Annotated in this window: 55 protein-coding genes (2 of these 55 running past the window's edge); 38 read left to right on the top strand and 17 right to left on the bottom strand. The window is 35.9% G+C overall.

Features of this window, described 5'->3' with window-relative positions:
* The 3 genes in view from AC4GZ8_RS10530 to AC4GZ8_RS10540 are tightly spaced (at most 29 nt apart) and all read right to left on the bottom strand, a layout consistent with a single transcriptional unit that may run on beyond the window.
* Positions 1 to 1,227 carry the 5' portion of a YheC/YheD family endospore coat-associated protein gene (locus AC4GZ8_RS10530; protein ID WP_491081806.1) on the bottom strand. Its footprint begins 147 nt before the window's first position, so only the first 1,227 of its 1,374 coding nucleotides appear in the window; its start codon is at positions 1,225 to 1,227; its stop codon lies beyond the left edge, outside the window.
* A complete protein-coding gene (locus AC4GZ8_RS10535; protein ID WP_491081807.1) occupies positions 1,220 to 2,314 on the bottom strand; it encodes a YheC/YheD family endospore coat-associated protein in 1,095 nt (364 codons plus the stop codon). The genes AC4GZ8_RS10530 and AC4GZ8_RS10535 overlap by 8 nt, the downstream gene beginning before the upstream one ends.
* A gap of 29 nt (positions 2,315 to 2,343) precedes the next feature.
* Positions 2,344 to 3,699: a YheC/YheD family endospore coat-associated protein gene (locus AC4GZ8_RS10540; protein ID WP_491081808.1), complete on the bottom strand. Its 1,356-nt coding sequence runs from the start codon at positions 3,697 to 3,699 to the stop codon at positions 2,344 to 2,346.
* A 116-nt stretch (positions 3,700 to 3,815) separates the two neighbouring features.
* Here AC4GZ8_RS10540 and AC4GZ8_RS10545 point away from each other — a divergent pair, with 116 nt between their 5' ends.
* From AC4GZ8_RS10545 to AC4GZ8_RS10555, 3 genes are all read left to right on the top strand, one after another.
* Positions 3,816 to 4,952 (top strand): DUF445 domain-containing protein, encoded by a 1,137-nt coding sequence (locus AC4GZ8_RS10545; protein ID WP_491081809.1) that lies wholly within the window; start codon positions 3,816 to 3,818, stop codon positions 4,950 to 4,952.
* 90 nt (positions 4,953 to 5,042) lie between these two features.
* A complete protein-coding gene (locus tag AC4GZ8_RS10550; RefSeq protein WP_491081810.1) occupies positions 5,043 to 5,390 on the top strand; it encodes a YlbF/YmcA family competence regulator in 348 nt (115 codons plus the stop codon).
* Positions 5,391 to 5,621: 231 nt separating this feature from the next.
* The gene (locus AC4GZ8_RS10555) at positions 5,622 to 6,494 is read left to right on the top strand and encodes a Cof-type HAD-IIB family hydrolase (RefSeq protein WP_491081811.1); all 873 of its coding nucleotides are present in this window, start codon (positions 5,622 to 5,624) and stop codon (positions 6,492 to 6,494) included.
* A 33-nt stretch (positions 6,495 to 6,527) separates the two neighbouring features.
* On the opposite strand, the gene AC4GZ8_RS10560 is transcribed toward AC4GZ8_RS10555, so the two are convergent.
* Complete coding sequence (locus tag AC4GZ8_RS10560; protein ID WP_491081812.1) at positions 6,528 to 7,073, bottom strand: hypothetical protein; 546 nt, start codon at positions 7,071 to 7,073, stop codon at positions 6,528 to 6,530.
* A gap of 80 nt (positions 7,074 to 7,153) precedes the next feature.
* Here AC4GZ8_RS10560 and AC4GZ8_RS10565 point away from each other — a divergent pair, with 80 nt between their 5' ends.
* The 14 genes from AC4GZ8_RS10565 (at position 7,154) to AC4GZ8_RS10630 (ending at position 26,000) form a co-directional block, all read left to right on the top strand.
* Positions 7,154 to 8,068: a phosphatidate cytidylyltransferase gene (locus AC4GZ8_RS10565; RefSeq protein WP_491081813.1), complete on the top strand. Its 915-nt coding sequence runs from the start codon at positions 7,154 to 7,156 to the stop codon at positions 8,066 to 8,068.
* A 257-nt stretch (positions 8,069 to 8,325) separates the two neighbouring features.
* A complete protein-coding gene (locus tag AC4GZ8_RS10570) occupies positions 8,326 to 9,642 on the top strand; it encodes an alpha-L-fucosidase (protein ID WP_491081814.1) in 1,317 nt (438 codons plus the stop codon).
* An 824-nt stretch (positions 9,643 to 10,466) separates the two neighbouring features.
* A complete protein-coding gene (locus tag AC4GZ8_RS10575) occupies positions 10,467 to 10,745 on the top strand; it encodes a YesL family protein (RefSeq protein ID WP_491081815.1) in 279 nt (92 codons plus the stop codon).
* A 498-nt stretch (positions 10,746 to 11,243) separates the two neighbouring features.
* Positions 11,244 to 13,508 (top strand): helix-turn-helix domain-containing protein, encoded by a 2,265-nt coding sequence (locus tag AC4GZ8_RS10580; RefSeq protein WP_491081816.1) that lies wholly within the window; start codon positions 11,244 to 11,246, stop codon positions 13,506 to 13,508.
* Positions 13,509 to 13,936: 428 nt separating this feature from the next.
* Positions 13,937 to 14,893 carry an ABC transporter permease gene (locus AC4GZ8_RS10585; protein WP_491081915.1) on the top strand — a complete coding sequence of 319 codons (957 nt, stop codon included), beginning with the start codon at positions 13,937 to 13,939 and terminating at the stop codon, positions 14,891 to 14,893.
* Between the two features lie 15 nt (positions 14,894 to 14,908).
* Positions 14,909 to 15,850: a carbohydrate ABC transporter permease gene (locus AC4GZ8_RS10590; protein ID WP_491081817.1), complete on the top strand. Its 942-nt coding sequence runs from the start codon at positions 14,909 to 14,911 to the stop codon at positions 15,848 to 15,850.
* A complete protein-coding gene (locus AC4GZ8_RS10595) occupies positions 15,847 to 17,436 on the top strand; it encodes an extracellular solute-binding protein (protein ID WP_491081818.1) in 1,590 nt (529 codons plus the stop codon). Before AC4GZ8_RS10590 ends, AC4GZ8_RS10595 begins: the two co-directional genes overlap by 4 nt.
* Before the next feature lie 178 nt (positions 17,437 to 17,614).
* Complete coding sequence (locus tag AC4GZ8_RS10600; protein WP_491081819.1) at positions 17,615 to 17,908, top strand: hypothetical protein; 294 nt, start codon at positions 17,615 to 17,617, stop codon at positions 17,906 to 17,908.
* Positions 17,909 to 18,261: 353 nt separating this feature from the next.
* Complete coding sequence (locus AC4GZ8_RS10605) at positions 18,262 to 19,299, top strand: family 20 glycosylhydrolase (protein WP_491081820.1); 1,038 nt, start codon at positions 18,262 to 18,264, stop codon at positions 19,297 to 19,299.
* 33 nt (positions 19,300 to 19,332) lie between these two features.
* Positions 19,333 to 20,205: a sugar phosphate isomerase/epimerase family protein gene (locus AC4GZ8_RS10610; protein WP_491081821.1), complete on the top strand. Its 873-nt coding sequence runs from the start codon at positions 19,333 to 19,335 to the stop codon at positions 20,203 to 20,205.
* A 65-nt stretch (positions 20,206 to 20,270) separates the two neighbouring features.
* Positions 20,271 to 21,647 (top strand): alpha-L-fucosidase, encoded by a 1,377-nt coding sequence (locus tag AC4GZ8_RS10615; protein WP_491081822.1) that lies wholly within the window; start codon positions 20,271 to 20,273, stop codon positions 21,645 to 21,647.
* 338 nt (positions 21,648 to 21,985) lie between these two features.
* Entirely contained in the window at positions 21,986 to 23,050 is a 1,065-nt protein-coding gene (locus AC4GZ8_RS10620) for a Gfo/Idh/MocA family protein (protein WP_491081823.1), read from the top strand.
* A gap of 238 nt (positions 23,051 to 23,288) precedes the next feature.
* Entirely contained in the window at positions 23,289 to 24,161 is an 873-nt protein-coding gene (locus AC4GZ8_RS10625) for a LysR family transcriptional regulator (protein ID WP_491081824.1), read from the top strand.
* A 915-nt stretch (positions 24,162 to 25,076) separates the two neighbouring features.
* The gene (locus AC4GZ8_RS10630; RefSeq protein ID WP_491081825.1) at positions 25,077 to 26,000 is read left to right on the top strand and encodes an AEC family transporter; all 924 of its coding nucleotides are present in this window, start codon (positions 25,077 to 25,079) and stop codon (positions 25,998 to 26,000) included.
* An 83-nt stretch (positions 26,001 to 26,083) separates the two neighbouring features.
* Here the strand turns inward: AC4GZ8_RS10630 and AC4GZ8_RS10635 are convergent, their stop codons facing one another.
* A complete protein-coding gene (locus AC4GZ8_RS10635; RefSeq protein ID WP_491081826.1) occupies positions 26,084 to 26,404 on the bottom strand; it encodes a hypothetical protein in 321 nt (106 codons plus the stop codon).
* Between the two features lie 308 nt (positions 26,405 to 26,712).
* On the opposite strand from AC4GZ8_RS10635, the gene AC4GZ8_RS10640 reads away from it, so the two are divergent.
* Entirely contained in the window at positions 26,713 to 28,209 is a 1,497-nt protein-coding gene (locus tag AC4GZ8_RS10640) for a coproporphyrinogen III oxidase (RefSeq protein WP_491081827.1), read from the top strand.
* 470 nt (positions 28,210 to 28,679) lie between these two features.
* Complete coding sequence (locus AC4GZ8_RS10645) at positions 28,680 to 29,456, top strand: enoyl-CoA hydratase (protein ID WP_491081828.1); 777 nt, start codon at positions 28,680 to 28,682, stop codon at positions 29,454 to 29,456.
* A 66-nt stretch (positions 29,457 to 29,522) separates the two neighbouring features.
* Here AC4GZ8_RS10645 and AC4GZ8_RS10650 read toward each other — a convergent pair whose 3' ends face one another.
* A complete protein-coding gene (locus AC4GZ8_RS10650) occupies positions 29,523 to 29,708 on the bottom strand; it encodes a YhzD family protein (RefSeq protein ID WP_491081829.1) in 186 nt (61 codons plus the stop codon).
* A 122-nt stretch (positions 29,709 to 29,830) separates the two neighbouring features.
* On the opposite strand from AC4GZ8_RS10650, the gene AC4GZ8_RS10655 reads away from it, so the two are divergent.
* The 6 genes from AC4GZ8_RS10655 to AC4GZ8_RS10680 all read left to right on the top strand — a co-directional run bounded on the left by AC4GZ8_RS10655 (position 29,831) and on the right by AC4GZ8_RS10680 (position 37,984).
* The gene (locus AC4GZ8_RS10655) at positions 29,831 to 30,730 is read left to right on the top strand and encodes an ABC transporter ATP-binding protein (protein WP_491081830.1); all 900 of its coding nucleotides are present in this window, start codon (positions 29,831 to 29,833) and stop codon (positions 30,728 to 30,730) included.
* A complete protein-coding gene (locus AC4GZ8_RS10660; RefSeq protein WP_491081831.1) occupies positions 30,723 to 31,976 on the top strand; it encodes an ABC transporter permease in 1,254 nt (417 codons plus the stop codon). Before AC4GZ8_RS10655 ends, AC4GZ8_RS10660 begins: the two co-directional genes overlap by 8 nt.
* Before the next feature lie 143 nt (positions 31,977 to 32,119).
* Complete coding sequence (locus AC4GZ8_RS10665; protein WP_491081832.1) at positions 32,120 to 33,358, top strand: metallophosphoesterase family protein; 1,239 nt, start codon at positions 32,120 to 32,122, stop codon at positions 33,356 to 33,358.
* Between the two features lie 10 nt (positions 33,359 to 33,368).
* Positions 33,369 to 36,359 (top strand): ATP-binding protein, encoded by a 2,991-nt coding sequence (locus AC4GZ8_RS10670; protein WP_491081833.1) that lies wholly within the window; start codon positions 33,369 to 33,371, stop codon positions 36,357 to 36,359.
* Between the two features lie 360 nt (positions 36,360 to 36,719).
* Entirely contained in the window at positions 36,720 to 37,664 is a 945-nt protein-coding gene (gene yhaM, locus AC4GZ8_RS10675) for a 3'-5' exoribonuclease YhaM (RefSeq protein ID WP_491081834.1), read from the top strand.
* 104 nt (positions 37,665 to 37,768) lie between these two features.
* A complete protein-coding gene (locus AC4GZ8_RS10680; protein ID WP_491081835.1) occupies positions 37,769 to 37,984 on the top strand; it encodes a sporulation YhaL family protein in 216 nt (71 codons plus the stop codon).
* Between the two features lie 98 nt (positions 37,985 to 38,082).
* Here the strand turns inward: AC4GZ8_RS10680 and AC4GZ8_RS10685 are convergent, their stop codons facing one another.
* Entirely contained in the window at positions 38,083 to 38,949 is an 867-nt protein-coding gene (locus tag AC4GZ8_RS10685; protein WP_491081836.1) for a peptidylprolyl isomerase, read from the bottom strand.
* A gap of 249 nt (positions 38,950 to 39,198) precedes the next feature.
* Between AC4GZ8_RS10685 and AC4GZ8_RS10690 the strand changes: the two genes are divergently transcribed.
* Together AC4GZ8_RS10690 and AC4GZ8_RS10695 are read left to right on the top strand one after the other, a co-directional pair.
* Complete coding sequence (locus AC4GZ8_RS10690; RefSeq protein WP_051475522.1) at positions 39,199 to 39,285, top strand: YjcZ family sporulation protein; 87 nt, start codon at positions 39,199 to 39,201, stop codon at positions 39,283 to 39,285.
* 86 nt (positions 39,286 to 39,371) lie between these two features.
* Positions 39,372 to 39,455 carry a YjcZ family sporulation protein gene (locus AC4GZ8_RS10695; protein ID WP_095300992.1) on the top strand — a complete coding sequence of 28 codons (84 nt, stop codon included), beginning with the start codon at positions 39,372 to 39,374 and terminating at the stop codon, positions 39,453 to 39,455.
* A gap of 191 nt (positions 39,456 to 39,646) precedes the next feature.
* Here AC4GZ8_RS10695 and AC4GZ8_RS10700 read toward each other — a convergent pair whose 3' ends face one another.
* Positions 39,647 to 39,826: a hypothetical protein gene (locus AC4GZ8_RS10700; protein WP_102228315.1), complete on the bottom strand. Its 180-nt coding sequence runs from the start codon at positions 39,824 to 39,826 to the stop codon at positions 39,647 to 39,649.
* Positions 39,827 to 39,953: 127 nt separating this feature from the next.
* On the bottom strand, positions 39,954 to 40,490 hold the full coding sequence (locus AC4GZ8_RS10705; protein WP_491081837.1) for a DUF3267 domain-containing protein: 537 nt from the start codon (positions 40,488 to 40,490) through the stop codon (positions 39,954 to 39,956).
* 358 nt (positions 40,491 to 40,848) lie between these two features.
* Between AC4GZ8_RS10705 and AC4GZ8_RS10710 the strand changes: the two genes are divergently transcribed.
* Complete coding sequence (locus AC4GZ8_RS10710; RefSeq protein ID WP_491081838.1) at positions 40,849 to 41,178, top strand: DUF1878 family protein; 330 nt, start codon at positions 40,849 to 40,851, stop codon at positions 41,176 to 41,178.
* Between the two features lie 14 nt (positions 41,179 to 41,192).
* On the opposite strand, the gene AC4GZ8_RS10715 is transcribed toward AC4GZ8_RS10710, so the two are convergent.
* Both AC4GZ8_RS10715 and AC4GZ8_RS10720 read right to left on the bottom strand, forming a co-directional pair.
* A complete protein-coding gene (locus tag AC4GZ8_RS10715) occupies positions 41,193 to 41,771 on the bottom strand; it encodes an HTH-type transcriptional regulator Hpr (protein ID WP_491081839.1) in 579 nt (192 codons plus the stop codon).
* A 201-nt stretch (positions 41,772 to 41,972) separates the two neighbouring features.
* Complete coding sequence (locus AC4GZ8_RS10720; protein ID WP_491081840.1) at positions 41,973 to 42,326, bottom strand: YtxH domain-containing protein; 354 nt, start codon at positions 42,324 to 42,326, stop codon at positions 41,973 to 41,975.
* Positions 42,327 to 42,638: 312 nt separating this feature from the next.
* On the opposite strand from AC4GZ8_RS10720, the gene yhzF reads away from it, so the two are divergent.
* Positions 42,639 to 42,830 (top strand): membrane protein YhzF, encoded by a 192-nt coding sequence (gene yhzF, locus AC4GZ8_RS10725; RefSeq protein WP_491081841.1) that lies wholly within the window; start codon positions 42,639 to 42,641, stop codon positions 42,828 to 42,830.
* Between the two features lie 104 nt (positions 42,831 to 42,934).
* On the opposite strand, the gene AC4GZ8_RS10730 is transcribed toward yhzF, so the two are convergent.
* From AC4GZ8_RS10730 to AC4GZ8_RS10740, 3 genes are all read right to left on the bottom strand, one after another.
* The gene (locus tag AC4GZ8_RS10730) at positions 42,935 to 43,459 is read right to left on the bottom strand and encodes a tryptophan transporter (protein ID WP_491081842.1); all 525 of its coding nucleotides are present in this window, start codon (positions 43,457 to 43,459) and stop codon (positions 42,935 to 42,937) included.
* Positions 43,460 to 43,656: 197 nt separating this feature from the next.
* Positions 43,657 to 44,736 (bottom strand): 3-phosphoserine/phosphohydroxythreonine transaminase, encoded by a 1,080-nt coding sequence (serC, locus tag AC4GZ8_RS10735; RefSeq protein WP_491081843.1) that lies wholly within the window; start codon positions 44,734 to 44,736, stop codon positions 43,657 to 43,659.
* 157 nt (positions 44,737 to 44,893) lie between these two features.
* Positions 44,894 to 45,316, bottom strand: a complete 423-nt coding sequence (locus AC4GZ8_RS10740) for an HIT family protein (RefSeq protein WP_491081844.1) — start codon at positions 45,314 to 45,316, stop codon at positions 44,894 to 44,896.
* 886 nt (positions 45,317 to 46,202) lie between these two features.
* On the opposite strand from AC4GZ8_RS10740, the gene AC4GZ8_RS10745 reads away from it, so the two are divergent.
* From AC4GZ8_RS10745 to AC4GZ8_RS10755, 3 genes are read left to right on the top strand one after another with little or no spacing between them, the layout of a single operon-like run.
* Positions 46,203 to 46,949 (top strand): ABC transporter ATP-binding protein, encoded by a 747-nt coding sequence (locus AC4GZ8_RS10745; RefSeq protein ID WP_491081845.1) that lies wholly within the window; start codon positions 46,203 to 46,205, stop codon positions 46,947 to 46,949.
* On the top strand, positions 46,936 to 48,168 hold the full coding sequence (locus tag AC4GZ8_RS10750; RefSeq protein ID WP_491081846.1) for an ABC transporter permease: 1,233 nt from the start codon (positions 46,936 to 46,938) through the stop codon (positions 48,166 to 48,168). Before AC4GZ8_RS10745 ends, AC4GZ8_RS10750 begins: the two co-directional genes overlap by 14 nt.
* Positions 48,165 to 48,878, top strand: coding sequence for an EcsC family protein (locus AC4GZ8_RS10755; RefSeq protein WP_491081847.1), 714 nt, complete (start codon positions 48,165 to 48,167; stop codon positions 48,876 to 48,878). The genes AC4GZ8_RS10750 and AC4GZ8_RS10755 overlap by 4 nt, the downstream gene beginning before the upstream one ends.
* A gap of 34 nt (positions 48,879 to 48,912) precedes the next feature.
* Here the strand turns inward: AC4GZ8_RS10755 and AC4GZ8_RS10760 are convergent, their stop codons facing one another.
* On the bottom strand, positions 48,913 to 50,127 hold the full coding sequence (locus AC4GZ8_RS10760; RefSeq protein ID WP_491081848.1) for a M20 family metallopeptidase: 1,215 nt from the start codon (positions 50,125 to 50,127) through the stop codon (positions 48,913 to 48,915).
* Positions 50,128 to 50,293: 166 nt separating this feature from the next.
* Between AC4GZ8_RS10760 and AC4GZ8_RS10765 the strand changes: the two genes are divergently transcribed.
* From AC4GZ8_RS10765 to AC4GZ8_RS10790, 6 genes are all read left to right on the top strand, one after another.
* The gene (locus AC4GZ8_RS10765) at positions 50,294 to 50,938 is read left to right on the top strand and encodes a phosphatase PAP2 family protein (RefSeq protein ID WP_491081849.1); all 645 of its coding nucleotides are present in this window, start codon (positions 50,294 to 50,296) and stop codon (positions 50,936 to 50,938) included.
* A 263-nt stretch (positions 50,939 to 51,201) separates the two neighbouring features.
* Positions 51,202 to 51,588 carry a GntR family transcriptional regulator gene (locus tag AC4GZ8_RS10770; RefSeq protein ID WP_491081850.1) on the top strand — a complete coding sequence of 129 codons (387 nt, stop codon included), beginning with the start codon at positions 51,202 to 51,204 and terminating at the stop codon, positions 51,586 to 51,588.
* Entirely contained in the window at positions 51,585 to 52,487 is a 903-nt protein-coding gene (locus AC4GZ8_RS10775) for an ATP-binding cassette domain-containing protein (protein WP_491081851.1), read from the top strand. Before AC4GZ8_RS10770 ends, AC4GZ8_RS10775 begins: the two co-directional genes overlap by 4 nt.
* Positions 52,468 to 53,214 carry a hypothetical protein gene (locus AC4GZ8_RS10780; RefSeq protein WP_491081852.1) on the top strand — a complete coding sequence of 249 codons (747 nt, stop codon included), beginning with the start codon at positions 52,468 to 52,470 and terminating at the stop codon, positions 53,212 to 53,214. Before AC4GZ8_RS10775 ends, AC4GZ8_RS10780 begins: the two co-directional genes overlap by 20 nt.
* A complete protein-coding gene (locus AC4GZ8_RS10785) occupies positions 53,211 to 53,936 on the top strand; it encodes a hypothetical protein (RefSeq protein ID WP_491081853.1) in 726 nt (241 codons plus the stop codon). The genes AC4GZ8_RS10780 and AC4GZ8_RS10785 overlap by 4 nt, the downstream gene beginning before the upstream one ends.
* A 146-nt stretch (positions 53,937 to 54,082) precedes the next feature.
* On the top strand, positions 54,083 to 55,066 hold the full coding sequence (locus AC4GZ8_RS10790; protein WP_491081854.1) for an aldo/keto reductase: 984 nt from the start codon (positions 54,083 to 54,085) through the stop codon (positions 55,064 to 55,066).
* Positions 55,067 to 55,551: 485 nt separating this feature from the next.
* On the opposite strand, the gene AC4GZ8_RS10795 is transcribed toward AC4GZ8_RS10790, so the two are convergent.
* Together AC4GZ8_RS10795 and AC4GZ8_RS10800 are read right to left on the bottom strand one after the other, a co-directional pair.
* The gene (locus tag AC4GZ8_RS10795; RefSeq protein WP_491081855.1) at positions 55,552 to 56,595 is read right to left on the bottom strand and encodes a Gfo/Idh/MocA family protein; all 1,044 of its coding nucleotides are present in this window, start codon (positions 56,593 to 56,595) and stop codon (positions 55,552 to 55,554) included.
* A gap of 117 nt (positions 56,596 to 56,712) precedes the next feature.
* A protein-coding gene (locus AC4GZ8_RS10800; protein ID WP_491081856.1) for a hypothetical protein crosses the window boundary here: on the bottom strand, positions 56,713 to 57,671 show its 3' portion. 430 nt of this gene lie beyond the right edge of the window; the window shows 959 of its 1,389 coding nt (coding positions 431-1,389); its start codon lies off the right edge, out of view — the gene reads right to left on this strand; its stop codon occupies positions 56,713 to 56,715.

Genomic DNA, 57,671 nt, shown 5'->3' on the forward strand with positions numbered 1-57,671 from the left:
TGCTTCGAACATCCAAACTTTACCTTCTGTATCAATACCTAAATCAAAACCAATTTCTCCAATAAATCCTTTAATATGCAGGTCAATGCTTTTACTTAGTGCAATGGCAGCCTCTGTTAAATCATGAAAGGCTTTTATTCTTTCTTGTGGTTCATTGTATATTTCCTCAAGGCTTTTTACGACACCGCCATTATTTAAATGAGTTGTAACACTGCCTTTCCCTGCAACCTTTGCTGCCAGGGCAGTGACTTGCCATGTTCCATTTTCATCTTTATTTGTATGAAGACGAAAATCGATTGGTTTTCCTTCTATACGAGCTAATTTAATTCCTTGTTGAGCTAGATAGCTTGAAAGATCTCTGTCCTTAAAGGATGCTTTTAGAAAACTTTCTAGAGAAGAATACTTCCTTAGTCGATTGATTTCATTATTGTCTCGATATCTTGAGTAATACATATTTTCTTCACGTGAATACATGATCTGATAAACACCTAAACCTAAACTTCCATTTGCTGGCTTTAAATAAATGTTTTGGAACTTTGAAAGCATTTCTTCCATTTGGCTTATTGTAGGTGTATGAATGGTTTCAGGCAAATATTGAGCAGCATCACTGTCATGAATAAGGAGCTGATGAATGGACCACTTATTGAAAAAGCCGGGATTGTACCATGGTATTGAGTATTCTTCTATGAGACGTTTTTTAATTGTTTTAAGTGCATTATGGTTTTCAATTCGTCGATTAGGAAGGCGATCATACACGACATTGGGAAATGGAAAAAGTCCTTTTTTCCATCCGGATTTTCCATACGTATAACCTTCAATTGTCCCGTCCTCCCAATTGATATGAGGGGCTCCAAAAACATACGAATGAATACCAACTGAATGATCAATTGATAAAAACTTGGCAAAAAAGAGGGACCGCTCACCAATTGGTCGTAATATCGATTCTGTAAATCCGGCAGTGAAAATTCCGATAACAGGTCCTAAATGTAGGGTATTATCTTGAAAAATAAGATGGGTACTTCCCCCAATCGGAAGGAGAAGCTGTTTAGCAACCTCCTCTGAAACCATTATTTTATCTTGCAAATGATCATCATATAAAATTTCACACGGGAGGGTAACCGTACCAAAAGAAACGAAATGTATATCACCATTCTGCTTTGAATGTTGAGGTAAATAGATAGTAAAATCCTCTGAATTAGTTGTTTGTATAGAATAGATCTTAGTCAATGAACGTAGCTCCTTTTTGATTATTTATTTGTAAATACTTACAGTAAGCTAATGGAGATTCATAGAATGTTTGTTTTAACTGAGGCTTTGTTTCAATAAATGTTTTTCTCCCTGGCTTTGAATTTACATCTAATATCCAGATCGAACCGTTTTTGGCATAGCCAATATCAATGCCTAGCTCAAAAAGCCGGCCAAAGCTGTCTTCAAGCAGAGACGGAAGGTGTGAAAGAATAGTGGACAGCTCATCTTCAAGTAGAAATCTTTGTCTGGGGGTGAGCTGCTCTGACCACTGCTCGTAAGTAATGGGTTCCCCACCAGTTGTTAAATTTGACAGGAATGATCCCCGATATCCTTTTCTCACTCCTTTTTCAATATGTGACCAATGGCCATCAGCATCCTTTTGAAGCAAAATTCGTATATCAAATGGATATCCTTCTCTATCGACGAGTGGAAGGAGAGGTTGAAGTAGATAGCCTTGTTGCAGTAATAGACGTTCACACCATTCAGTGAATGTTTCGATAGAATGAAACCTTCTTGTTTTTTTGTCTGGACCATTATGGTAGGTAATCATAATTTCTTGTGGAGTTTGATGGATGGCTACAATGCCAAGCCCTCTTGAACCAATAATGGGCTTTAGTATACAACTCGAGTCATTCTTTAACCGCCTCAGAATTTGCACAGCGGTTTGGACAAGCTCAGTGTCAGGCAGGTATGAATTAAGGTGGTTGTTTTTTTGGATACATGAATAAACCTTCCATTTATCAGGTAGCCCATATCCTAAAAAAGTGGTAGTTGGATTTTTTTTCAGCCATTCAACAATTGGTTTGCACCTTTTTGAAGCATGACTTTGATTGTAAAAGCAGCGGTCATAAATAAACGGAGGAATGGAAAAAGTATCGTTTATCCATGTTTGGGTTGATTGTTCAAAGGTTTCACCAATTATGGTTAAGTCAATAGGATCAATGGAAGTGGGGACAAATCGAACACAATTCATTCCGTATGAAGCACATCGCTTGGCAATCTCTGTCACATACCCATTTTCATGTGATAAATGGACTGACATTATTCCTAATGTTATTTGTTCCAAACACAACACCCCTTTGGTCAAACGGTAGACTATTTCTGTTCATATAAGAATTGGCAATAGTGGATAATTGATTTTGCTGAAGGACGGACCTTTCCATGTTTAGGATCATCCTCTGATTTTGATGGCTTCGTATTTACTTCGATAATCCAAGGATGACCATCTTCATCAAGTGCAAGGTCAATTCCAAATTCGCCAAATTCTCCGCCTGCTTGAATACAGATGACCTCTACGATTTCTAATGAAAGCTCAGCCAATAGTTTCCTTAAATGACCTGATTCTTTATCTCCAAAAAGCTCTTGTAGCAATTCCTTTATCCTGTATACCTCTCCGCCTCTTGCTAAATTTGCGACAAATTGTTGTTCTGCAGACACTCTTGCAACAGCAGAAGTAACCTTCCAATGATGGCGGTCCTTTTTATGACATAAAAACCGGAAATCTAGTGTGCGATTTTTATAGGATTTAAGCGGGATCGTTTCTTGTAAAAGAAAGCCTTCTTTCTTTAATCTAGGGTATAAAGCTCGAAATAGTTCATCAAAGCTTTCATATTCGTTATTGATATCACCCGAAAAGGTTGTGAAATCAAGGTGGAAATGGTTTTCATTCATTTGTTTTACTCGAAAAATCCTTTTTCCTTGGCTTCCATTAATTGGCTTAATAAAAAGATCCTTCTTCTCAGCGATCATATTCATTAAAGTTTCCTTCGACTCTAATAATCGGCTCTCAGGGAGATATGGAAGAAGATGCTCATTCGCAGAAAGAATCTGATGCACCTCCCATTTGTTTAAAAAACGATCATTAAAATACGGGATCTTATGTTCAATTAAATCGGTTGTAAGGTCTAAGAAATCCTTTGATTTTTCTAGCTTTCGAGAATGAATTCGGTTGTGTACAATGTCAGGATATGGAACAGTTGCTTTTATCCACTTATCTTGATAAAAGTAATAACCATTCATTTTGTCCTTGTTATAGGAAGAAAAAGAAAAAATATAGAAAAAACAACCGTTGTTCTTACAAAATATGGCGAGTTCCTTACAAAACTCATGGATAGAACCAAAGTGTATATCAGGATCTTTCCCTCTTACTTCTGTTAGAACGCCAATGACGGGGCCAAGTTTTAGATGGTGTTGGGCAATGAGTTGTCCTTGGAGTGACAGCGTGTGATGTGGCAGATGCAGCTCATCGAACATCCTGACGTTTAAGGACAAACTAAGATCCTCTTCATCTATAAATACGATGGGGCAGGACACAGTATGCATCCCACAACTAATTTTTAAGGAATGAATAAGTTTGGGAAGACCTAGATAGTCTCTCAGGCCGGTGCTTATTTCACAAATATCATATTTCGATATTGAATTTTCTCTAATATCAATGGACTTTCGCGTCATGTAAATCCCTCATTTGCTCGAGATGAAGCCAAGCTCTATAATGTTCTTAGGCAGATGTTGATATAACATCGTATGTGACTAAAAAAAATCGGTGATGTTGTGGAAGGTAGATGGTAATGGAACAAGTAATAATGGCATTAATGATGATTATTGTTGGGGCTGCAATTGGCGGAGTAACAAACTCCTTGGCTATTAAAATGCTATTTCGCCCATATAAAGCAATCTACTTTTTAGGGAAAAGAGTGCCTTTTACACCAGGATTGATTCCAAAAAGAAGACAAGAGCTTGCGAATCAATTAGGGAAAATGGTTGTTGAGCATTTATTAACTGCCGAAGGAATCAAACGAAAGTTTTTACAAACGCAGTTTCAAGAGCAGCTGATATCATGGGGAGAAATACAAGTAAAAAAGGTGACGCATTCACAAAAAACGGTCGAACAGATCCTAACTTCTTTTGATGTGAAGGAACCATCACATGTAGCAAATCATTTGCTTAAGAAGTTTTTGCAGGGAAAGTATGGAGAGATTGTGGGTAAACATAAAAACAAACCTCTTCAAGAATTGCTTCCAAAGAATTTATTAGATGAAGCTTATGTAGCCATTCCGAAAATCGGACAATTTATTATTGATAAAGGAATTACCTACTTTGAAAGTAATGAAGGAAAGCAAAAGCTGAAAAAGATGATTGATGATTTTTTAGCGACAAGAGGGATGCTTGGCAACATGATTGGGATGTTTTTAGGAAATGAAAGTCTTGTAGATAAAATTCAACCAGAAGTTATCAAATTTTTGAAAAATAAAGAAACACATAATTTAATCACGACATTAATTGGTCGAGAATGGAACCAGATTCAAGACATGACCCTTGAGGAACTGGATCAAAAATGGGGCTTAATTGAGAAAGGCTCAACACTATTAAATACAGTTGTTGATAAATTAAATGTTGAAGAAATGTTATCAAAGCCAATCTCAACCTACTTAAAACCTAATGAAGAAAAAATAATTCGCGAATGGCTGCCTAAGGCTGCAACTCTTTCCATTCATTATCTGACTTCACATCTAGAAAGTCTGCTTAAACAATTAAAGCTTGAAGAAGTTGTTCGTGAACAAGTAGAATCATTTGCTGTGGAAAGACTTGAGGATATCATTCTTTCGATTTCTCGCAAGGAGTTTAAGATGATTACATATCTTGGAGCATTGCTTGGAGGAATTATTGGAGGGTTACAATCCATCATTGTCATTTTTGTTCAGTAAATATCCTTGCATCCCATGCAATTTTGGATAGAGTTTGTTATAGTGAAAGAAGAGCCTACATAGGTTAAAACTAGAAAGGAGGCTCATCATATGTCAGAGAATTTATATGATGTTGCAAACAACTTAGAAAGAGCACTACGTGAAAGTGATGATTTCAAAAATCTGAAAAGACTTTATGATGAAGTCAATGCAGATGAATCTGCAAGCAAAATGTTTGAAAACTTCCGTAATATTCAATTAAACCTTCAGCAAAAACAAATGCAAGGTCAAGAAATTACGCAAGAAGAAATTGATCAAGCACAAAAATCTGTGCAACTTGTCCAACAGCATGAGTTAATCTCTCAGTTAATGGCTGCTGAACAACGTTTAAGCATGGTTGTAACAGAATTAAACAAAATTATTATGAAGCCACTTGAGGAAATGTACGGCAGTATGTAAGACGACTAGTATACATAATGTTATGTAATTTTGAAACAGAATGGATTTGATGTCCGTTCTGTTTTTTTTATGCATAGTAGCCAATGAGTATCTTCCAATAAAATCAATTACTATTTAATACGAAGGAATTTACTCTACATACTAAAATCATGTCCTATCTCTTGTTCTATTTTTCATAAAAGGGACATAACTTCATAATAGGTTTTGACATCTGTAGAAGGGGGACCTGTTGTGACTGCATATCGATTACTTGCTTTGAATATTGATGGAACATTGCTTCGATCAAATGGTCGTCTTCAACCATCCACGAAAGAGGCAATTGAATTTGTGAAGGGAAAAGAAGTGTATGTGACGCTTGTAACAAATAGACATTTTCAATCTGCGAGAAAGCTTGCTAAAGCATTAAAGTTAGATTCCTTACTTGTTACACATGGAGGAGCATTTATCTCTGAAAATTTAGATAAGCCTTTTTTCGAAAGGCGGATTTCAGAGGAAACGACATTCAATCTTGTACAGGTATTAGAGAATTTTAATTGTAATATTCGCATTACCCATGAAAGGTTTTCGATTGGAAACAGGAAAAAGGTTGCTCCGAATTTATTAAGTAAATCGATATTAAATACATCAGATTCTATGTTTTATCCTGTTCAATTTGTTGATTCCTTAGGCGATACCCTTCGTGATGAGCCAGTGTCTGCAACTAGAATTGATGTACATTTTAGACGTGAGGAAGAAAAGGTAGAGGCTGAAACCGTATTGAAAGAAGCTTTTGATGAGGTAGATATTCGAAGTATTTCATCACCAAATAGCTTTGATATCGTCAAAAAGGGAGTATCTAAGGAAAATGGACTGCGTGTATTAGCAAATCACTTAAAAATCCCATTAGAACAAACAGTAGCGATAGGTGATGCTGAAGATGATCTCGGAATGATTTCTTCGGCGGGATTAGGAGTCGCAATGTGGAATGCGCCATTTGAGGTAAAACGTGCTGCAGATTGGGTTACTCGTTCAAATAATCAGCAGGGTGTAGACTATATGGTAAAAGAACATTTTCGCAAGCAGCAAAGACAGGAGTTTTTGCGGAAAATTAAAATTGATAAATAGAAGGAGGGAGAGGCAATCTTTCCCTTCTTTTATTTATTTATTTATCGACGGGTAATCTGTTAATTTCCCTTCATAAACAAGCTGGAGTTGTGGGTGACTTCGGAAGTCATCAGGTGTCACTAACGCTGGAAGTTTATCCCATAGTTTTATTCCAGAGCGATGAAGCATTTCAGCGACGAATTGAGAGCAAAAGTACGAATTGCTAAATTCAACGGGCTCATTTAAGGAGACTCCTAAGACACCAATTAGGTTATATAGGAACTTTTTCTGGTTTTTAATAAAAACATTCAATACTCTTCTCATTTTTTCAACATCACGATTTGATACTTCTAGTTTGTAAATCACACAGGTCGTTTCAGGATATTTACTATAAGTCCCTGTAGATATATCTTCCTTAACAAAACCGCCGTTAATCGGGTTATTAGGATTTTTTCTCCCGAAGCTGTACATTTCTGATAAATGTTCATCAAATGAAATCGAAGCATGATTATAAGGAGCCTTAGTGTATTTTTTTATAGACTTCGTAAATAATGTCCCTGTGTCAGTCAATAAAATATAAATATATGTTTTAGGAGTCATATATTTTCCCCTCTTTTAAATTTTTCCATAATATTCTATCCTTAATTATACAATAGAAATAGATATTTGGAGGAGTAAAGGTGATATCAACCCTTTGGACATTGGCAATAATCTTTTTTGTATTAAGTTGTGTACATCTTGTTGTTATTTTTATGAATAAAAAAGAACCTGAAAAAGACTTTGCGGCTGTTTTCATGCGTGTCAAAACATGGTGGGGAATGTTTGCTGTCTTTTGTATGGCAACTCTATTTAACCCAATTGTTTCACTATTCTCCTTAATGGTTCTATGCTTTTTTGCTTTAAAGGAATATTTTTCAATGATGAAAACGAGAAAAGCGGATCGAAGGTTATTTCTTTGGTCATATTTAGCCATTCCTCTCCAGTTTTATTGGATACTTATTGAATGGTACGGTATGTTTATTGTCTTTATTCCAGTTTATGTGTTCTTATTTTTACCGCTACCCCGATTATTAGGTAAGGGGACAAGCGGCTTTCTCCGTTCAGTTAGTTCCACTCAATGGGGGCTAATGCTGATGGTGTTCGGGCTTAGTCACTTAGCTTATTATCAATTTGCCACACCTGAATATGGAGCAAATCTTGTCCTATTTCTTGTTGTTTTAACACAGCTCAATGACATTGTTCATTATTTCATTTCTATTTATCTGGGGAAAAGAAAGGTCGTTCCTTCAGCAAATCCAACCATTACATGGGAGGGGTATATAGGGGCTACAATGATCACCACAATCGCAGCTTATTTCATTGCTCCGCATTTAACACCATTGAACAGTACATTTGCAATCGCATCAGGTATATTAATAAGTCTAAGTGGATTCTTTGGGAGCTTGACGATTTCAGTTTTAAGAAGAGATTTATTAATAGGAGACCAAAAGAAACTAAAAACGTTACATAAAAGCTATTTAACCCGTGTTGATAGCTTAACCTATACATCGCCTGTGTTTTTTCATGTGATTCGATATTTCTTTGATTTTATGTAAGATATTTATGCTTATTAATTTGCGGCTTTTTTGCCTTAAGTTGACCAAGGTACTTGCGCTTTTGTTCTTGTTCACTAAATTCAACTTTATTTTTGGGAAGGGATTTAAGCGATAATAATGCAAATTGAACACTATTGTAAAGGTTTACATATCGGTGTTAAATCTACATATTTACGGTTTCTATTAGCAGCAGATATGATTGGAAGGCGATATATAAGGTTTTTCGTTTGGATAAAATTTATATTGGAGGTTAAAAAATGAGTACAGCTACAAATAAGAAAAGATATGCTAATTGGCCTGCACAATATGGTCATCCGGAATGGTTTCTTCATGACCGTTTCGGTTTATTTATTCATTTTGGGCTTTATTCATCAGCAGCACGCCATGAATGGGTGATGACACACGAGAAAACACATCCGGATACATACCGAAAGTATTTTGACTACTTTAAACCAGACTTATTAAATGCTAAGGAATGGGCTCGTGCCGCTAAACAAGCAGGTATGAAATATTTTGTTATTACGACTAAGCATCATGAAGGCTTTGCATTATGGGATACAAGGCTAAGTGAATATAAAGTGACAAATACACCGATAAAACGAGATTTATTGCGAGAAATAATTGATGCTTTCCGTGAAGAGGGGTTAAAAGTAGGTCTGTATCATTCGTTAATTGACTGGTATCATCCGGATTTTACTCTTGATGGGTTACACCCACAACGAGATGATGAAGAGTTCAAAAATGAAAATACCGATCGTGATATGGATAAGTATTTGGAATTTATGCACGGTCAAGTTCAGGAGTTATTAACGGGTTACGGAAAAATCCATTATATTTGGTTCGACTTTTCTTATCCTCATCGTGATTGGGGCTGGTCTAAGGGGAAAGGGGCTGATGATTGGCAGTCTGAGAAGCTGGAAAAGATGGTGTTAGGTCTTCAACCTGAAATTCTCATTAATGACCGCCTCGATTTAAATCGTGGTGTCATAACTCCTGAACAGTACCAGCCAAAAGAACCTATTGAGGAGGATGGTCTTCCGGTAATTTGGGAAGCATGCCAGACAATGAATGGTACATGGGGTTATCATCGTGATAATCTGGATTGGAAATCTACTGATATGCTGCTGAAAATGTTAATTGATACGGTCTCAAAAAATGGGAATTTACTTATGAATGTAGGACCTAACGGACGCGGGGAGTTTGATAGACGTTCAACCCTGCGGTTACAAGAAATTGGTGAATGGATGAAATTGCACTCGCGTTCGATATATGGTGCAAAACATAGTAAATACAAAGCTCCCAATGACTGTCGCTATACGCAAAATAGCAATCGTTTGTATCTTCATATTTTTTCATGGCCATTCCGCCATATTCATTTAGAAGGATTAGCAGGGAAAGTAAAATATGCTCAGCTTCTTAATGATGCATCAGAGGTTAATTTTAGAGAATTTGATCCCGAAGAAGTCATTACAAGTACAGAAACAAAAATTGATATTCATTCAGTTGTATTAGAGCTTCCGGTGCAAAAACCAGATGTGCTTGTACCAGTAGTTGAGCTTTTTTTAGAGGATTAAATAATAATTTTTTAACAGATAAGAAAGTATAAAATTTTTACTTAGTGTAGGTGTCTAGCTCCAGCGCCTATCGCCTATCAAACTTCAGATCATCTCCCTACGAAAAGTCAACATCGGTTCGCTTCGCTTCGCCTACCGTGTTTCCTAAATCTTTAGTCGATGCTCTTCCAATTTGTACGGCGATGACCGAGGCGCTTGCGCTTTTCTTAGTTTAATTGAATGGCAGCAGGGTAGTCAATGTATTATAAATGCCAGTACAAAACCTATTACACCTGATTATATTTCAACGAAAAATGGGTAGGAATTAGTTATGAGTAACTCGTTATTTTCTATGATTCTAGTTTTCCAATAGATGGCCAATGGCTTTTGGGAAAGGGAACGTGTACAAACGTCCTACCATCAACCATTAAATATTCATTAGGCTTTGCATGTCAATTCGGAACCGATGTACAGTGAGAAGGATTACTCGTTTCAATTTATCTTTTTTTAACGTGCGATAAAAAAACGACTGTCGGAAGTCTCGCTTCATATGCTGACAATAAGTACCATAAGAGACAATTCTATGTTATAATAAGAGCATATAAAGGGAAAAAACTATCTGGTGTTATTGACCATTTTGTCTAAATAAAGCTTCAAAAAGTTATGTTAGCGTTAGAGTAAAGAAATCGACAAATTTGTCGGCTTCTTTTACCTGATTTGCCTTTTTACTTATAAAGCAATATTTTGTAAGCGTTTTCCTAAAGGGGGGGTGCTCAATTGACATCTTTACTTTAAATGGCCTATTGAAATAGGGGTATGATACAGGGAATTGGTTTGTTAAAGTAATGTATCTTCATTTTCTAGGGGTAGTCTTTACATTGCTGGGCTTGGGAGTTTTCGGAATATCGCCAGCAACTGCTGCACTATTCTCAGTTATACATAAGTGGTTTGAGGAATATTTTGACATTCAGATATTTAAGAATTTATTTTCTGTATATAAAATCCATTTTTTTGAAACGAATAGTTTAGGAATTATTTTGATAAGTATAGGGATGTTTTTATATGTAGATATGAACATTTCACAAAAATATATCGAATTTTTTATGTTCATCAGTTTTTATTAATCACCGTTTTCCTGTATTTGTACGTTATGAACTCAAGTTTTTCTTGTATTTTAAACAATCGTTTTTTGTTGAAAGGTAAGAAAGTATAAAAGTTTGTACTTAGTTATAGTGTCTAGCTCCAGGCGCCATCGGCGAAGCACAGGACGTGCAAATGCAGTCAATGCGACAGGACGTCGCGTCTTTGACCGCCTCTAGGGTCTAATCAAATAGGAATTGAAGGTAAAAAGCACCTTCTATTCCTATTCGCCTTATGCTTGTCGCCGAATGCTTAGCGCCTTGCGCTTTTCTTACTCTAGCTCGTCCAGCTAGAAACAATTGCGATGATCATTTGTCTCTCTCTATTATTTTATCTGTTTCGTTTTCTACCTATTCTTCTCTTATTTGCGGGATCTTCCGTTATTGCTTATCCGCTTGCTGGTTTGCATTTCGAGCGTGTGTTCATATAGAGGAAAAGAGATTGTACTAAATTTATTATCCCAGAGACTAGGGGGAAATGTGTTGCGTAATAGGATTAAATCTCGACTATTATATAAATATATCGTCTCCTATCTACTTGTTTTTCTTGTTCCTTTTCTTATCATGAGCACTATTATTTATTATCATTCTGTATTAAGCCTGCGTCAGGAAATTGAACAATCAAACATAAATAAATTACAACAAGTAGAAAATATAACAAACGAACGCATAAAAGAATTAGCAACATTAGCAGCAAGAATTTCATATGATCCTAGGCTGACGCCGTATATGATAAGTCATGGATATTACAGTAGAGAAGCTAATGAAGAATTAAAAAAATATAAAGCAAACAGTTCCATTATTGAAGAACTATTTGTCTATTATCATAATGATGAGAAAATATATTCTACCAGCGGTTCATATTCAATAGACGCTTTAATGCAAAAAAAATATCGGTTTGGTGAATGGAAAAAAGAGGATCTTATCCATGATTTGCATACGGAAATACCATTTATTAAGGCTGTTAACAATGTAGTAATTAATAATGGAAACAATGAAAAATCCGAAAATATGATTGCTTATTTATTTCCAATAGCTCCTAACAATCCAAATCCTTATGGTACAGTTATGTATTTTATAGAGGAATCGACGATGACAGATCTGATTCAAAACATATTAGGTGAATCTGTAGGTAATGTATATATTTTTAATGAAAATAATCAGGTTATTGCCTCTTCTATAAATGATGAATCAGTTGATGCAGGACAATTAAACACTCTTTCTATTGATCATTACGGGGTTGATAATGTTGAGTTAAATGGAAAAGAATATTCATTTGTGTCAGTTAAATCGGAGTTAAGTGGCTGGAAATTTATAACGGTAATGGATGCCGATCAGTTTTTTAAAAGACTAGATAATACGACGATATTAATATTTGCCATGTTAATTGTCCTTTTAATTGTTGGCTTTGTATTAGCTGTATTTCTTGGGAAAAATCAATATCGGCCAATTCAAAAAATATTTGAAATAACCAACAGGAATGGAAAGAAACCTGCTGATCTGGAAGGCGGGAATGAATTAGAGACCATTCGCAAGACGATTACACATGTATTTGAAGATCATCAGATTTTGAATGAAACGATGTATATGCAAAAACCTTTTGCTAGGGATCAATTTTTAGTAAAACTATTAAAAGGTGATATAAGTGAAGGAGAAGATATAAATTCATTGCTGCATTCATTAAATATTCAAATGAAGGATGGTCGCTGTTTTGTGGCGATTGTCTATTTTGAAAAAGGAACATTTATAGAGGATAATTTAGAAGAAAGGGAGAAGATTTTTAAGATCTTATCGAATGTTTCACTGGATAACGCCATAGCTCATGGTATTGATTTGTTTTACAATGATGCAATAGCATTAATTGTAAGTGTGGATCATATAACGAAAGATGTTAACAAAGAACGCCAAAAGCTTGTTTTACAGATTCAGCAGTATATTCAGAAAAATTGCCTTTTTGAGCCTATTATTGGGGTAGGCGGACTTTACGATGAAAAAAACCGCATAAACCGATCTTTTATCGAAGCACTAACAACGTTGGAATATAAATTTGTAAAGCCGCAAGGAAGTATCATCTTTTTTGAGGAAATTGTTATACAACCTGAACAATCACTTGGATATCCAAAAGAAGAGCAAATGAAGCTTGTTCAAAGCTTAAAACAAGGGGACCAGATTGTTGCTGGTGAAACATTGCGCAACATGTTTACAAATCTGGCAGAAAAAGATTTGTCTATCCAGGTATTAAAATGTATTTGCTTTGATATTATTAATGTTATAGTGAAAACAACCTCTGAAATAGGAATGAATAAATATATACAGGATATTAATAGCATTGTAGATTTTCATTCAATTGAACAATTGCACAAACAGCTCGAAAAGTTAGTTTTAACAATATGTAAAGAGGTTGAGGATAAGAAAGAAAGTCATAATGATAAACTGAAAAATGAAATATTGGATTATATTAGAGAAAACTATAATAAGTATGAACTATCTTTGGAAAGTTTAGCCATTAAATTTCAACTATCTGTATCTTATGTTAGCCGCTTTATAAAAGGACAAACGGGTGTTACATTTTCGCAATACCTACAAGATCTTCGTATGGAAGATGTAAAGAGGCAGTTAAAGGAAACTGATAAACCAATTAAAGAAATTGTCGTTCAAGTAGGATATTTAGATGTTGCGAATTTTACCCGGAAGTTTAAGAAACTAGTAGGTGTAACACCTGGACAATATCGTGATTTAAACCAGTAATAGAATCATACTTAGGCCATGATTTTTTATCGATCATGGCCTTTTTTAATTTTGGCTATTTTTATATGTGTTTTTGTTGATAAAAGAAAGATGAGTTTATCGTAGATTAACCATGATCAAAAGCCAAAGGTGGGAGTTTCGCTTTAATGTTCGTTTCCCCCCCTTGAAAACCGCTATATAGCCGTTAAGACACAATTGTAAAGGCTTACATATTAGAGCAAGAATAACATATTGCTAGGCTTGTTAAGTCTATAAATGTAAGCGTTAACATGATCGTTGTTATCGTGTTGACAATGCTTAATAAAACGACATATTGATTACATTACAAAAAAAAAGCTAACATGAGTTTAGTTTCAAAGAAAACAAGAAGGAGGAGGTATTTTATGAGTTCAAGTACGGCAACTTCCCCACTACAACAGGAAGAAGTAATGAATAAAGGTCCTAAAAACCAAAATAAATTGAAGCAAGAAAAGCCTAGAAAATTGAAGAAGAGCAGAAAGATTCTACAAAACTGGCAGCTTTACATATTTGTATTACCAGCATTTCTATACTTTCTTATTTTTCATTATATACCAATGTACGGTGTGCAAATTGCATTTAAAAACTTTATTCCAACCTTAGGAATATGGGGAAGCGAATGGGTAGGATTTGATCATTTTATTCGTTTTTTTGAATCGTATTACTTTTGGGATTTAATAAAAAATACATTAGGAATTAGTATCTACGAATTGCTTGTTGGATTTCCATTACCAATCATTTTAGCGTTAGCATTAAATGAAGTAAAAGACAATTTCTTTAAGCGAACTGTCCAGACGGTAACCTATGCGCCTCATTTTATTTCGGTTGTTGTTATGTCAGGAATGATTATAGCATTTCTATCTCCTGCAACAGGAATAATCAATCATGCTATTCAATTTTTAGGTTTTGAACCAATTGCTTTTTTGAGTGATCCTGCTTGGTTTAAAACGGTATATGTATTATCTGGTGTTTGGCAGAGTACAGGGTGGGGGACTATCATTTATCTCGCTGCTCTTTCAGGAGTAGACCCACAGCATCATGAAGCTGCAATTGTAGATGGTGCAACACGTTTCCAACGTATTTGGTATATAAACATACCGGCTATTGTTCCAACCATGATTATTTTATTAATAATGAACGTAGGAAGTATTATGGCTTTGAGTTTTGAGAAGATTTTACTTTTACAAAATCCACTTAACCTTGAATCTTCGAATGTTATTGCAACCTTTGTGTATCAAGCAGGTTTATTAGACGCACAGTATAGTTTTGCTTCAGCGGTTGGATTATTTAATGCAGTTATTAATGCAATTCTTCTAGTGATTGTTAACAAGATCGCCAAAAAAACAAGTGAAACAAGTTTATGGTAAAAGGAGGCTTAAAATATGAATACATCTATACATGAAACAAAAACTGACAAACTATTTAAGGCGCTTGTGTATGTATTTCTTACCGGAGCGTTAGCAATTGTACTATACCCTCTGATTTATATAATTAGTGCATCCATAAGTAATCCGGCAGCTGTAAACTCGGGGAAAATGTGGTTTTTTCCGGTAGATATTACATTTGAAGGGTACAATCTCATTTTTGAAAATGGCGCGATCTGGCGGGGATATCTCAATACAATTTTTTATACTGCACTGGGTACATTCATTAACTTAGCTGTTACCATCCCCGCAGCATACGCGCTGTCCCGTAAAGATTTTGTTGGTAGAAATCTCCTAATGGGGATGTTTGTCCTGACAATGTTTTTTAGTGGTGGATTAATTCCAACTTATTTAGTGGTAAAGAATTTAGGACTTATAGACACAATTTGGGCAATGGTGCTACCAAATGCCGCTGCAGTATGGAACATCGTTATAGCCCGAGTGTTTTTCCAAACTTCTATCCCAAAAGAACTGGAAGAGGCGGCAATCATAGATGGTGCGTCAAACTTTAAAATGTTTATAAAAATTATTTTACCATTATCAGCACCAATTATAGCTGTTATGGCGTTATTCTATGGTGTTGGCCACTGGAATGGATATTTTAATGCATTAATCTACCTATCTGATAAAGAAATGTTTCCACTTCAACTTGTATTAAGAGAAATACTTGTTTTGCAAGAAATGTCCTCACAGAGTACGAACCTAACAGGAAGTATGGCTGAGGCAATGCATAGTAAGCAGCAACTTGCCGCAATTATTAAATATGGTGTAATGATCGTCTCTACACTTCCCATTATTATTGTCTATCCATTTTTACAACGATATTTTGTTAAAGGTGTGATGATTGGCTCACTTAAAGGGAAGGATCATTTAATAAATAAAAAGGGGATGCAAGGATGAAAAAAATTATTATTCTGCTCTTATCAGCTATTTTGGTACTTACTGCATGCAGTTCAAATGAAAAGGCTAGTATCGAAAAAGAATCTGCGAAAGATGTTGCTGTGAATGAAGAGGGCTTTCCGATTGTAGATGAGGAAATAACATTAACGATGATGGCACCTGGTACTGGCTTGGCAGAATGGAAGGACATGCCAACTTTAAAAGAATATGCAGAGAAGACAAATATTAATTTTGAATATAACACTCCGCCAATGAGTGATTTTCAGACGAAATTAAACTTAGCCTTTGCCAGTGGAGATATAGCGGACGTTATTTATGCAGCAGGTTCATCTAATTTGACTGCCGGTATGGAAGTCGATTATGGGAAACAAGGAGTATTGATACCTTTAGAAGATTTAATTGACGAACATGCTCCAAATATTAAAAAAATATTTGAAGAAAACCCTGAAATTAAAAAGTCTATTACAACAGTTGATGGACATATTTATTCATTACCTGCGATTAATATGCACCCAACATCTAGTTGGTATAGGGGACCAATGTGGTTCAATGGTCAATGGCTAGATGCATTAGGTGTGAAAGAACTACCTAAGACAACTGATGAACTTTATGATTTATTAGTTCGTTTTAAAACAGAAGATCCTAACGGAAATGGAGAAGCAGATGAAATTCCATTAATTGATGTGAAAATGGAAAGCACACGTCCATGGTTACTCGGTGCTTTTGGATTAAAGGAATGGGGCATTGATGAGGTTGACGGAACTGTTAGGTACACTCCAATCACAGAAAACTATAAAGAATACTTAACTTATATGAACAAACTTTATGAAGAAGGATTATTAGATCCAGAAACATTTTCGCAATCAGATGAACAGAAAAAAGCAAAAGGACAAGCAAACCGTCTTGGTTTATTCCCAGATTATTTCTCATTCTTTACTACTGGTGAATCACAAGAAGAATCAATAAACAATCCGATGTTCCATCCGTTAACTAGCTCTGTTTCAGATAAACCATTGTTCCCGCGTAGTCCTGGAATTAGTAGAGGCACATTCTCAATCACGAGCAACAATGATCACCCAGAAGCAACTATTCGATGGGTTGATTATTTCTATTCTAAAGAAGGCCGTGAGTACTTAAATGATGGACCTGAAGGATACCTTTGGGAAAAAGGTGAAAATGGTGAAAGGAAATATTTAGAGGTGCCTGAAGGTTTTAAAAGCAGTGAAGATTATCGTGGAACATTAACTCCTGCATACGGAATCACTGCACCAACTGTAACGGCTAGAATAGAAGGTGTAGAATTATCAGAATTTGATAAATTTATTGAAGCTGAAACGAAAGCAAAAATTGATCCATATGCAGAAGTTCCAATTCCACTTATGTATTTAACAAATGAAGAACAAGCTATAGTTAATACCATTGAAGTGGATTTACAGTCCTATGTAGAACAGATGGAAGCAAAATTTATCACAGGTGTTGAACCGTTATCTAACTGGGATAAATACGTTAAAACAATTGAAGATATGAATATTGAAAAATATATTCAAGTTTACCAAGATGCTTACGATCGTTGGAAAGACAGTTAATTTGTTAACTAAATATTTGATAGTATAACAAGTTCATATACTTTGAAAAGATGGATCGTATAAACTATTTAAACTAGGTATACGATTCATCACTTTATCGTGTATGAAAGAGAAAAAGGATAATGAGCAATGAAGACGTATGATGTTTTACACAGGTAGCTTATATGGGGGAACGCATATGGAAAAGAAAATAAATAGTAATGATCCCATACACGAAAGAATTAAAAGCTTAATAAACCGAATGAATTTGAAAGAAAAAGTAGGTCAATTAAATCAAAAAATGTATGGATGGGATGCCTACAAAAAAATAGATAATGGCTATGAATTAACAAGTGCTTTCAAAGAACAAGTAGCAAAATTTGATGGTATGGGTGCTTTATATGGTTTGTTTAGAGCTGATCCTTGGTCAAATGTTAATTTCTCAAGTGGTATTAATGTAGAAGATAGTGCAGTTGTAACTAATACTATATAAAAGAAAATACAAGATTAGGTATACCTGTGCTATTTTCTGATGAATGTCCTCATGGACATCAAGCTTTGGATAGCACTATATTTCCACCACATATTGGATCAGGTGCCTCTTGAAATCTACAGCTGCAGCAAAAGGTTTCAAACCATGTAGCAAATGAGTTACATGGTAGGGGAGGACACCTAGATCAGTTATGCCTTTTAGATGATACACCAACAACTAAAAATACTTTTTCTAGTATCGGAAATAGCAAGGAGGTTGAAACGAATCTAGAGATGGCTTTGTGAAAGGTAGTCCTTTATGTAGTAAAGAATCTGCACTAAAATTAATAGTGGTTTAATGGGGAGTGTACACAAATGAAAGAAACAGAACCTATACGCGCATTTCATTTAAGGCTCGGATCACATGACTTGGTAGATTCATTTAAAGAATTTATCGAGAAGGTATTGGTTCGAAAAGGAATAAACCATTTATTATTGGAATGTAACACGTCTTTTGTATTTGAGTCACACCCTGAAGTTACTGGCGGAACATTAACAAAGCAGGATGCAAGGGAAATAGCAGCAGTATGTAAACATAATGGAATTCGACTAATTCCATTATTTCAATGTCTTGGGCACCAAGGCTGGGGAGGTGCACCTAATTCAATATTGAAAGCGTATCCAGAATTTGATGAAACACGGCATGTTCCATTGGATGCAGAATGGCCTGAAATTTTCTGCAGAAGTTGGTGTCCGGAGCATCCAGACGTTAATGAACTTGTATTTGAACTAATGGATGAATTGATCGATGCTTTCTGTGCTGACGCATTTCATGTTGGTATGGATGAAGTTTATGAATTGGCTGATGATAATTGTCCTCGTTGCAAAGGAAAGGATAGAGCGGAATTATTTGCGAAGGCTGTTAATGATTTGCACGGGCATTTAGTAAAAGAGCGTGGAGTTCAAATGTTTATGTGGGGAGATCGCTTAAATGACAGTGAAAAGATGGGCTATAACCAATGGGAAGGAGATACATTTGGCACACATAAAGCAATTGATCATATCCCAAAAGATATTGTGATAATGGATTGGCATTATGAAAAGTTGAACTCGTATCCTTCAATTGGAAATTTTATCAAAAAGGGCTTTACCGTCATTCCTGCTTGTTGGTTCAAAACAGGTGCTGCTATGGATTTCTTAAAGGAAAGTAAACGTCAGGCTCAAGAACAAAGGGCAGAAGATAAGGTGCCCGGTATGATTGTGACATCATGGAATGGCTGGGATAAAGAGTCTTTTGAAAGATTGATCAATATGACTTCTAGTGTTTTTAAATGTGATGAAAAACTAGAAGAGCTCGATGAATTATATCGAACATTAGATGTTGTGACAAAAAAGCTATCGAATAAATTGTAAGTCTACTAAATATACAATTAGAGGTGAAGTGAGATGAAAGTAGGATTAAGTACTTATAGTTTGCTTGATGCAATTAATGCCGGAGAAATGGATATCTTAGATGTTATTGAGTGGATTGCTGAAAATGGCGGGGAGCATATGGAAATTGTCCCTTATGGATTTACGTTAGTAGATAACTTGGAACTAGCAGATAAAGTAAGAGAAAAAGCAAAAGAAGTTGGAATTGAACTATCAAACTATTCAATGCCGGCAAATTTTGTCCAGGATACCGTGGAAGAATTTGAAGCAGAGGTTGCACGATTAAAGGAACATGTTAATCTTTTAGACCGTATGGGGATTAAACATATGCGCCATGATGTAACGGCATTTTCATTACCTCAAGAGAAAATGACAATCGAATACTTTGAAAACAGCCTGCCGCAAATCGTTGAAGGCAGTCGCCTGATCGCTGACTATGCAGCAAAATTTGGGATTACAACGACAATTGAAAACCACGGGGTTGCTGTACAACATAGTGATCGTGTTCAACGTGTATTACAAGCAGTAGATAGACCTAACTTTAAAACAACTTTAGATGTAGGGAACTTCATGTGTGTCGATGAAAACTCGATTATAGGTGTGAAGAAAAACTTACCATATGCATCGCTTGTTCATTTTAAGGATTTTTATTTCCGCCCTTACTATCAAGATCCAGGTGCAGGAAAATGGTTCAAAACGTCTAACGGTAACTTTTTAAGGGGTGCCATTGTTGGACATGGCGATATCGAAATTAGAGAGATTATTAAACTGATTAAAGATTTCGGTTATGACGGGTATATCACATTGGAATTTGAAGGAATGGAAGAATGCAGAGAAGCTTGTAAAATCGGAATGGATAATCTAAGACGTTTCTGGGAGGAAGCTTAAGTATAAAAAAAGGAACTTGCTGGGCCCTTAGATAATCTTTTGATAATTTTGAAAGGGATGGAAAAATGACTGCAGAATCGAAAGAAAAGGAAGTAAATCATGGTGTCCATAACTATAGTGGAGAAGAAAAATGGTTTAAACCGAAAGACCCGGTTATATTGGAACGTCTGGAATGGTTCAAAGACCAAAAACTAGCCTTGATGATGCACTGGGGTCCTTATTCTCAGCTTGGCGTTGTAGAATCGTGGGCTTTAAGTGACAAAGATGCTGATTGGTCTCGTACGGATATTGACTGGGAAGAAGACGCAGAGGAATTTAAGCGACAATATTTCAATCTAAATAAAACGTTTAACCCTGTTCGATTTCAACCAGAAGTTTGGGCTGAGTTAGCCGCAGAAGGCGGTTTTAAATATTTGATTTTCACGACAAAACACCATGATGGATTTAGTATGTGGGATACGAAAGAGACAAATTATCGGATTACCTCCTCAGAATGTCCATTCCACAGTCATAAGTATGCTGATATATGCAAGCATGTTTTTGAAGCTTTTCGTGAAAAGGGCTTGAGTATTGCAGCGTATTTTTCTAAGGCAGATTGGCATACACCTTACTATTGGGCTCCTGGCATGGCTCGGGGCAGGGACATGTGGCGCGGACCATCTTATGACCCAGATGAATATCCATGGTTGTGGGAAAAGTTTGTGGACTTTACTCATAATCAAATTATGGAACTAATGTCCAAATATGGCCGAATTGACGTGTTGTGGTTAGATGCAGGATGGGTTGGTAAAGGAAAACAGGACATCCGCCTTAGGGAAGTGGTGGAAAGAGCCCGTGAAATACAGCCCTGGTTAATTACAGCTGACCGTACAATAGGAGGAGAGTTTGAAAACTACATTACCCCTGAACAGACCATTCCTGACGGTCCGATGAGTGTGCCATGGGAAAGCTGTATTACAATAGGGACCTCTTTTTCCTTTAAATATGAGGATAAGTATAAGTCTACACGGGAAATTGTACACATATTGATCGAAATCGTTTCTAAAGGCGGGAATCTTGCTCTAAATGTCCCGCCGCAACCAGATGGACGGTTACCTGAGGGAGCAATCAAAAGAATGAAAGAGCTTGGGGCTTGGTTGAAAGTTTACGGTGAAGCGATCTATGGCACACGCCTTTGTGCACCCTATTTCAAAGACCGTTTCGCTTTTACAAGAAAGGGAGAAACAGCTTACTGTTTCCGATTATATCAAAGTGAGGATGAACGTTATAAGGATGAATATGTTTTTATTCCTTATACAGAAAAGGTTCGTCGGATAGAGATGCTGGGCAGTGAAGAAAAACTTGAATTTAGCCAAACAGAAGAGGGAATATCTGTAAGAATGCCAAAAGTAGACAAAAAGGATGAAAATGCTCCAATCGCTCATGTGTTTAAGTTCATATAATCAATCATTGTTCAATTAAGGCCAAGTGGCTTAGTGATAGGTGAAAACATTCATACAATGTGGGCATGATCGTGAAGAGAGGTGTAAATCGGAACGGGAAAATTCAGCAGCATCTTGGTCAGAGGACATGGATGAGGGCTTAGTCAATGATTTTATAACATGTGTAAAGTCAGGAAGAAAACCGTCAATAAACCGGAAATGACGGTCTTAGAACTTTGGAAGTTGTGAAAGCTGCCTATCAATCTAACGAAATAAAAGAAACTGTTTTTGTAAAACGGAATCAGAAATAGCTAGTTTTTAGGTGAGAGATTTAACTAGTTAAAAAGGAGCAATAAAAAATGGGGAAAATAAAAATAGCTGTTATTGGAGCAGGCTCTATTTCTGAAATGCATTTTGAATCATATAAAAATAATAATGATGTTGAAATTTATGCTGTTTGTGATCTTAATGAACAAAGAGCACAAGAAAAAGCACAGAAATATGGCGCCCAAAAATATTATAAAAACTACGAGGACTTACTAGCGGATTCAAAGGTTGATGCTGTCAGTATTTGTACGTGGAATAACTCACATGCAGAAATTTCAATTGCTGCACTAAATGCTGGTAAGCATGTTTTAGTTGAAAAACCATTATGTAAAACAGTTGAAGAAGCATACGAGATAGAAAAAGCTGTAAAGAAAAATAAAGATAAGATACTTCAGGTTGGTTTTGTTCGCCGTTTTGGTACAAATACTCAAGTATTAAAGAGTTTTATTGATTCAGGTGACCTTGGTGAAATTTATTATGCAAAAGCATCTTGTATCAGACCTTTAGGTAATCCTGGGGGCTGGTTTGCAGATAAGGAAAGATCAGGTGGTGGACCTTTAATCGATTTAGGAGTCCACATTATTGATCTGTGCTGGTATTTAATGGGGAAGCCGAAAGTGAAATCAATCAGTGGAAACACGTACAACAAGCTAGGTAACCGCTCAAATATTAATAACAAATCATTCTACAAAGCTGCAGATTATGATCCTGACAAGAATACAGTTGAGGACTTAGCCAATGCCATTATCCGTTTTGAAAATGGTGCTTCTTTAATGGTCGATGTCAGTTTCACGCTTCATGCAAAGGGAGAATCTATCGCTGTTAGTGTGTATGGTGACAAAGGTGGAGCAGAAATCGAACCTCAGCTTCAAATTGTAACAGAAAAAAATAATACGATTTTAAATTGTACACCACAAATTGATTCCTTATCATTTGATTTTAAAAAAGGATTCCAAAATGAAATTGATCATTTTGTATCTTGTGTTAAAGGTGATTCGGAAACAATCAGCCCTGTTCAAGACGGTGTAGAAATAATGAAAATATTGGTTGGGATATATGAATCAAGTGAAAAAGGAACAGAGATGCACTTTGATTAACAGGTGAAAGTGGATAACTTCCTTTAAGGGTCAGGCCCCATAGGGTCAGACCCTTTTGTGTTATTAGGTAATGCTTTTTGATATCTAAGCTGATACAACCTTCAAATAAAAGTTAATTTTAAGAAAATTGTGCTAGAATAAACGAAAACAGATGATGGAGAGAGAATGTTTACAGGGTTAGGCTTGATATTTCCACAGTAATTAGGAAATTATACAATTGGATTTTATGGAGGAACTTATGGATGAACGTGATTGGCTAATTCTAAAACTTCTTTATGAGAAAAAGAACATTACGAAAACAGCACAAAGTTTATATATTTCACAGCCATCATTAACGAAGAGGATTCAACAGATAGAAAAAGAATTCGATCTAGCTATCATTAATCGGGGGGCAAAAGGTGTTCAATTTACACCACAGGGTGAATACTTAGTGAAATGTGCAGATGAAATGATTGCTCGTCTTCGCGAAATCAAAGAAACAGTGAGAAATATGAATCATGAGGTAAGCGGAACCTTACGATTAGGGGTTTCGAATTATATAACGAGACATAAGCTGCCAGGATTATTAAAACTTTTTCGTGAACAGTTTCCAAAAGTGAAATATAAAGTTGTAACAGGTTGGAGTCGGGATATATTTAACCTTGTTTATAATCATGATGTTCATATTGGTATTGTTCGGGGAGATTATCAATGGGCAGATTCAAAGCAACTTCTGTTTGAAGAAAATATTTGTGTCACCGCAAGTGAAGAGATTGAGCTTAAGGACTTACCATTATTACCGAGAATTCAATATGAGACAGATACAACATTAAAGGCAGTCATCGATAATTGGTGGGCTGGGACATTTTCTTTACCTCCCTTAATTGAGATGGAAGTGGATAAAGCAGATACGTGCAAAGAAATGGTTTTAAACGGTCTAGGGTATGGGATTCTTCCTAGTGTACTTGTTGAAGATCAACCAGATCTTTGTCGTATAAAGATAAAAAATGGTAAAGGTGAACCGATTGTAAGAAAAACATGGATGTTTTATCACAATCAATCTCTTGAGATGAAGGTAGTGAAAGAGTTTGTTGAATTTGTTGGGAAATTGGATTTTAAAAATGATATTTGATGCAAGGCAATTTTTGCAAACATTCATAAGTAGTGGTAAGGTAATTTCCGCTCCAGGATGCTCGCTTTCCGCGGGGCGGGCGGTGAGCTTCCTCTGATTTCCGAAGGGATGTGGTCATCATCGCCTAAATGAAGACCATTTCCCCTGATTTTCCGAAGAGATTTGGTCATCATCACCTAAATGAAGACCACTTTCTTTGATTTTCAAAAGAGATTTGGTCATCATCGCCTAAATGAAGACCATTTCCCCTGATTTTCCGAAGAGATTTGGTCATCATCACCTAAATGAAGACCACTTTTTTTGATTTTCAAAAGCGATTTGGTCATCATCGCCTAAATGAAGACCATTTCCCCTGATTTTCCGAAGAGATTTGGTCATCATCACCTAAATGAAGACCACTTTCTTCGTTTTCCAAAAGCGATTTGGTCTTTATAGGCCTTATAAAGAAAACTCACCATATGCGGTGAGTTTTTACATTTTAAAATACCAATTGCTCTGTCTAAACTTTTGTCATTTATTTCGGCTTTAAATTTCATAAAAGCACCTCAAAACGGAACCCTTTAGGAATTTCCCAGTGTTTTTTTAATTGCAGGGAAACTATAAAATGCATTGATTCTGGATAAGCGCTTCAGCATCCAGATCCGAAGCACAGGATAAGCAAGTTCAGTTACAGCGACAGGACGTCGTCGCGTAAGTAACTGCCTCTAGGGTCTAGTCAATTTAAAGTTGAAGGCAAAGAACGCCTTCAATTCTAAATTGGCTTATTTGCCCTAGGCTGAACAAGGCGCTACGCCTTGTTCTTTCCATTATTCATTTTTTGAATATTTCTCGATAGAATATTTGTATTTTTATTAATTTGTTATCGTTACTATAATTAATTTGTAAATTGGGGGAATCAAATGGGGGATTTATGATATGGATGTTTTTTTTCTTATTATATTGAATGTTATTTTGCCTGTTTTTTTACTAATTGGAATCGGTGCATTTCTCCATCGAAAATTCAATTTTGATATGGGAACATTATCAAAATTGAATTCATATTTACTTTTACCAGCAGTAGGTTTTGCCAATGTTTATCAAAGTGAAATGGGCGGGAGTACACTCCTGCTCATTCTTAGCTTTCTAGTGTTGCAAAATCTTTGTCTAATGGCGATAAGTACAGGGATATCAAAGCAGTTTAAATTTGAGAGGGGCTTATCCTCTACCTTTAAAAACAGTGTTGTATTAAGTAACTCTGGGAATTTTGGGTTACCTGTAAGCCAACTTGTTTTTCAGCATAACCCTTTAGGATTATCCATTCAAGTTGTTGTCATGATCTTTCAAAATCTTCTTACTTACACCTATGGGTTATTTAATTCTGTATCGGTTAGTAGCAGAGGGATTAAAGCGATGAAGGTTTTTTTGAAAAACCCTGTATTATATGCTTTTTTGTTAGGGTTAATTCTTCAAGCTGCATCTATAAGCATTCCTGATTTTCTCTGGACTCCAATCGAAAGTATTTCAAATGCATTTTTAGCGATAGCACTTCTTACACTTGGAGCCCAAAGTGCATTTTTAAAGATATACCGGTTCTCTACTCCATTGATACTAAGTCTTTTTGGCAGACTTGTTTTATCTCCCTGTATTGCATTCATGGTGATTATCATTTTAAATTTAGAAGGTACAACGGCACAGGCATTGTTCATTGCAAGTTCATTTCCTACTTCAAGAAACAGTTCCCTTTTTGCCTTGGAATATGGAAATCATCCTGAATATGCTGCACAAGCCGTATTAATGTCCACTTTATGCAGTATGGTTACTGTTACCACTGTTGTATATCTATCAAAGATCATATTTTGATAACTTGATTGTTCATTTCTTAGATCAATAATGAAAATTTTTATTTCAAAGCAAAATGCATAAGGGGGGTATCCTTATGCATTTTACTGTTTGTACCGCAAATAATGATAATTTTCTGTTGGAGCTCTCTCGATGACATTTCCCTGCTCGTCCTTATATACCTCATACTCCTGGTAAACTTCAATCGAATATCCATCTTCTTGATACATATCAACGAGCCGGTTCTCTAATTCAGGTATTCCTTTTATTTCTTCTTCCTCAGCTGTGGTTGCTGACGTTGTTTCCTCCTCAGGGAAAGGGAAAGTGGAAACCGATTGTTCTTTTTCAGCAAATTTAGGAGAATCAAAGTAACCTATTATTGCGATTGCGGCTACAACAAATATAAAAGGAGCAAATTTTTTCAACGAATACTGCCTCCTATTCTAAACCTTGTCTTATTTCTACTATTATTCTATGAGCTTGCTATTAGAAAATATTATGATTATTTTTGAACTTTTAGCGCGCCGGTGAGACTCAAGCAGGCATTGGCATCGAGGAGACTCACCGCCTCACGGAAAGCGAGCATCCTGTAGCGGAAATCAACCATCCAAAAACTTGTTTAGTCGAAACAATGTGACTTTAGAACGTTCATATCAAAGTTAACATTGACCAATGAAGCTCTTTTTTTGTACACTTAAATAAGTTTTCACAAAAAAAATTAAGGTGATTATTCATGAGAATTTATATAAAGGGTATTGAAGATGAACGTTTCCATCGTCCACTCACATTAATCGGTAACTTGTTTTTTGAAGAAACAGAGCTCTGCTTTACAGAAGGTGATCATTCTTTAGAAGCAGAGTTTTTTATTGAAGAAACGAGTGAAAAGGTCTTTATGAAAGGTACTTTGCTCTCAGAAGATGGGAAGCAATTTACTGCAAGTAAAGAAAGGGAAATTCCGTCACATCTTGAAGGCAAGGAAAGATTAAGGCAAGTAAAAAATACGCTTTCCTATGTCTACTTAACATTGCTTCAAGACTACACTGGCATGATTCAGAAGTGGGGAATTTTGACAGGTATTCGTCCGACAAAGCTTTATCATAAAAAGAGACAAGAAGGTATGGACACGTCTGAGATTCATAAAATGTTCAGAGAAGAGTATTTATTATCTGAAGAGAAAATTAATCTGATGCAGCAAATTGTCGAGCGTCAACTTGAGGTTGTACCAGATCTTGACACTCTAGCTAATGAAGTAAGTATTTATATTGGCATCCCGTTTTGTCCGACTAAATGTGCTTACTGTACATTCCCTGCCTATGCTATCAACGGAAGGCAAGGTTCTGTTACATCATTTTTAGGTGGACTTCACTATGAGATGAGAGCGATTGGTCAGTGGTTAAAAGACAATAATATCAAGATTACAACTGTTTATTATGGTGGAGGAACTCCAACAAGCATCACCGCAGAAGAGATGGATATGCTTTACGAAGAGATGGTCGAATCATTCCCTGATGTGAAGAATATTCGTGAAATCACGGTTGAAGCTGGCAGACCTGATACGATCACTGAAGAAAAGCTTAAAGTGTTGAATAAATGGAAGATCGATCGAATTAGTATTAATCCGCAATCATATACACAGGCAACACTAAAAGCGATTGGCCGTCATCATACAGTAGAAGAGACGATTGAGAAATTTCATTTAGCAAGGCGTATGGGTATGAATAATATTAATATGGATTTGATTATTGGGTTACCTGGTGAAGGAGTTGAGGAATTTGATTATTCCCTTTCAGAATCAGCAAAACTTATGCCCGAATCATTGACTGTTCATACTCTATCATTCAAACGTGCTTCAGAAATGACGCAAAACAAGCATAAATATAAGGTAGCGAGCCGTGAAGAAATTACAACAATGATGGATCATGCTGTTTCATGGACAAAGGAACACGGCTATGCCCCTTATTATTTATACCGTCAAAAAAATATCTTAGGAAATTTAGAAAATGTGGGCTATGCGCTTAAAGGTCAAGATAGCATTTATAACATCATGATTATGGAAGAGCAGCAGACCATTATCGGAATTGGATGCGGAGCAGCAAGTAAATTTGTTCACCCGACAACAAGAAAAATTACGCATTTTGCCAATCCAAAGGATCCGAAATCATATAATGATGGATTTGAGCATTATACAACTGAAAAAATTAAGATATTAGAGGAATTATTTTCTAAATAATAGATGAAGCGGTAGGGATTTTACTTGGTAAAGTTTCTGCTGCTTTTTTTTCGATCCGCTCTATATATTAGATTTTTGCTTTTTATCGGATTCTATGAACAAAAATTGAGTAGGGTGATTGAAGTGGAAGATGCAAGACTCCTGTTTAGAAATGCGGAAGCGCCTGTTTAGTCCCTACAAGCATAAGACGCTCTTGAATAGTAGACGTTCTTTTGTCTTCAATTCAAGAGTGGCTAGACCCTAGAGGGGCTGGGCGCTGGAGCAAGACAAGGGGGCCGCGTGAAGGTAAGAAGACCCCGTTGGCCTCAGCGTACGCCCCCACGGAAAGCGAGTGTCCTGGTGCTGCAATCAACCATGCATGATACTTATTGCTTAAGCAACGAAGTATGCGAAATAGCATTGAAAAAAGCAGGATATCCTACACGTCTTTTAGAATTAATATATTGAAATAAAAATAAGGGGTGGGAGAAATGGCTTACGATACACTTGAATTGGTCAAACAGGAGAATGCGGCGACACTATATTTAAACAGAGTGAAATCCTTAAATGCAATGGATGTACAAATGTTAAATGAACTTTCAGAATGTCTGAATGAAATAAAGAAGTCTGATATTAATCTCTTATTTATTACAGGGAGGGGCCAAGCTTTTTGTGCAGGCGGTGACCTCAAGACAATGTTATCGACTAAGGGTGAAGATGGTTTTGATGATGTTATGGATAAGATTAAAAATATTATTGTCACACTATACACAATGCCGGCTGTTACAGTGAGTTTAATCAATGGAGCTGCTGCAGGCTTAGGTCTTAGCTTTGCATTGGCATGTGATCAAGTTATAGCGGAAAAGAACGCAAAAGTTGCTATGAATTTTATCAACATAGGTCTTGTTCCAGATGGCGGAGGTCATTTCTTCTTAAAGAAACGCTTAGGTGAGCATCAAGCAAAACAGGTGATTTGGGAAGGGAAATCAATCGCAAGTGACGATGCACTGAAACTCGGAATGATCGATAGGATCTATGAAGGAGATGCAGAGGAACAGATTGAATTAATGAAAAGGAAATTGGAAGCAAGACCATTAAAGGCCATGATAGCATCCAAAGTACTTTTTAGCTCTCAAGAAAAACATGAACTAGCCCAAACGTTAGAACTTGAAACAAAAAGTCAGCTTGAAATGAGACGAACGGAAGATCACCGTGAAGGGGTAGCGGCATTTTTAGAAAAGCGTGTGCCGCAGTTTACAGGTAAGTAAAGGTTATTTCGGCTAAAGGGCAGTCTCAATAAGAGGCTGCCTTTTTTTAGTATCATTTAAGGTTACTTATCTAGCGAATAATACAAGCTTCCCTGATGATGATGTACAACGATGAGTTTTATTTGTATAGTTTTTTTCTTCTAATTTTTTCAATCCAATTTCCTTTGCCTCTTTTTCACTTTGGGCTTCAAAGCTTTCATCTAATAGCTTTTCCCCATTTTTTTCGAAAACTGTTAAGTGGTATATTCCCATTCGCCATTCCTCCCTTGTTGTAGATCCATACTTTCATAGTATTCTTATTTTTGTAGAGTTTTCCTGCATAAAGATGAAACCTTCTTTTTCCATATTCGTAGTACATATGGAGGAGGGAAAATATGAGTTTAACAATTGATCATGTGACAAAGCGGTTTGGTTCGTATCTTGCTGTTGATCAGCTTTCAATAACAATACCGGAAAATGAGATTTTTGGTTTCCTTGGAGCTAATGGGGCAGGGAAAACGACAACATTTCGAATGATCCTAGGGTTATTAAACCCTACTGACGGTACGATTACATGGAATGGAAATAACATTTCGTATGAAGAAAGTGACAAGATTGGTTATTTACCAGAGGAACGAGGCCTTTACCCTAAACTCAAGGTAAAGGATCAACTTATGTATTTAGGTAGATTAAAAGGAATGACCAAGCAGCAAGTGTTAAAAGAAATGAACAGTTGGCTGCAACGATTTAATGTTACAGAGTATGCTAATAAAAAGGTTGAAGAGCTTTCAAAAGGAAATCAGCAAAAAATACAATTTATCGCAGCGGTTTTACATAAACCAAAGCTTTTAATCTTGGATGAACCATTTAGCGGGTTGGATCCAATTAATGTCGAGCTTTTGAAAAAGGCTGTGATTGACTTGAAAGAAGCAGGTACTTCAATTGTTTTTGCGAGTCATCGGATGGAGCATGTGGAAGAGCTTTGTCAGCATCTATGTATAATGCATAAAGGAAAACCGGTTGTTCACGGGTCATTACGTGAGATCAAGAGCTCATTTGGTAAGAAAAACCTCTATATTCATGGTGATTTTGATATGAGTTTTCTAGAGAAAATACCAGGGGTACTAAGAAGTAAGCAACTATCCGAAGGTGTAGAATTGCAAATTGAAAACGAAGAGGTAGCGAACGTAATTTTTCATGAGCTTCAACACAAAGGTTTTGTCCGAAAGTTTGCGCTTGAGGAACCATCATTAAATGATATTTTCATAGAAAAAGTAGGTGCTTCATATGAATAAATTTTGGATCATGGTTGCTCATACTTATCTGAACAAACTTAAAACGAAATCATTTATTATTACAACATTACTGACAGCACTTATTCTGTATGGGCTATCTAATATCACAACCATCATTGAATGGTTTGATGATGGTGAACAAACAAAAGTATTTGCCGTAATTGATGAGCCAGAAGGATATTATGACCTGTTCGAAACAAATTTAGCTGCTTCAGGTTTTCCGCTTTCAGTTGAAAATTCAGACAAGAACGAGGAAGAGTTAGAGAATCGTGTGTTATCTGGAGAGTTAGATGGAATCATTGTTTTATCAAATGATGCTAATCAACTTCCAGAAGCTACAGTAAAAACGAGCTCTATAACTGATAGTCAGATTTTCACACAGGTGGAACAAGTATTACAGCAAACAAAACTTGAAATAGGAAGAGAAAAGCTTGGGCTGCAAACAAATGAATTAGACCAATTGTTCACACCAGTAGAAGTGAAAAAAGTAGCCTTAGAGGATAATGCGAAAACTGAAGAAGAATTGAATCAAGCAAGAGGCTTAGTGTACATTCTCCTATTTGTTATTTATTTCTCTGTTATCTTTTATGCAAGCATGATTGCAACAGAGGTCGCAACAGAAAAGTCATCAAGAGTGATGGAGATTTTAATTTCCAGTGTATCACCGGTTAAGCAGATGTTTGCAAAGTTGCTTGGAATAGGGCTATTAAGCATTACACAGATGCTCATTATTTTAATAGTCGGCTATGCTTCCATTCAGGCAAAAATGGAGGATCTAACGGCAATGACTGGTGGAATGTTTGGTTTTTCAAATATTCCGATCTCAACATTTATTTATGCTGGTATTTACTTTTTATTAGGGTATTTTCTTTTTGCGACACTTGCAGCTTTCTTAGGATCACTTGTTAGCCGAACGGAAGATGTCCAACAATTAATATCACCAATGATCTTCTTAATTGTAGGTGCTTTTATGATTGCGATGTTTGGATTAACGAATCCTGACACAACATTTATTACTGTAAGTTCTTATATTCCGTTTTTTACACCGATGATTATGTTCCTTCGTGTGGGTATGCTAAGTATTCCGTTTTGGGAAATTGCTTTGTCAATCGCTCTGCTTCTTGGAACGATCATCCTATTAGCAGTTTTTGGAGCAAGAGTTTACAAAGGCGGCGTCCTGATTTATGGTAAATCTTCATCCTTTAAAGATTTAAAAAAAGCGCTAATGTTATCAAAAGATAAGTAAGTAAGAAGAGAATGGCTTAAAGTTTATATTAAGCTATTCTCTTTTTATTTTCTCTCGAACCAAGTTTTTAGCACAGAACGTGCATTCGTATTTTAGAGATGGTAAAATAAAGGGAAACAAAGAAAGCTAAGAAAGAGGTATATATGAGTTTCATTAAATTTATCCATGCTGCAGATCTTCATTTAGACAGTCCTTTTGTAGGGTTAACACATATGCCGGCAAAGCTTTTTGAAAGAGTGAGAGAGAGTACGTTTTTATCCTTTTCAAAAATGATTACGTGTGCAATTGAAGAAAAGGTGGATTTTGTATTACTATCTGGGGATTTATATGATGAGGATGAGCGAAGCCTAAAAGCTCAAATAAGGTTAAAAAAAGAATTTGAACGTTTAGCAAGGAATGATATTCAAGTGTATATCATTCATGGAAATCATGACCATATGGGTGGAAAATGGCTTGATCTGGAATGGCCGGAAAATGTCCATGTGTTTTCTAGTCGTAAGGTTGAAATGAAGGAATACAAGAAGAACAAAACATCGCTTGCTTATATATACGGTTATAGTTATCCTGAGCGTGCTGTTTATGAGAATATCACTTCACAATACATAAAAAAGGAAAATCCTCATGTTTTCCATATTGGTATGCTACATGGTTCAGCAGAGGGAAATAAGGATCATGACGCGTATTGTCCATTTAAAATTAATGACTTATTAAGCAAAGACTTTGACTATTGGGCATTAGGACATATTCATAAACGGCAAGTGCTGCACGAATCACACCCTGTGATTGCCTACCCAGGGAATATACAGGGCCGTCACCGAAAGGAATCAGGAAGAAAAGGCTGTTACTTAGTTGAAATGGAAGAGGGCACAGTAAGAAGTACGTTTGTGACAACAGATGAAGTAAGATGGAAAGAGATTAAGGTTTCGATCAATGGCCTCCAAAACATATCAGAGCTGATCCAAGCTTGTGAAAAAAACATTGAGGACATAAAAACGGAAAACAAAGCGATATGTTTAACCATCTCTTTAGTCGATTCAGGTGAACTAGCAAATGAGTTAAACTCTCAAGAACTTATCGGAGATCTTGTTGATGTTTTAAATGAACAACTGAATGACCAAGAAAATTTTGTGTGGGTCGTCAAAATGATCGATCGGACAATAAAGCCTCGAACTACCTCACAAAAGCTATTAACCTTCTACGAGGACTTGGAAAATACGATAAAAGAATACGATGAGTTTGATGAAGTGATAGAACCGCTGAAGAAAAATCCAATCTTCCGAAAACATATTGGCGGTTTTACTTCTGAAGAGAAGAAACAGCTTCTCGAAAAAGCAGAGCAATTACTACATCGTGAATTGCTGCAACAACATGACCAAAAGTGAGGTGAATAGATTGAAAATAGAAGAACTTCAAATCTATGGATATGGAAAATTTGAAAATCAGCATATTATCCTCGGTAAATCAAATTTTTCAGTGATTTACGGAGAAAACGAAGCTGGTAAATCAACGATTATGTCATTTATACATAGTATCCTATTTGGCTATCCGTCAAAGCAACAAGCTGAAAACCGTTATGAACCGAAAAAGGGAACAAGCTATGGTGGATTTCTTATCGTTCAAACAGAGAGCGGTGAGCGATTAAAAATTGAACGGTTGCCGGGTAAATTTGGCGGTCAAGTTGCCATTGAGTTTGAGGACGGAACAACAGAGAATGAGGAATTCATTCAAACACTTTTAGGAGGGATTGATAAAGAGACGTATCGATCGATTTTTTCTTTTGACGTACACGGCTTGCAGCAAATTCAAAAGCTGGATTCTAATCAGATCGGAAAATACCTGTTTTTTTCTAGTATTTATGGAGCTGATGCCCTTTTTTCGATTGAAGATAATTTATCAAAACAATTGGACCTTCTTTATAAACCGAATGGAAAAAGACCAATTTTAAATGAAGGACTTGCAAAATTAAAGGAATATGCTGCACATCTGCAGGAGGCAAAGAGAAAAAATCATTTTTATGAGCAATTACTGAATGAAAAAGCGTCTCTTCAAAACGAGCTTTCAATTATGACCAAATCAAAACGCGATAAAATGCTGGAGCATAGGTATTTAGAAAAGGCAAAAGCTGTTCTACCCTTAATCAAAGAAAAAAGCTGGTGTATGGATCAAATAAAGCAATGGCCAAATACAGACCATTTACCAGAGGATGCACTTCAGAGACTGGATCATTTTCATGTTACTCTTCAACCACTGAAAATGCAGCTTCATGCTTTAAAAGCCCGAGAAGCACAATTGACGGAGGAAGAGGAGAACATCATTGTCAATGATGCCTTTATTATACATAAGAACGATATTGGGCATGTTCGTGAGCAGCTATCGCTATATGAAGAAAAGGTAAAAACCAAGCAATATGTAGTGAAAAAAATCGAGCAGCTTCAACACGAATATGAAGTGTTAAAGCAAAGATTGTACCCGCATTTACCAGAGGATGAAATCCTAAGTATTCAAGCAACAATCATGATGAAAGATACGCTAAAAAGGTTGCTTGAAAATGAGGTAAAGTCAAACCATAAAAAACAAATGCTTGATGAACAATTTGAACAGGTGAAGAATGCTCTCGAAGAAGCAGAATGGAAAATAGGTAAATTAAAAAGTGAAGTGTTATCAGATGATGAAAGAGCCTCTTTAGAACAAGAGGCAGCGGAAAGAAAAGAAACAAGCCTTCTAGACCTTCAGCAAGAACATCAGCTGGTTTCATCAGAATTGAAAAAACGGAAGCAGGGATATAAGGCAGAAAAGACTCAGCAATCTATTTTTCTGACACTCTTTGCTCTTATTTTATTAACTGGATCTATTTGGCTGTTTCTTCAACAAAATTGGCCTTTGTTCGGAATCTTAATCATGGCATGTATTGGAGCTATTTTTCAGCTGAAAAATCTGCAAACAAAAAAGGACACGCTTGTCGAGCATTTAGAGTCTAAGTTAAAGTCTTTAGATCAAAGGCTCGAAAAAGCCCAGCAAAACCAATCTTCATCAAGCAGAGCATTATCAGATATTATGGCTCTTTTAGAAAAAGATCAAATGGTGAGACAATCTCTACGCCATGAGAATCATGTTCTTGAGCAACAGGAAAGGGCATATGAGAGGATCGTAAAGCAGTATGAAGAATGGGAAAAGGATCAATATCATGTTCGTGAACAACTTTCAGAGCTGGCAAAACAAATTCGGGTAGATACAAATGCATCTTCTGAAGTTTTGTTAGAGGCTTTTGAGGCTTTGCAGCATCTTCAAAGTGTGATCATTGAAAAGAACAAATATTGTGCAGAAGAAAGATTACTCGACGAGGATCAATTAAAGTTTGAAGATGAAGTGAAAAGATTAGCAGAGGTTTGCCAGATTGAAAGCTCCTCCATTAAAGAATCAATTTATATATTAACAAAGCAGAGTAGTTTGGAAATTTCAAATGCTGCTAAGCGAGAGAAGATAAAAGAGAAAAAAGAGGAGATAAAAGAAGAGCTAGCTAAATTATCAGATGAGATTGCATTTATAGACAAGCAGAAAGATGAATTGATTCGTAGCAGCAGGTGTGAAAATGAAGATGAATGTAGAAAGCTGGCTAAAGTGTATGAGCAGCGTCAAGAAATACAAAAACAGGTGCAATGGATTGAAAAACAATTGGCTTTGGAAAACGATGTAGATCTAGAAGCCATATCCAAAGAAAAATTAGAAACAATAGATGTGAGGATAAAAGATGTAGAGAATGCGATTGAACAAATTGAGAAGAAAGAAAATCAATTGCAACAGGAGTATTCTAGTATTCTTGTCAAAATTGAAGAAATGGAACAAAGCGGCACATACTCTAAGCTGAGACATGCCTTTGAAAATGAAAAGGCAATGATGAAAGATGAAGCAGAGAAATGGATCATCAGAGCACTTGCAAAGGATCTCTTACAAAAAACAGTTCATAGGCACAGGGAGGAAAAGCTGCCGGAATTGTTATCTTCCATTACGTATTACTTTCAACTGCTTACTTCAGATTCTTATCAACGCGTTTATTTACCAGCAGAAAAGCAATCTTTCGTAGTTGAACGTCAGGATGGAGTGAAATTTTATGCAGAAGAGCTTAGTCAGGCTACTGCCGAGCAACTCTACTTATCGATTCGATTGGCGATTATTAAAAACATCAACTCGCGGTTAAACTTACCGGTGATTATTGATGACAGCTTTGTCCATTTCGATCATCTCAGAACATCGAATACGTTAAAGCTTTTGCATGAACTAAAAAAAGACTATCAAGTGATTTTCTTTACATGTCATCAGCATTTAGCGTCACAATCACAATCAGAACACATGGTGAATCTTTCAGAAACCATAAAAATTGGTTAAATAAAAGTTTCACAAAACAAAGATGTATACCAATTATGCTATACTAGCGATACAAATAATTATTATAAATTAGGCTATATGTTATAGGAGTGTTGTATTTTAAATTTCTTTGATTGAACACTATCTAGGTTGATTGGAGGGGAAGGTGCGAGACTCCTGTGGGAGTAGCGTGACAGGTGAGACCCCGCAGGCGCTGTGCGCCAAGAGGCTAACCGCACGCCCCACTCAAGATGAGCATCCTGGAGCTCCAATCAACCATCCTGAGGCACTTTTTACAAAGCAGCAAAGTTTGTGGAAATAGCTTAAATTAAAAAAATAATAAAAATCACATGAACACGTACTGAGAGGAGCTTTTTTAGGATGGGAAAAGGAATATTGCATTATGACATTGGGGAACAAGTGGAAGTTCATTTATTAATAAAATCTTCTACAAAAGGAATTGCAAGTAATGGAAAAGCATTTTTAACATTAATTTTACAAGATACATCTGGAGAAATAGAAGCAAAGCTTTGGGATGCTTCACAAGAGGATGAAGCGATGTATAGTCCTCAAAGCATTGTGAAGGTTTTAGGGGATATTCATCATTATCGCGGACGTAATCAATTGAAAATCCGAAAAATTCGTCCGAAGCATGACGAAGAGAAGATTGAGATATCTGACCTTTTAGAAACAGCGCCGATTGCCAAAGATGTGATGAATGACAAAATTACTCAGTATATTTTTGAAATGAAAAATCCGAATATACAGCGAGTGACAAGGTATTTATTAAAGAAACATGGTTCAGCTTTTATGGAATATCCAGCTGCAACGAAGAATCATCATGAATTCGTATCAGGCTTAGCCTATCATGTTGTCTCTATGCTTGATTTAGCCAAGTCAATCGCAACTTTATATCCTAGTCTTGATACTGATTTGCTTTATGCTGGTGTGATCCTCCATGACTTAGGAAAGGTTATTGAATTGTCAGGGCCAATAAGCACAACATATACGGTAGAAGGTAACCTATTGGGTCATATTTCCATAATGGTGAATGAAATTGCCAAAGCAGCCGAGCATCTACAAATTGAAGGGGAAGAAATCGTTGTTCTTCAGCACTTAGTCCTAAGTCATCATGGAAAGGCAGAATGGGGAAGTCCAAAGCCTCCAATGATTAAAGAAGCTGAAATTCTCCATTATATAGATAATCTTGATGCAAAAATGAACATGCTGGATCGTGCACTTGAGCGTGTGAAGCCGGGTGAATATACAGAGAGAGTTTTTGCTTTAGATAACCGTTCATTTTATAAACCAACTTTCCATAAATAATGTCTTATTTTCTTATATGTAAATAATCATATAATAGGAAATCTGATCATATGCTCCTAGAAAAGGGCTTGTCACATGTACAAGTTTTAAAGGGGGAAACAGCAATGGTCATGTTGCCTTGGTGGATTTATTTATGTATTATAGGAATTCTCATCAGTGGATATATGGCTTTTAAAACAGCGCGTCAAGATAAATTAATTGATGAGGATTTCATTGAAAAGGAAGGTCAAGTTTATCTTGATCGAATTGAGCAGGAACGTCAAAAGAAAAAGGAAATGCTTGAACAACAACAATTACAAGATGATCAGTCTGCAAGCTAAAAAAACAAAGGCTCTCGAATCAACGAGAGCCTTTGTGCTATAAGAGTGAAACTTAATAAGTGTATAAAAAAACTTGGCGGCAAGCCAAGTTTTTTTACTTACTTCTCAGTTTCCTTGGTTTCTTTAGCTTCCTCAGTTTTAAACAGGTCTTTTAAATCTTCATCCTTCACATCAACACTTGAGTCTTTAATGGCTTTATCAAGGGCACTTTGAATTGTGTCAGGTTGTTGAATTTTTTGCTTGCGAACCTCTTCAGTAAGTGAATCTTTCATTTCATCAATCGGTTTTACTGTTTCAGTAACTTTAATGATATGGTAGCCAAATTCAGATTTTACAGGTGCACTTACTTCACCTTCTTTTAACTTAAAGGCTGCTTCTTCGAATTCTTTAACCATCGAACCTTCACCAAACCATCCTAGGTCTCCACCGTTCTGAGCAGAACCTGGGTCTTTTGAATATTCCTTCGCAAGATCTTCAAATTTCTCTCCAGCATCAAGTTTTTCTTTTACTTCTTTTGCTTTTGCTTCATCCTCTACAAGGATATGGCTCGCTTTAATTTGGCCTTCTAATGATTCGTGGTAAGCCTTGATATCCTCATCTGTTACTTTAACTTCAGCTTCTGCCGCTTTCTTTCTTAACAAATCAACTTTTACCATTTGTTTTACAACATCTTCACCTTGTGCTTGGACAACACTTTCAAATTGTGCCCCATATTGTGTTTTTAGATTTTCAAATTCTTTTTGTACTTCATCATCAGTTACTTCATATTTATCGCTAAGAACCTTTTCATGAACAAGCTCTGTAAGAACATCTCCACCGAAACGGTCTTTCATTGCTTCATAAAATTCATCTTTCGTGATATTTCCAGCTTTTGTTTCAACAACAACTTCTGAATCAGCATTATTACATGCGCTTAATGCAAGTAAGCTTGTTGCTGTTGCTAGTACAACGGCTAATTTTTTCATCTTCTTCTACAACTCCTAGTCAAAATTATTTAATCGATTTTTACTGGATCCAGCTTTCTTATGTAATGCCAGATTATACAAGAAATACTATACCATAATGAGTCTCGATCAAAAAGTTTTTTCAAAGAAAACGCTCTCTTTTTATGTTGTTTTAAAAAAGAAAACAAAAATCAGGAACTGGGCAATCGTCCAATCATCATCAGCACATGTACATAGGATATATTGAAAGAAATAAAGGAGGTAATTAATATGGGTCACGCTTTTACAGGTAACTTTGCTTTAATTGTGGTGCTTTTCATTTTGTTAATTATTATTGGAGCTTCCTATCTTTACTAATTAAATGGAACTGTATGGGATATATGCCTATACCGTTAAAGTGATTTAATCATAGGATATTGTAACAATATAAGGGAGGTGTCATTATGGGCGGAGCTTATGCAGGTGGTTTTGCGTTAATCGTCGTATTGTTCATCTTGTTGATCATCGTTGGTGCAGCTTGGTTATAAGATGATAAAAAAGCTAACAGGTTCTCCTGTTAGCTTTACTATTTTTTATGTTTACTACATTAAATCTGAATAACTATGTATCTAAAATGTTTAATGAACTAGAATACTGAGCCTCGATAAAAATAAGATGATGAACCTGCCATACTTAACTTTGATTCGAGATTATTTACTTCGAGGCCAAACTGAGCTTTTTAGGTGTAAAGAACTTCAATATATGAAGAAATCAGCAAGATGGTGATAAGTACATTGATTGTTCTAAAAACCTTTGTTTGACGGTCTTCAGGAATCTCGCGTACTAAGCACAATGTATTTGTAAGCTTATTTATGTAAAACAAGATAAAGACGGCAAACAAGATGAAGAAAATTAACACTAGAGATCCCCCTCCCCACATTATACATATTAGATTACCAAACTATTTATGAAAAAGATAGCATTGACATCCGATTCGCAATAAAATGTAAAAAAGTGACAAAGTTCTTTGCCACTTTATTTATCGATTATTTTTGTACAAGTACCTCATATCCATCCTCGAACTCTTCGATCAAGCAAACCTTAGGAGCAAATAATAAGTGCTTAAGTAACAAGAAATCAGGTACACAAATGCCAATATGGAAAGCCATAGCTATACTAAAGTAATGCATGTAGGCAGGATAATAAATGCCTCCAATTAAAAATAAGGTTGTAAAGGTAAGAAACGGTGTTAATAAAGAAATAATCATACGATTCTTCTTTATCCCGTCACATGCTTTGAGCTGGAAAGCAGGGAATAGCCGATAAAATTTAATATTGATTGAAACACGACACCCAGTTAATACTAACGGAATGACATGTAGTAATTTATGAATAGGAATCATGCTAACCAAAATAAGCATAAAAAACAAAAAATATCTGTCATTCAGATGAATTTTTGGGAATAGCAGGTTAATAGGCAAGTAGGTTAAAATAAAAACTAGAATCATTGTTAACATCGATATAAATAAAATCCTGTATAGACCAATATCCCTTGAAAGGTTTATGGTTTTCCAGCAGTACATTGTCTCACCGTCCCAAACTTTCTATAAAACTAATTACTACCATACTGTACGACGGTGTGAAGAAAAAATCAATAACGAATTAAAGATGTAAACGATTAATAATAAAATTTATTTTTTCCTACTCTTAACGAGCAGTTTGACCCCCGCCTCAAGCTTCTGAGTGTACAAAGAGGGTAACGGGGGGAATTGCTCGTAAAGGTCCGTTTGGTTGGCTCAACTAGCCGTAAGTGGGGGGGAAGAAAAAACCACTTATGGGAGCTTCACTTTATGTGGTGAAAAATGATAAAAACTTCCTTTCGAGTAGGGAATACTATACAATAAAGAACAACAATGTATGTGATAAGAAAGAGGGTAAGGAATGGATTCGATAGAAAAAAGATTGGAAACATTAGAATATTATCAATCATTATTATTAAAAATAGTGGAGCCAACTACATTTCCCTTTTATCATTTAGTGATGACGAAAGGATTAAGTAAAGATGAGATCGAAGAAACATTGATGATTTGTGAGGAAATTTCCAGGTTACATGAAGACCAAAAAGCGCAAGGATTAGTGATCTTTACAGATCTCCTTACGCGATTTGCTGGCCAATTAAACCCAAAGCTAGAATTATATGAAACGATCCAAGCATTACATAGACAAAACTTATATAGCTCCTTAATGAATGATTTCTTAGATCTAATGTAATATTCATTCGTTCATTAAGGTGATGAAATGAGCTGTTCAGACTTAGACTCTTTTTCTTGATCATTTTTGAAAGCATCCTCAATGTTATGGAATGATTGCTCAAAAATTTCCATAAAGTCTTCACCGTAAATATTACGAATAATACACATCATTTCCATCATTTCAGGAAATTTACCATAAAGGTTTTGAAGTGGTAAAGCCCCTTTTAAGACAGAGTTTCTGTCTGGACTAAAGTCTTCTAAAAGTTTTGCAAGTACTTCTTCGCCTTGTTTTGTTAGCTTAATATACGTGTTTCGCTTGTCATTTGCTTTTTTCGAGAACTCGAGATATCCTCTTTCCTCAAGTTTCTTTGAAAAGTTGAAAGCAGTAGAAACATGCATGACTCCGAATTTAGCAATCTCTGAAATAGATGCACCATTTAGATGATCAGCAATCCACAGAATATGGTGCTCATTAATGTTTAAATCATAAGGCTTGATCCACTGCTGCCAATCCTTCTCAATGGTTTTCCACAATGCTTTACTCAGCTGCGCAACACGTTGACTAAATAACAAGGCTTCTTTTACTGTATATTCCCTTTCATTATGTTTCATCAGCAGTCACCCCTGATCTTCCCATGTATTATTCTCTATTATGCCAATAAAATAAAGATTAATAAAGATATAAATTTACGAAATTTTTAAAAATTTTTGTGAACCCTTTAATATCAACGATTTGAGCAATAAAAAAAGTGCGAAGACATAGCTTGTCTATCACACTTTTTTATTTCATCCAAAAATAATTCAGCCTAAATACTAGTTTAATGTTTTTTCAAGTTGTTTAATTCTGATATCAATTTCTTCAATTTCTTTCATAATGTTTTCTTTATGTGGTTCAGTTTCTTGTTGATACTGTTTAATAGACTTCATTAAGTCAGAAGATACCTCTTTTACCACTTCAGAGCTTTCTTTTGCCGTTTGAATTAATTGCCCTTTTAGCGCCTTACTTTCCTTTTTTAACTGATTCACAAGATCTTCAATCTGCTTGCGATTAAGATTCATTTGACTTCGGATCTCTTTTCCTGATGAAGGGGTTGAGAGTAATGTGGCGACACCACCTATTACGCCTCCAACAAGTAATCCCACTAACAATGATTTATTATTTGACAATCTGCATCCCTCCATAAATATGTATGATGAATCGTGACTACCTTCTTATCAACATACCCAAAGATGTCTTCAATAAACATTATACATACATATATAAAAGTTAGCATACCTATTTATTAAGTCGATTATAAGTTCCTGTTCTTCATGGACATGTTCTTATATATTAGAGGATTAAAAAGACAAAAACGGTTAAGGAACCGGGAAAATCCTTGGAAATGAAATGATGATGGACAAAATTGCACGAAACTGCGGGTGAAAAAGTCCTTCATAAAAAAGCCCAAGCAAAAGCTATAAATTTAAGGGGGGATGAGGTTGGCAGGTGTCATCTTTTTATTTTTCGTTATTAGTTTATTACTCTTTATAGGTACTTTCCATTATTTTAAGCTTCTTCAGCAATCAGCATCTTATCCACCTAAAAAAATAGTCAAACAAAAGATAGCAGTACTAGCTAGCGGGGGAGTGACGATGTTTCTAATTGGAGTTATTTTATTGCTTTTTAACTAATACTCCAAAAATTGCATCCAAAATTTTACGTTTTTTCCGATAGCACAAAAAAGCAAGAAAGAGGATGAATTTAGATAACATCCTCTTTCTTGCTTATTAATGTCTTAAGCGACTGTAATAATTCTTGAGCGTTTGAAAATAGCTTGAACAATTGGAAGGATAATAATCATCGCAGCGCCGTTAAATAATGTAGCAGGTAATACAACGGTAATGAATAATGTTGTAAAAGCTGCATCGCCTGGTAAGCCGACAATTAATAAAGCGGCCGCTAGGAAGACTGTTCCTGATACAATTGTCCCAATCACTGTGAGTACTGTTGCTGTTGCAACCTTTTGTGCAATTTTCTTAACTGCTAAGACTAGACCGTAAAATACGAATGCTGTAACCACTTTGTCGATAACATTTGGAATGAAACCGCCTGGGAATGCTGATGTTAAAGCAGATAAAAATCCAGTCACAACACCTAGCAATGCGACATTTTTAATAGCAGGAAACATAATAATTCCGATAAACATCATCGTTAACATCATATCAGGCTTCATACCACCGAAAAATGGAGGCATTACCATACTTAATACAGCCCCGATTGCAGCAAATAAAGATAAAATAACTAATACTCTTGTGTTCATTTTCTCATCTCTCCTCTTCTAATCTCCAAAAATCTTCTCCCCAATAGTGAACTCATTTCCTATTGCAAAAGAACTTATTTATTATTATAGCAACATTTATCAATGTCGTACAGAGAATTTACCCTGTCAAAAAATAGATGGAATGAACAGCATAAAAAAAGAAAAGGATCCTAAAAAATCCTTTTCTTTTCACATAATCAGCTATTTTGATTTTTGAATTCAGTCATGAAATTAGCAAGTGCAACACAAGCTTCTTTTGGTACAGCATTGTAAGTAGAAGCTCTGCAGCCGCCGACAGATCTATGACCTGCAAGTCCGATAAATTGACGTTCTTTTGCCTCTTGAAGGAATTTCTTTGTAAGCTCATCACTCGGTAGGGTGAAGGTAATATTCATTAATGAGCGACTATCTTCTGTTGCATGTGGTTTATAAAAACCGTCACTATTATCAATTGCAGAATAGATGTATCCAGCTTTTTCTTCATTGATTTTTTGAATACTTTTAACTCCGCCTTGTTCTTTAACCCATTCTAAAACAAGAGATAGCATATAAATCGCAAAGGTAGGAGGTGTGTTGAATAAAGAATTATTTTTAGCATGAGTTCGGTAGTTTAAGATTGTCGGAACATCTTCTTTTGCAGATTCTAAAAATTCCTTTTTAACAATAACAACTGTAACACCTGAAGGACCAAGGTTTTTCTGAGCTCCTGCATAGATTAATGAAAATTTCTCCACATCAATTTCCTTACATAAAATATCACTAGACATGTCAGCGATTAATGGAATAGGGCTATCTGGATAATTTTCCCACTGAGTTCCGAAAATCGTATTATTTGATGTAATGTGAAGGTAAGCACCATCTTTTACTTCATCCAATGAATAATCTGTTGGAATATGTGTGTAATTGTCTTCTTTACTTGAAGCTAAAATTCTTGTTTCACCGAAAAACTTCGCTTCTTTTAGTGCTTTATCAGACCAGGCACCTGACATAATAAAATGAGCTGTTTGTCCTTCCTTTAAGAAGTTCATTGGAATCATAGAGAATTGAAGGCTCGCCCCACCTTGTAAAAATAGTACTTCATAGTTGTCCGGAATACCTAAAAGTTCTCTAAGTAATGAGTTTGCACGATTGTGAACTTCTTCGTAATCTTTACTACGATGGCTAAGCTCCATAACAGACATGCCTGTATTTTGGAAATTTACTAATTCTTTTTGTGCGCGTTCAAGCACAGATAATGGAATTGCCGCTGGTCCTGCATTAAAATTATAAGCTCTCATGAATTGCCCTCCTCGATTAGAACGTAAAATAATACTCATATCCTATCATGAATAGAGAAGGAAATGTAGACTGAAAATTTTCATCTTTGTGAAAGTTAGGATGGAAAACGGTTACATATATAGTGGTATAAAAAAACCGCATTAAGCGGCTAAACAATTAAGATATTCCGTTGTGAATTTTTGAAGCAATTTCCTGGAGTTCTTCTGGAGTATATTCTTCTGCATGTGATTTCCAAACAGCACCAAAACCATCGCCTTTACCGTATCTTGGGATGATATGCATATGGTAATGGAACACAGATTGCCCAGCTTTTTCACCATTATTATTAAGAAGGTTTAACCCTATAGGTTGAAATTGTTCTTTAATTGAATTGGCAATTTTAGGGACAACCTCAAATAGTTTTCCGGCAATTTCCGGTGTAAGTTCATAGATATTTTCTTTATGTACTTTTGGAACAACTAGAGTGTGTCCTTTTGTTACTTGGCTAATATCTAGAAATGCTATAACATGTTCATTTTCAAACACCTTTGCACTTGGAATTTCTCCATTAACAATTTTGCAAAAAATGCAGTCACTCATTACGTCACACTTCCTTCAATTTTAAATTTAATGTTCAACATGATTCAACATCATTTGTAAAGCAAGTATGTTATGTTTAACTATCAGAAATCATATGTATGAACAGCTATATTTTACCATAAGCATATTAAGATGAAAAAGAACAGAGTGAAACGATTGTTCACTCTGTTCCTGAAGAAGGGAAAAGAAAACTCATTATACGGGAAAATTATCTTTGATAAACACCTCATTTAACATTTAATTTTAAATGTCATCTGATGTGAAATCGCCATTGTTCAATACAACCATCCCCTTGTTAAGTGTTAAACGACCTAACATATTAGAGTGATTACTGTATTTTGACAAACACCTCATTTACAAAATGATGTTACAATCGAGCGTCTATTTCAAAAAATAGCGGCCCGTAAACACCTCATTTCGTTAGTGTTTTATCATCAATGGTTTCAAAACAATAAATTGTCTTTGACAAACACCTCATTTAACATTTTATTTAAATGCTACTGAATGTGTTATAACCATTGTTCAATACAACCATCCCCTTGTTAGTTGTTTATTTAACATTAACAAAAAGAGATATTGTCTTTGATAAACACCTCATTTACAAAATGATGTTAGTACCGAGCGTCTAATTCAAATGAATAGCGGCCCGTAAACACCTCATCTCGTAAGTTGTTTATAAAGCAATGGTTCATTAATTTTATCCCTTGAGTTAAAAGATATTGTCTGGAACAAACACCTCATTTTAAGGTTTCGTTTTTTGACAAAGATCCCTTCCTCACTCATTAAGATGTCCTAACTCGTAGGATATATGCAAAAAAATCGTCTTATAAATGGGCATGGGTTTTTGATTTTTGGTACTATTAAAAGAAAAAGGAGATCCACAAACATGGCGTTATTAAAAGTAGAAAATTTGACAGGTGGTTATACTCGAAATCCTGTTTTAAAGGATATTTCTTTTGAGGTTGAAAAAGGTCATATTGTTGGATTAATTGGTCTAAATGGAGCAGGAAAAAGTACAACAATTAAACATATTATTGGTACGATGGAGGCCCATAAAGGACAAGTTTCCATTAATGGAAATACATTTGCGCAGGATTCTACTGCTTATCGTTCTCAATTTAGTTTTATTCCTGAAACACCAATTTTATATGATGAATTAACTCTCCATGAACATCTTGAGTTAACCGCAATGGCATATGGATTAGATAAAGAAACATTTCAACAGCGGCTTCAGCCCTTATTAAAGGAATTTAGAATGGAAAAGCGTCTTAAGTGGTTTCCAGCACATTTTTCTAAAGGAATGAAGCAAAAGGTCATGATCATGTGCGCTTTTTTAATCGAACCTGAATTGTACATTATTGATGAACCGTTTGTTGGATTGGATCCATTAGCTATTAACTCATTACTTGAGCTGATGGATAAGGCAAAGAAGCAAGGATCAGGTATTTTAATGTCAACACATATTCTAGCAACAGCCGAACGTTATTGTGATTCATTCGTTATCTTACATAATGGAAAAATACGTGCAAAGGGAACATTACTTCAGTTAAGAGAGCAATTCGGAATGAGGAACGCTACATTAGACGATCTTTATATTCAATTAACAAAGGAAGATCAAGATGAAGAACGTTAACGAAATTTGGCAAACAAGACTTCATCAGCATATAAATGAAACACGGTCCTATTTGAAATATATGTTAAATGATCATCTGCTTTTTGTGTTTATCTTTCTAGCTGCAGGCGGTGCTTTAACATATCAAAAATGGCTAGAAACATTATCACCGGATTTTCCGGCTGTTTTGATTATGACCGTGACCTTTGCATTTATCATGGTTACCTCAAGTGTTCGAACACTATTAAAAGAAGCAGACATTGTCTTTCTTCTTCCGATGGAATACAGACTGAAAGAGTATTTTCAAAAAGCCTTTACCTATAGCTTTATTTCTCAAAGCTTTTTTGTTGTTGTCCCTCTCATTCTTTTTACACCGCTATTTTTTAAAGCGGCAGATGCAAATGGACGGATTTTACTTATTAGTTTGTTTTTATTACTATTGGTGAAATTTTGGAATCTAAGAATGAGTTGGAGATTAGGCTTTTATACAGAAGCATCAGCAAAGTGGGGAGATTTACTTGTTCGTTTGGCTTTAAATATGTGTGTGATCTTTTTTATCTTTTCTCAACAATATGTTTTTGTGCTTATCTTATTGGTCATTATGGCTGGATATGATGCTTATTTCTCAAGTGCAGTAAAGAAAAAAGCGTTAAAGTGGGAGCAATTAATTACGAGAGAAGAAGAAAAAAGACAATCCTTTTACAAGTTAGCGAACTTGTTTACAGATGTACCTAAGCTTAAGAAACAAGCTAAGCGCCGTGCTTACTTGGATCCTGTTGTTAACTGGGTTAAATACAGTCAGGAAAATGTGTATGAATATCTATTTCTTCGCGCGTTTATTCGTTCCGGGGATTATTTTGGAATCGTTGTAAGGCTCACCATTATTGGGTGCGTGATTTTATCCTTTATGAATAACGAGCTTATTGGAAATATTGCTGTATCATTACTATTTGTATTCCTAACAGGTATCCAAATTATGAGCTTATACAAACATTTTGAATTACTAGAGCTGCCAAATCTTTATCCGAATGCTGAAAAGAGAAAGTTAAGCAGCTTTTTGAAGATCATCTTTAACGTCCTGCTTATTCAAGGTGTGATATATTCACTTATCACATTAAGATTATCGAACCTGATTTTATTTGTAGAAGTACTTATTGCCACAGCATTATTTGTCTACCTCTTTGTTTATGGTTATATGCAAGGTCGAATGAAGAAAAAGGAAAAGGATGTATTTTCATGAGTTATGAACAAAAAGCCGCTGAGGAAGCGAAATTATGGAAACAAAAGCTGTTAAGAAAGCCATCCTTTATAGAACGATCATCAAAGAAAGCACAAAGTAAAATCAATCATTTTATCCCTGAAAAAGTACATGTGACAGTAACTGAAGGGATAAAAAAGATGGTAGAAGCCACTTTAATTGGTTCTAATATGACAACTTTCCCTAAAAAAGCAGGGAATCTTACTTTTGAAGAAAGGGAACAACTAGTAAGAAAGTCAATCGATGTGTACAAGAAAACGGCTGCAGTTGAAGGAGCATCAACTGGTGCAGGCGGTATTTTATTAGGATTAGCTGATTTTCCATTATTTTTAAGTATTAAGATGAAGTTCCTTTTTGAAGTGGCAAGCCATTATGGATACAGTACCAAGGAATATGAAGAGCGATTGTTTTTATTGTATGTGTTTCAATTGGCATTCTCTAGCGAAAAGCATAGGGAAGAGGTTATGGATACAATTGAAAATTGGGAAAAAAGCAAAGACGAAATTAAAGATTTGGATTGGAGAATCTTCCAGCAAGAATATCGGGATTATATTGATTTAGTTAAACTAATGCAAATCATTCCTGGCATAGGTGCCGTTGTTGGTGGAGTCGCGAACTACCATCTCGTTCAGCAACTAGGGGAATGTGCAATGAATTGTTATCGATTAAGGATTTTTTCGCCACATCAATAGGGACAGTCTATTAAGACTGCCCCTATTTTATTTCCTATTTAATGGAATCAGTTAAAGAAGAAGGCTCCTTTTTTTGATTTAATTGATACTGAACGGCAGCTGCACAAAGTGTTTTGGCTGCAATGAGTAGAGCTTTTTCATCAATATCGAATTTAGGATGATGATGAGGGTAGGCATCTTCTGTATGAAATGGTCGCGCACCCGTAAAGAAAAACGTACCCTTTACATGTTCCAAATAATAAGAAAAATCCTCTCCGCCCATTTGTAAAGGACTTTCCTCTACTTCATGAACACCTGGAATGTCTTTTGCAACATCCTTTAAGAAATGTGTTTCTTCTTCATGATTCACAACCGCAGGATAGCCTCTAAAAAAATCATATTCATAATCAGCATCATTCATTAAACAGGTCCCTTTTACCACTTTTTCGATTTCATCTTCAATTTGTGCTCTTACTTCCTCATCAAAGGACCTTGCCGTTCCAATAAGAGTAGCTGAATTGGCAATGATATTAAATGCATTCTCTGCTACAAAAGAGCCAACAGTAACAACGGCCGAATGAACAGGATCAACTTTTCGACTAACAATTTGTTGGAGACTTGTAACAACCTGAGACCCTATTAGGATAGCATCCTTTGTTTTATGAGGCTGTGCACCGTGGCCGCCTTTTCCAAGGATAGTAATTTTAAAGCGATCTGCTGCTGCCATGAAAGCCCCAACTCGATATTGGATTTTCCCGACAGGTTCTGTTGACCATAAATGTGTTCCAAAAATAACGTCCACACCGTCCAAGCAACCATCTTCAATCATGGATATAGCTCCACCTGGGGCATATTCTTCTGCATGCTGGTGAATCAGCACAATATTCCCATTAAGCTGCTCTCGGTTTTGAAAAAGAATTTTAGCTAATACCAGCAAAGTAGCTGTATGTCCGTCATGACCACATGCGTGCATAACACCTGGTACAGTTGATTTATATTCAACATCTTTTTCATCTTGAATAGGGAGTGCATCAAAATCAGCACGCAATGCAACTGTTGGACCAGAATAGCCTCCATTTATTGTCGCAACAACACCATTTCCACCCACATTTTCTCTGACATCAATGCCAAGTTTCTTATAATAATCAGAGATATACTTAGCTGTCTTAAACTCTTGGAAAGAGACTTCAGGATGCATATGTAAATACCGACGGATGTTGACCATTTCAGTAAAATGCTGATCGAGCTGGTTATAGAGATGATCAAGCATATGTACCATTCCTCCTTTGGATTCGTTATTTTTATGAAATCTGATATAGAATCATATGTCCTTAATATGAAATGTATTAAAATAGCAAAGGATAATTTATAATTAGCTAGATTGTATTGAAAAATGTTGGATATGACAAGATAATTGTTTGAGAAGGGGGAATATTGTGAAAATAAAATACATATCAAGTTTATTAGCTTTGGCCTTTATCGTATTAATTCTTCTTATAAAATGGAACGTTGTAAAAGATGTTGATACCAAAATAGGAGAGAATATCTATCAACTCCATGATCGTGTCGTTTCTACGATTATATCAGGTATTGGAACGCTTGGCTCAACTATTGGGATCATTTCTGCCCTTTTTCTTTTTATGTTTATTTTTGCATGGCTTGAAAAAGGTTTTGTTTCCGCAGGTGTTTTATTTATCACGGTTCTTTTGGGGAACATCGGAAATAAGGTATTGAAAGCAATTGTGGCAAGAGACAGACCAGCATTTCTACAACATATAGAAGATGGCTATAGTTTTCCAAGTGGTCATGTCATGGTAGGAGTCCTTCTCTTTGGTATGATCGCATACAATTTAATGAAAAGAACTAGACAAAAAAGCATCAAACAAACGATCTTATATGTAACGAGCATTCTTATTTTACTTATCGGTTTCAGCAGGCTTCTTGAAGGAGAGCATTTCATCACAGATGTCATTGGTGGAATCCTCGCAGGGAGCATTATGTTAATAGGGATGATCAAGCTTGATAAGTATGTACTTCAAATCGTGAAAAATAGAAAAGTTAAGAAGGACGTTGCCATGTAACGTTTAGACGCTTCAAAGGTAAAATGAAAACTAACTTTTTGTTTAACAGTCCAAAAACTATAAATTTGGGCTGTTTTTTTGTTTACTAGCTAAGGGACAAAGTGGTTAGGAAAGAGAATGGAATGTCCTTCATAAAGGAGATGAAGGCCGAAATGGATAGGATCAAAGGATGAAACTGCTTTGATAGATAAAAAATTGCATATTATTGGAAAAAATGGTATAGTACATTACAACAGTAATGTACTATGGGAGGGGGGCTTTGGTTGATAATAGATTCAGATCATTCTAAACCAATTTACATCCAAATAGCAGAATGGCTTGAGACAGAGGTTTTAAAGGAGAATCATAAGGAACATGAAAAAATCTATTCTCAATATCAACTAGCAGACATGTTCAATATTAATCCTGCAACAGCCGCCAAAGGGTTAAGTATATTAGCTGAAGAAGGCATTTTATATAAAAAGAGAGGGTTAGGAATGTTTGTTTCGGAGAATGCAAAGGAGATCATTCTTTCTAAAAGAAAAAATCAAACATTAAAACGTTTGGTTCATGATCTTGTTCTAGAAGCAGAACGACTGCATGTAGAGGAAGATGAATTAATCGATATGATTGTGAAAGAAAATCGAAATCGTAAGGGGAGAACGTCATGAGTGTTATTGAATGTAAAGAGCTTTCGAAGGCATATGGAAGGAAGAAGGCATTACATCAAGTGTCATTTACGATTAAAGAAAATACGATTACTGGTCTTATCGGAAGAAATGGTGCAGGAAAAACAACCCTTCTCAAAATTATTGCAGGGTTTATCCGTGAAACAGAAGGTGAAATCAACGTCTTTTCTAGGCATCCCTTTAACTCATTATTTGTTTCAGCAAACAGAATTTATATAGATGATCAAATGAATTTTCCTAATACGTTAACCCTCAAAGATATTCTTCAATCAGCGGCTACTTTTTATGGGAATTGGGACCAGATCTTAGCAGAGCGACTATTCGATTATTTTTCCTTTTACCCTACTTGGCGTTATCAACAGCTTTCAAAAGGAATGAAAAGTACGTTTAACATGATCATTGGCTTATCAGCTCGCTGTCCGTTAACAATATTCGATGAGCCGACAACAGGGATGGACGCTTCGGTTAGGAAGGACTTCTATCGTGCATTATTAAAGGATTACCTTGATCACCCTAGAACAATTATTCTTTCTAGTCATCTATTAAATGAAATTGAAGACTTGCTAGAGGATGTATTGTTATTAAAGGACGGAGAAAAATGTCTTTACTTATCAATTGATGAACTTAAAGAGTATGGTGTTTATTTAAAAGGCTCTGTGAATTGTGTGAGAGATATCGCCGGAGACAAAGAAATCATGTATGAAAAAAGTCTTGGCAATGATCATTTGTTAATAGGAATAAAAAATACCCTTACAAACTTAGAAATCGAGCAAGCAGTTTTGATGGGAGTTCAAATTTCACCAATTTCTACGGATGATTTGTGTACGTATTTAACAAATAAAACGATTGGGGGTATTGATGATGTCTTTAACAGAAGTTAAGCTTCCCGATATTGTAAGGAAACAATTCTTTTATAAGGTGAAAGCATATTTAAGTGTGTTTAGTTCCTTACTCGTGGTTCAGGTTATCAGTCTTTTGTTATCTACGAATGGTAGTAGAATGATGGGAACAAGCCATAACGGATTTTCAATTGATATTAACTACTATACAGGTGATATAAGTATTGTTCTTACCTTGATATGGAGTTTCATAACCGCGATTATTATCACAACTAAGGCCTATCGTAATGATGATTTTGTTTTTGTGTCTAACAGGGTAAGTAGTCATTTATCAAACATAGTTTTTTTATTTTTTACTAGTGTCATAGGGGGAGTAACAGCTGTTCTTGCTGGTCAATTGTTTAAGGTGGTCATGCATCTGTTTTTAAAAGATGGGTATGTGATGGGTACTGCAATTCCATTTCATGAACTCATTTTAAGCTTGATTGTAAGCGTGATGTATGTGTTTTTACTAGCTGCATTAGGTTATTTTGTTGGGATGCTTGTGCAATTATACCGCTGGTTTAGTGTGTTACTTCCGACAATTGTGATCGGCTATATGATCATCGGGGCTAGAGTAGGCGGGGAACCAATACTTATAGTGGAGATATTTAAATTTTACGCTCAAGAAACAGTCCTTTTGCTCTTTTTGATCAAAATCATTCTAACATCTTGTTTATTATTTTTCATTTCTAGCATTCTTACAAACAAGTTGGAGGTGAGACAATGATTGTGGCTGCTTTTTTCCCGTTAGTGTTGCTTTTGATCTTAATTGTTCTTATTTATTCCATTTCAAAGAATATCGGCAAGATTCCTATTCTGCAAAAGCTGAAAATAAAATGGGCTTTAGTCATATACGGGGCCATCTTGCTGTTAGCGTTGTTAGTCAGTTATTTAATACCAGCTGGAGATTCATCAGTATATCCTGCAGTCTCGGAAACAGAAAGAAATGAGGCGGAAAAAGCAGGAGAACTGCTTGTAAAGGCAGCATATGATCGGAAAAATATTAGGAAAGAAAACATTGAAGATGTTGAGATAAATGATCAGTCAACAATTCCTTTTGAAGGAGAACAACTTGAAATATCTGTTGAAGAAACATATGGTCCTCTCACCGTTCTTGTTGAACGGAAATTAGAAAACGATCAGAAAATAGAATACATTGAATATCATACAAAAACGATTATTGAAAATCTTGACCTTACAGATGAAATTGATCCACTATCCGTCTCTATTGAAGGAGAACTGTTAAGAGTGATGAATGGTGGATTTAAAGACATTAGGATAGGAATGTTTGATAAAGAATTTACAATTTCACAGTTTACAAGTGATAATGGAGTAGAACTATTCGATGATTCACATCATGTTTGGGGAGAGCATGTCCTTTTTCTTCGTATTCCAAAGGGTGTGGAAGTAATTGATAAGTATGAGTATGTTCACTATGTAAAGGAATAGCGATGATATATAGATTCATAGAAGCCAGCTCACTGAGTTGGTTTTATTTGTTTTCTTTCTCACACTAACTATTTAAAGGAATAAACCACTACATCACGAATATAAACACATAGAAGCAAATTTAAAAAGGATAGGTGAGAGGGAAAATGAGGTATAAAACATTAGGTAAAAGCGGTTTACTCGTTTCTGAGCTTTGCTTAGGGGCGATGACTTTTGGGAGAGAAGTGAGTGAATCTGATTCTATTGAAATGATTCATCGCTTTCTTGATCAAGGCGGAAATTTTATTGATACTGCTGATGTATATGTTGACGGAGAATCTGAAAGAATCGTAGGAAAAGCAATAAAAGAGCGTCGTTCAGAAGTTGTATTAGCGACAAAGGTTAGGATGCGGGTTGGACCACATCCAAATGATTTTGGGTATTCACGCCGTCGTATTATGGAAGGTATTGATCAAAGCTTAAAGCGTTTAAATACAGATTATATTGACCTTTATCAGCTTCATGTATGGGATCATTTAACACCAATTGAAGAAACGATTCGTACTTTAGATGATCTTGTGAGTTCTGGAAAAGTGAGATACATAGGTTGCTCTAACTTTTTAGCATGGCAAATGATGAAGGCTTTGTCTTATAGTGATTTTCAAAATATGGTCAGATTTATTTCGATTCAGCCGCAATACAGTCTGATTAATCGTGAAATGGACCGTGAAATTCTCCCTCTTTGTAAAGAAGAAAATGTAGGCATTATTCCATGGGCACCAATTGGTGGAGGATTCCTTACAGGGAAATATAAGAGAGGAGAAACTCCAAATAGTGGTAGACTGTCAGGTGGAGTAGGAGAGTCGAGTTGGGAAAACCGTGCAAATGAAAAGAACTTTGCCATTTTAGAAGCAGTACAGGAAATCGGGCAATCACTAGATAAAACTCCTGCACAAGTTGCATTAAGATGGCTTCTGCAAAAAGAGGAAATTACGTCACCTATTTTTGGTGCAAGCAGCTTGGAGCAATATGAGGAGAACATGGGAAGTATCGGTTGGGAGCTAACGGAAGAGCAGTGGAATCAGTTAGATGAAATCAGCAAGCTTCCTAGTGAATATCCTACACGCTTCCTTGAGAAATTTAAAAGATAGAATAAATTGATCGAAGCTTAAAAAGCAACCGATGAGAAAAAAACAAAGAATTCCGTTTTCGGGTGCATTCTTAATAAATGACGTGTAAGTTGATACACGTCATTTTCTTTATTTAACAAGGGTATTGAACATTTTTGATCGTTCTGACATGACAATTGGCATCATTTTTTTATGATGGACAACAATCATTGTACAAATAAGAAAAACTGCCAAATTAACTGTCAATTATAATGTTTTATTAATTTCTAAGTGGTTCGGGTTGATGGAAAGCATTTACTATAAAACTATTTCTTCTGTTTTTCGTAGGGATTTGGTCTTCATAGGCATTATAAAGAAAACTCACCATATGCGGTGAGTTTTTACATTTTATATACCATTGCTCTGTCTAAACTTTTGTCATTTAGGCTTTAAATTTCAGAAAAGCACCTCAAAATGGAACGCTTTAAGAAAAAACTTCCCTGTCCTTTTTAATGTTGTTAGCGCTATCAAATATCTTCGATAAAAACCTTTTTGCCAGTACGAGCACTTTCGATAGCACCAAATACCATTGCCATACTCTTAATATTATCCTCACAATCCGTTTCAGCCTTTCGTTTTTGTTCTAAGGCTAAAAACATCTCATCTAAGCAGCCCCAATGTCCTTCATGTCCAGAATAAATATCCTCTGCCTCTTTTCGAATAACAGGACTGAAAAAATCAGTAGGCTTGGTTTCGTCGATAACTTCAAAATAAGGAAGGTGATGTCCATCCCATTTAGCTGTTCCTTTACTGCCAATGACACGCCAATCCGATTCCCAAGAGGTATTTAATCCTTCTGCGCTCCAGGATCCTTGATAAGTGAATACAGCTCCATTACTCATCTCAAAAATACAAGTAGCAGAAGCGTTCCCTTTATACCAAGAGCTCGGTGGATTATACTCATGGCAATAGACAGACACAGGGTCTGCATTTGTCAGATATCTCGCTTGATCAAATGTATGTATGGCCATATCTAGGATGAGCGGGCTATCCATTGCTTCACGAAAACCTCCGAAATGTGGGCCAAGGAAAAAATCCGCATGGATGGAGTTAATTTGACCAATTTTATTTTTAGCAAGAATCGATCGTAGAGCACGAATTTGCTTGTTAAATCGTCTGTTTTGCATAACGGTGTAAGTATAACCGGTATCGCGAGACATGTTTACTAAATCACGTGCATCCTTCATGGATTCTGCCATTGGTTTTTCTCCAAAAACGTGGCGGTTTGCTTGTAAAGCGGTTGAGACAATTTGTTTATGTGCTGCTGGAATGGTGATGTCAAAGACAAGATTAACATCTTGATGTGTAGCTAAAGCTTCTTCTAAATCTGAATAAATAGGAACATTCAATTCTTTGCTCACAGCCATTGATCTTGCTGTTTCAAGATGAACGTCAACAAATGCGGCTATTTCTGCATGCTCCCTTTGTAAGACATAATCAATCCAAGTATTAGCCATGCTTCCACAGCCTACAACAATAATTTGATGTTTCAAAAAAATTCCTCCCCTCATTATTATTGTAGATGAAAGAAGGAATAAATCACAGTGAATATTTAGTCTGCAAAATTATGTAGCCAGAATAAAGGAGGACTCAAAGGATTAAGAGTCCTCCTCATCTGAAGTAGAGTGTTATAAAAGGAACATGGCAACAATTGTTGTGACGATCAAGCCAATTGAAACAGGAAGGAGATTTCTCCGAGCTAGTTCAAATGGATCGACTCCGCAAATAGCGGCAGCAGGTATGAGTGCCCATGGAATAATAGTTCCTCCGCCAACCCATATAGCCGTCACTTGGCCTAATGCGGTTAAAGTTGCAGCACTAACGCCGATTGCAGCAGAAAATAGTTGAGCAATTGATCCTGCTAGAGAGATCCCGGAAAAGCCAGATCCATCTAGTCCTGTTAAAATTCCAACACCTGTTAATGTGATGGCGCCAACTTCAGGAGTTAATGGAACGATAGTGGCCAATGCCACACCAAGATCATTGACAATCCCTTCTGAGCTTTTTGGTAAATACTCTCCAATAATGGTGTAAAAGCCTGCATCACCCAGATAAAAGAAAGCAGCGATAGGGATAACAGGACCGAACACCCTAAATCCGAATTGAAATCCTTGTATTAAATAATTCGTCGACTCCTCAAGCCCCTTTTCCTTATGAGTTAAACAAGTGGTTACAATCAAGATGAGAAGTGCTGTCCCTCCAATTAAAGCCGTAGCATCTCCGCCTTGTAAGTTCAACGTGATCATTAATAGTACATCAACTAAAAAGATGAGAGGGATGAGAATCGCAAGCCATCTCTTAGTTGTTGAAGATAATAAGCTGTGATCTGCTTCTTCATTTGACGGCGCTGTTGCTACAGTTGGGAAGGATTTACCTAATTTCATATCTCTTTTTAATAGAAAGAAAGCTGTAATGGTTGTAACCAGCCCCATCGTGATCACAAGTGGTACACTTGCGCTAACAACTTCACCTACAGGAATTCCTGCAGCATCTGCTGTTAGTTTTGGAGCGGCTTGAATAATAAAGTCACCAGATAAAGCGATCCCGTGACCAAATAAATTGATCGCAACTGCAACACCTAGCGCTG

The sequence above is a fragment of the Metabacillus sp. RB-C-LZQ-3-1 genome, assembly GCF_058315175.1.

Coding starts and splice junctions, on each gene's coding strand:
- AC4GZ8_RS10605 (WP_491081820.1), top strand. CDS start 18,262: ATGAAAGAAACAGAACCTATACGCGCATTTCATTTAAGGCTCGGATCA.
- AC4GZ8_RS10550 (WP_491081810.1), top strand. CDS start 5,043: ATGTCAGAGAATTTATATGATGTTGCAAACAACTTAGAAAGAGCACTA.
- AC4GZ8_RS10780 (WP_491081852.1), top strand. CDS start 52,468: ATGTCTTTAACAGAAGTTAAGCTTCCCGATATTGTAAGGAAACAATTC.
- AC4GZ8_RS10750 (WP_491081846.1), top strand. CDS start 46,936: ATGAAGAACGTTAACGAAATTTGGCAAACAAGACTTCATCAGCATATA.
- AC4GZ8_RS10560 (WP_491081812.1), bottom strand. CDS start 7,073: ATGACTCCTAAAACATATATTTATATTTTATTGACTGACACAGGGACA.
- AC4GZ8_RS10795 (WP_491081855.1), bottom strand. CDS start 56,595: ATGAGGGGAGGAATTTTTTTGAAACATCAAATTATTGTTGTAGGCTGT.
- AC4GZ8_RS10630 (WP_491081825.1), top strand. CDS start 25,077: ATGGATGTTTTTTTTCTTATTATATTGAATGTTATTTTGCCTGTTTTT.
- AC4GZ8_RS10650 (WP_491081829.1), bottom strand. CDS start 29,708: ATGGGAATATACCACTTAACAGTTTTCGAAAAAAATGGGGAAAAGCTA.
- AC4GZ8_RS10705 (WP_491081837.1), bottom strand. CDS start 40,490: ATGTACTGCTGGAAAACCATAAACCTTTCAAGGGATATTGGTCTATAC.
- AC4GZ8_RS10655 (WP_491081830.1), top strand. CDS start 29,831: ATGAGTTTAACAATTGATCATGTGACAAAGCGGTTTGGTTCGTATCTT.
- AC4GZ8_RS10545 (WP_491081809.1), top strand. CDS start 3,816: ATGGAACAAGTAATAATGGCATTAATGATGATTATTGTTGGGGCTGCA.
- AC4GZ8_RS10715 (WP_491081839.1), bottom strand. CDS start 41,771: ATGAAACATAATGAAAGGGAATATACAGTAAAAGAAGCCTTGTTATTT.
- AC4GZ8_RS10690 (WP_051475522.1), top strand. CDS start 39,199: ATGGGTCACGCTTTTACAGGTAACTTTGCTTTAATTGTGGTGCTTTTC.
- AC4GZ8_RS10685 (WP_491081836.1), bottom strand. CDS start 38,949: ATGAAAAAATTAGCCGTTGTACTAGCAACAGCAACAAGCTTACTTGCA.
- AC4GZ8_RS10600 (WP_491081819.1), top strand. CDS start 17,615: ATGGAAAAGAAAATAAATAGTAATGATCCCATACACGAAAGAATTAAA.
- AC4GZ8_RS10625 (WP_491081824.1), top strand. CDS start 23,289: ATGGATGAACGTGATTGGCTAATTCTAAAACTTCTTTATGAGAAAAAG.
- yhaM (WP_491081834.1), top strand. CDS start 36,720: ATGGGAAAAGGAATATTGCATTATGACATTGGGGAACAAGTGGAAGTT.
- AC4GZ8_RS10615 (WP_491081822.1), top strand. CDS start 20,271: ATGACTGCAGAATCGAAAGAAAAGGAAGTAAATCATGGTGTCCATAAC.
- AC4GZ8_RS10590 (WP_491081817.1), top strand. CDS start 14,909: ATGAATACATCTATACATGAAACAAAAACTGACAAACTATTTAAGGCG.
- AC4GZ8_RS10595 (WP_491081818.1), top strand. CDS start 15,847: ATGAAAAAAATTATTATTCTGCTCTTATCAGCTATTTTGGTACTTACT.
- AC4GZ8_RS10710 (WP_491081838.1), top strand. CDS start 40,849: ATGGATTCGATAGAAAAAAGATTGGAAACATTAGAATATTATCAATCA.
- AC4GZ8_RS10645 (WP_491081828.1), top strand. CDS start 28,680: ATGGCTTACGATACACTTGAATTGGTCAAACAGGAGAATGCGGCGACA.
- AC4GZ8_RS10575 (WP_491081815.1), top strand. CDS start 10,467: ATGTATCTTCATTTTCTAGGGGTAGTCTTTACATTGCTGGGCTTGGGA.
- AC4GZ8_RS10775 (WP_491081851.1), top strand. CDS start 51,585: ATGAGTGTTATTGAATGTAAAGAGCTTTCGAAGGCATATGGAAGGAAG.
- AC4GZ8_RS10680 (WP_491081835.1), top strand. CDS start 37,769: ATGGTCATGTTGCCTTGGTGGATTTATTTATGTATTATAGGAATTCTC.
- AC4GZ8_RS10610 (WP_491081821.1), top strand. CDS start 19,333: ATGAAAGTAGGATTAAGTACTTATAGTTTGCTTGATGCAATTAATGCC.
- AC4GZ8_RS10570 (WP_491081814.1), top strand. CDS start 8,326: ATGAGTACAGCTACAAATAAGAAAAGATATGCTAATTGGCCTGCACAA.
- AC4GZ8_RS10730 (WP_491081842.1), bottom strand. CDS start 43,459: ATGAACACAAGAGTATTAGTTATTTTATCTTTATTTGCTGCAATCGGG.
- AC4GZ8_RS10745 (WP_491081845.1), top strand. CDS start 46,203: ATGGCGTTATTAAAAGTAGAAAATTTGACAGGTGGTTATACTCGAAAT.
- AC4GZ8_RS10585 (WP_491081915.1), top strand. CDS start 13,937: ATGAATAAAGGTCCTAAAAACCAAAATAAATTGAAGCAAGAAAAGCCT.
- AC4GZ8_RS10755 (WP_491081847.1), top strand. CDS start 48,165: ATGAGTTATGAACAAAAAGCCGCTGAGGAAGCGAAATTATGGAAACAA.
- AC4GZ8_RS10695 (WP_095300992.1), top strand. CDS start 39,372: ATGGGCGGAGCTTATGCAGGTGGTTTTGCGTTAATCGTCGTATTGTTC.
- AC4GZ8_RS10785 (WP_491081853.1), top strand. CDS start 53,211: ATGATTGTGGCTGCTTTTTTCCCGTTAGTGTTGCTTTTGATCTTAATT.
- AC4GZ8_RS10740 (WP_491081844.1), bottom strand. CDS start 45,316: ATGAGTGACTGCATTTTTTGCAAAATTGTTAATGGAGAAATTCCAAGT.
- AC4GZ8_RS10640 (WP_491081827.1), top strand. CDS start 26,713: ATGAGAATTTATATAAAGGGTATTGAAGATGAACGTTTCCATCGTCCA.
- serC (WP_491081843.1), bottom strand. CDS start 44,736: ATGAGAGCTTATAATTTTAATGCAGGACCAGCGGCAATTCCATTATCT.
- AC4GZ8_RS10665 (WP_491081832.1), top strand. CDS start 32,120: ATGAGTTTCATTAAATTTATCCATGCTGCAGATCTTCATTTAGACAGT.
- AC4GZ8_RS10620 (WP_491081823.1), top strand. CDS start 21,986: ATGGGGAAAATAAAAATAGCTGTTATTGGAGCAGGCTCTATTTCTGAA.
- AC4GZ8_RS10760 (WP_491081848.1), bottom strand. CDS start 50,127: ATGCTTGATCATCTCTATAACCAGCTCGATCAGCATTTTACTGAAATG.
- AC4GZ8_RS10540 (WP_491081808.1), bottom strand. CDS start 3,699: ATGACGCGAAAGTCCATTGATATTAGAGAAAATTCAATATCGAAATAT.
- AC4GZ8_RS10790 (WP_491081854.1), top strand. CDS start 54,083: ATGAGGTATAAAACATTAGGTAAAAGCGGTTTACTCGTTTCTGAGCTT.
- AC4GZ8_RS10660 (WP_491081831.1), top strand. CDS start 30,723: ATGAATAAATTTTGGATCATGGTTGCTCATACTTATCTGAACAAACTT.